Below are 57671 nucleotides of genomic sequence, written 5' to 3'. Positions count from 1 at the left end.
TGGGGTGGCCCAAGGCAATACCCAGGCCTTTACGCTGGCCTATAGTATAAAACGGGTATCCCTGGTGCTTGCCTACTACTGTGCCATCGGTTAAAACAAAATTGCCGCCGGCAACGCGTTCTTCAAGGTCGCCCACCTTGTGCCTTAAAAAGGCGCGATAGTCGTTGTCGGGCACAAAGCATATTTCATAGCTTTCGCTTTTTGCGGCAAGTTCCATTTGGCCCATATCTAAAGCCATTTGGCGTATCTCGGGTTTCGAGAAACTACCCAACGGGAATTTTGTACGCGCCAGGTTTTTTTGCGATACACCCCAAAGCACGTATGACTGGTCTTTATTTTCGTCTTTACCTTTTGATATTACGTAACGGCCACTATCTTGTAAGCGGATGTTGGCATAATGCCCGGTTGCAATAAATTCGCAATCCAGCTTATCGGCGCGCTTCAGCAGGGCTTCCCATTTAATATGGGTATTGCATAAAACACAAGGGTTGGGGGTGCGGCCCGCGAGGTATTCGTCAACAAAATTGTCGATAACAAAATCGCCGAATTCACTCCTTATATCCAAAATATAATGCGGGAACCCGTAGCCAACAGCTAGTGCGCGGGCATCGTTGATGCTGTCCAGGCTGCAGCAGCCGGTTTCTTTTGAGCTTCCGCCAGACGAGGCGTAGTCCCAGGTTTTCATGGTGAGCCCGATAACTTCATAACCCTGCTCGTGCAGCATAACTGCCGCCACCGAACTATCAACCCCGCCGCTCATTGCCACTAATATCCTGCCGTGCTTACTCATAATTGGGCGCAAAGATACTGCTTTGAAATTTATGTTGAAGGATATTGTTGGTCAGGTGAGCGTAAAATGAAACCGGGCAGATCGACCAAAAATAAACAACGTAACGTAAGTCACATTTCGACATGCCGGTTGTCATTCTTTTAGGGGGAAATAAACTCAAGATTTGTTTAAATAACACCGATTATGAAAGCAATACTGGTTTTTACAAACCTGTCGCATTCGGTCGTGCCCCGGGTTATGGACGAGATAGCCGAACAGGTACACACAAGCATTGAAAGGCCGGAGAAACAGCGCAATAAGAAATCAGAGCCCTTATTCTTAAAATGGGCTACGGCAAAAGTTTTTAACTACCGGGTGCATTTGCTGATGTTTGCGGCCTCCCTTTGTTTTAGCGGTAATTTGTTTGCGGTAATTAAACCTGTTCATAAATATCCGCGCCTGGTTAGCAACCATGTAACTAAAGTTAACAAGCAGAGTGTGGATATTAAACCTGATGCCGCTTTTGTAAAACTAAAAACCAATAACGCTGCTTTAGTGCCAACTATTAGCTATACCGGCCCTCAAACTTATACAGCAGGCACGGCAATTACACCACTGGTACCCACCAGCAGCGGTGTTGCCGCAGTTGCCTATAGTAGCAACCCGGCAATAGTGGCTTCGCGGCTAAACTCACCATCAGGCATAGCGGTTGACCGTTGGGGTAATGTATTTGTAATCAACGAAAACGTTGCCGGGCTTACAAAGTACCCTGCCAGTGGTGGCGCTGCTGTCACCCTGACCCTTTTTTTGGGGGATTACGCAACCGCAGTGACGACAGATGTTGCAGGCAATTTATATGTTTATACTAAGCGCCATCAGCTGTGTATTAAAATGTCGGGGGAAGGTAAGGTTCTGAGCGTATTAAACTCTGAACACCTTCGTCTTTTCGGATACAAAAATCCGGTAGGCCTCGCGGTGGACGATTTAGGAAATATATATTCCGTGGCGCCAGGAATCGATGTGGTGCAACAGGCGCCGCCTAGTTATAGAAGTTATGTTAAGCTTGGTTCGGAGTTGTCAAACGCCCGCAGCGTTGCTGTGGATGTAGTCGGTAATGTTTACGTTGCTGATTTTGATCATAATGCGATAAAAATGTTCCCGGCCGCAGGCGCCGCAGCTATTACTTTAGGGTCGGGTTTTAAAAAGCCTACAGGCGTGGCGGTAGATGCGGCAGGAAATGTATTCGTGGCCGACTACGGTAATAACGCTGTAAAAGAAATACCAGCTGGTGGCGGCGTCCCGGTCACGCTTGCTTCGGGGTTTTTAAACCCCACAAGTGTAGCTGTAGGCAGCGACGGTAATATTTATATAACCGACAGGGGGCACCTGGCCGTAAAAAAAATCAGGCCTGCCGGTGGTTATTATGTAAGCCCTGCTTTACCGGCCGGGTTGTTCATAAATAACAGCACAGGAGTTATAACCGGTACGCCAACCGGCAGCAGCCCGGCTACGCAATATACTATAAGCGCTTACAATGTATCTGGCAGCAGTTCCGCAACTGTTACCATCGGGGTTAATCTCCCTGCTTTGCCCGTTGTAAGCTACGGGGGGGCACAAACATATACTATGGGTGCTGCAATTAAACCATTAGCCCCTGCAAGCACAGGTGTTGGCGCCGTAGGTTATAGCCGCATCCCAATTCTTTTTAACCACTCCTACTATAGGGACTTATTCGTAGATGGAGTAGGGAATGTTTACCAGATTTTAGCGTTGGACCGTAAATTTTTAGTAACCCCACCGGATGGAGGGCCATCATATTTCATCTCATTTCAAGATAATAACTGGGGACAGTACGCCAGTACAGTAGATCCCGCCGGTAATATTTATTTAGCAAGTCAACATAAAGGGATGATTAAAATCCCTGCAGGTGGTGGTGCCTGGTTGACACTCACCACCGATGCCCGTTTTAAAGACGCCCTTTATGATTTTACAGCAGATGCCAAAGGAAATATTTATGCAATAAATTTTACTGACCGGATTGTGATTGAATTGCCCGCCGGCGGCGGGAGCATAATCAATGCCTGCGTCGGCGCTAAACAACCTTTCAGGGTTCAGGTAGATAGTGCGGGCAACATATATACGGTCGAGGACATAAAAAATAGCATTGGGGTGGTGAAATATCCTGTTGGCGGGGGCTCCCCTGTTGTTATTGAATCGAGCCTTAGCTCGGGCAATGCCGGATTAGGTGATATTGGAGTTGACGGCTCGGGTAATTTGTATGTGATTATCACATCCCTCAACTTAGTAAAAAAGATACCTGCAGACGGCGGCAAGCCCATTGTTTTGAGTTCGGGGTTCGACGAGCCGACTGACATAGTAATATCTGGTAATGGCCGGTTATATGTAGAGGAGTTTTCTCAGGGTGATGTTAAAGAAATTATACCAACTGGAGGGTATTTTATAACGCCCCACCTGCCAGGTGGCCTGCACCTGGACGAGGCAACCGGTATTATAAGTGGCAAACCAACTGCTGTAAGCCCAGCGAAGAATTATGTAATTCATGCTTATAATTTAAGTGGCGAAACGAGATCGGTAATAAACATAAAGGTAAGTGCCTTGCCTGCACCAGCAATCAGTTACGGCGGGCCGGTGGTGTTTGCTACAGGCGCCGCCATTACGCCGCTAGTACCAACCGCCAGCAGGGTTGCCGCCCCAGGATACAGCAGTGCTACAACCACAGTAGGCTCTGGCTTTTTGGCGTCAAGGAGCGTTTCGCTGGATGCTGCCGGTAATATTTACGTAGCTGACCATGGTAATAAACAGGTAAAAAAAGTACCAGTTGGCGGCACGGCTCCATACGCCATAGGTAAGGGGCTGGCCGATCCAAATGGTGTGGCAGCAGATGCTGCCGGTAACGTTTATGTGGCCGATAACGGTAACAATACCGTAAAAAGAATTACTACCGGCGGCAATACCGACAATATTGGTTTTGGCTTTGCCGGTCCCACAGGCGTAGCCGTTGATGCGGCAGGCAGCGTGTACGTATCCGACAACTTGCACAGCATGATAAGGCAGGTACCTGCAGGACTAAATACATCTGTTGCTTTAGGTACCGGCTTTAGTAACCCTTATAATGTTGCAGTTGATGCAGCCGGCACCCTGTATATCTCCGATTCGAAAAACAACGCCTTGAAAAAGCTGCCTGCAGGCAGCAATACCCCAGTCACTATTGGTTCGGGCTATAGTTCGCCCAACGGCGTGGCCGTTGATGCTTTTGGCAATGTATTCCTGACGGATTTTGGTAATAACCTTGTGAGGGAACTACCTGCGGGTGGCGGCAGCCTTGTTACTATTGGCTCGGGTTTCAGCGCCCCTTACGGGCTGGCAACAGATGCGGTGGGGAATGTATACGTAGCTGACCAGAACAACAATGCGGTTAAAAAAATAGCGCCGGTTGGCGGCTATTATGTGAGCCCGGCTTTACCTGCGGGGCTAAGTATTAATCATGTTACGGGAGTTATAAGAGGTGTGCCAACCGCACCCTGCCCAGCAACCGATTATAAAATAACTGCTTATAACGCAAACGGCAGCAGCACCGCAATTGTAAATATCACCACTACAGCATCTGTTAACCTGGCTAACCTAGTATTAAGCTACGGAACATTGTCGCCTGCATTTAACAGCTCAATAAATAAGTATACCGCAAATGTACCTAATACCACATCAGGTATTACGGTAACCCCCACGGTTACTCAAACCGGCGCTACTGTAAAGATAAATGGCATTGCAATAACCGATGGCACCACTTCGGGCAATATCCCGTTAAAAATAGGGCCCAATACCATTACGGTCATTGCAACTTCTGCTGATGGGAAATCGGTAAACACTTATACCATAAAAGTTAGCCGCATCCCGTTTGCAGATGATGGCCTTGTGGCGCTTGCACTCAATAGCGGCGCATTAAGCCCCGCGTTCACAAAAGCTATAACCAATTACACTGCAAATGTGAGTACCACCACCACCACTATACACATAACACCTGTAACCAGCGACGTTGTTGCAACAATAAAAGTAAATGGGGTAGATTTGCTTTGGGGTGCAACATCGGCAGATATCCCGCTAATAATTGGAAGCAACCGGGTTGTGGTAACGGTTACCGCACAAGATGGTATAACCATAAAAAACTACGTGGTAACGGTGATAAGGGCAAAATCAGGCAATGCTTTTCTTTCCACTTTAAAGGCCGATGGCAAATCACTGTTTTTCCGTACCACCGGCCCGGGATATGCCGATTATACAACCGCGATAGACCCTTCTAAAAGCAGTATTTCAATCACGCCGGCGGCTGTTGACTCCAATGCTACTATCACCATAAACGGGGTTGCCGTAGCCACAGGTACTGCTTCGGCGCCGGTAGCGTTAAACCCCACCAGTACGCTTGTTACTATATTGGTTACGGCACAAAACGGTATTGCCAAAAAAACCTATACACTGAGGGTGGAGCGTACAGGTTCGCTCAATGCTTTCTTAAAATCGCTAAAGCTTAGCCCAAATTCCGAGCTTGTGGCCACCAACGGTACGGGTTATTATACTACGTCTTTTAATTATACTGCTACTGTTGCCCCCGAAGTAAGTAACCTTATCGTTACACCTGCAGCGCAGGATCCTAACGCCGCTATCACCGTAAACGGTACCATTGTAAACAGCGGCGAGGCCTCAACACCAATATCTTTGAACGCGGCACCGACTAATATAACGATAACTGTTACCTCCCAGGCTGGTACAACCAGCCAAATCTATACAGTCACCGTAAACCGCAGCGGTTCAAATAACGCCTTGTTAACCAGTTTAAAACTAATTAATTATTATCCAAGGGCAACCGTTCCGCCGCTTACCATGACTACTGGGCCGGGTTATAAAAATTTTAAGACTACAATAGTACCTGATGATTACTATTTGCGTTTTATCCCCACAGCTCAGGATGCTAACGCTACGATTACTGTTAATGATACTCCTGTAATTAGCGGGAAAAGTTCGGAGTGGATACGAATGAATATCGGGGACAATCTGGTCACCACTGTAGTAACTGCCCAGGACGGTATTACAAAAAAAGTATATTTAATAGCCGTGCACCGGTTAAATGATGCTGGCCTGGCTGCTAATGATAGTACTATAGTTGCTGTTATTGAGGAGCAGTCTCCTAAGCCGACTGGCGGCAACGATATTATTGTCCAGTCCGGCTTTTCGCCAAACGGCGATGGGATAAATGACTACCTGGTAATTGACGGCCTGGCAGCATACCCGGAAAATAAATTATCAATAGCCGCCAGGAGCGGTGCACTGGTTTATGAAACAACTGGCTATAACAGCAGGGGTAATGTGTTTGACGGCCATGCAAAAAATGGCAGGCTGCAGCAGGCAGGCACTTATTTCTATAAATTGGAATATAAAACTGATGGAGTTACTAAGCGAAAAACGGGTTTTACTGTAATTAAATATTAACGTTAATTAGCAGCGGAATGGTTATAAGTCTGGTTTGAATATCCGGCTAACAATATTTGTTAATGTAAAATACCCGTTACATAGTTATTGTGCCTGATTTTCAACTTTGTATATTAAATATTTAGTTAAATTTATCACTGATTTAGTTAAGGTTAGGTCTTTTTTTGACGATAAAAAAGAATATGTTTCTAAATCGTTGCACTGCTCATACAAACCCCGGTATAAAGCCTGAAAGTGCGCCATTAAAACCTATATCGGTAAACCAATGCCGCCAATATAAGCCTGTTAACGCCATATTATGAAAAAACTATACAAACAGCTATGTACTTGTGGTTCTTTAATGAACCTGGCATGCGCGTCGTTATTTTTGGTAATTACTTTGCCCACCCGTTTGTCGGCGCAGGCACCAACTATCAGTTATGCAGGTCCGCACCAGTATACGGCCGGTACGGCAATTACGCCATTGACACCCACCAGCAGCGGTGTTGATGCTGTTGCTTACAGTAGCGGCAGCCCGGTAACCATAGCCTCGGGACTTAACTCTCCTTCGGGTATAGCTGTAGATAGATGGGGTAATGTATTTGTAACCAACGAAAACCTCGCCGGGGTTATAAAATACCCGGCAGGGGGCGGTGCCCCCGTTACCATATCAGTGCCTGGAACTGGCGCAACAGGGGTAACTACCGATGCCGCAGGCGATGTTTATGTTAACGAGGTGGGTAACCTGGCAGTTGTTAAACTGCCAGCAGGCGGTGGTGCGGCGGTAATATTAAAGCCGTCAAAATTACAGCCAGCATCGGGTTTCGGCTACAAATTATACTATAACCCCGTAGGTGTTGCGGTAGATGCCTTCGGGATACTTTATACAGTAGCTGCCGAAACAGACGGAGTACAGCAATTACCGGATATCTCTTCAATCTTTGTTAAAGTCGGGTCAGGTTTATCAAATGCCCATGGTATTGCTGTGGACGCGAAGCGTAATATTTACGTGGCTGATTATGGCAACAATGCTATAAAAATCTTCCCGGCCGATGGCAGTGCAGTAGTTACATTAGGGTCGGGTTTTAATAAACCGACCGGGGTGGCTGTAGATGCTGCAGGAAATGTATATGTGGCCGATTACGGCAATAACGCCGTAAAAGAAATACCTGCCGGTGGCGGTGCTGTGATTACACTGGCATCAGGATTTTCAAATCCAACCGGGGTAGCTATAGCCAGCGATGGCAGTATTTATGTTACCGATAGCGGCAACTTTGCGGTAAAAATGATCCAGCCGGTGGGCGGGTATTATGTGAGCCCTGCTTTGCCTGCGGGATTAATTTTAAATAACAGCACAGGGGTAATAACCGGTACACCAACCGCTGCCAGCCCTGTTACAGTGTATACCATAAGTGCTTACAATACTTTTGGCAGCAGCACAGCAACTGTTACCATTGGGGTTGACATGCCCGCCCTGCCGGTTGTAAGCTATGCCGGCCCGCAAACGTACACCGTAGGTAATTCAATCACACCATTAGCACCTGCCGGCAGCGGGGTTGGCCCGGTAAGTTATAGCCAAATCCTTGTCCCTGTGCCATATACCCAACCCGGTCCGTTTTTTACGATGTTTACAGATGGCGCGGGAAATTTTTACCAGGAGACGGCCACCGGCGATTTTAGTGTCACCCCACCCGATGGGGGGGCACCGCGTATCATCTCGTTAGGCGCTTACAAAAATAAAGCACAAAATTTTGGAGTTGATGGTGCTGGTAATATTTACCTGGGAATATTTAATTATGGGGTGGTGGTAATCCCTTCCAATGGCGCCCCGCCCTCAACGGTCACTACCGATGCTCATTTTAAGGATCTGTACGATTTTGTGGTTGATCCGGCCGGTAATCTTTATGGCGAAAGTTATAGTGCTAATTATGTAGTAAAAGTAAAAGCCGGTAGCACAACTTCGATTAAAGCCAGCGTTCCAACGAAGAATTATCTTCAGGGCATTCAGGTAGACGATGCGGGTAATGTTTATAGCAACGAGTTCACTGGAAAAGACGTTATTGAAGTAAAATATCCGCCCGGAGGGGGCACTCCTGTTATTATATCAAAATATGGACCTAATATAAGTTTTGACGGTAAGGGTAATATATACCGGCTTAGTTCATCCGCAATAGAAAAGATACCTGTAAACGGTGATGCGCCTTTTACTTTGGGGCGTTTCGCCAACCCGGGTAATGTCATAGTATCGGGTAATGGCCGCGTATATGTGTATGAGCCCGTGAATAACCACATAAACGAAGTTATACCTACAGGAGGTTATTACATAACGCCCAATTTGCCCGATGGTTTAAGCCTGGATGAGGCAACCGGCGTTATCAGCGGCACACCAACTGCCGTAAGCCCTGCAAAAAATTACATCATACACTCCTATAATTTAAGCGGTGAAACGGAATCAGTAGTAAATATCAAAGTAAGCGCCTTGCCTCCGCCTGTGATCAGTTACAGCGGGCCGGCAGTTTTTGGCACCGGAAGCGCAATTACACCGCTTGTACCTGTAACCAGCGGGGTTGCAGCGCCCGGTTACAGCAGCACCACAACAACCATAGGTTCTGGCTTTTTGGCGCCAAGGGGAGTTTCGCTGGACGCGATGGGTAATATATACGTAGCCGACCATGGACACAACCAGGTAAAAAAGATACCGGTTGGCGGCGGTGCCCCGTATACCATAGGCGCTGGCATTGCTGACCCAAATAGCGTGGCAGCAGATGCTGCAGGTAACGTTTATGTGGCCGACAATAGTAACAATACGGTGAAAAAAATTGCCGCAGTTGACGGTAGTACCATCAATATAGGTGTTGGTTTTGCCGGCCCAACGGGTGTAGCAATTGATGCCGCCGGAAGCATATATGTCGCTGATAATTTGCACAGCGCTATTAAACAAGTGCCCACCGGGGTAAATACGCCGGTTATATTAGGTTCCGGTTTTAATAAACCATACAATGTTGCTGTTGATGCAGCTGGTAACCTGTATATTTCCGACTCTAAAAATAATGCATTGAAAAAACTGCCTGCAGGCAGTAATACCCCGGTTACCATAGGTTCTGGCTATAATTCGCCAAATGGCGTGGCTGTCGATGCTTTCGGCAATGTGTTCCTGACGGACTTTTACAACGAACAAGTGAAAGAGTTGCCGGCGGGTGGCGGGAGCCTGGTTACCATTGGCTCAGGTTTCAGCGCCCCTTACGGCCTGGCAACCGATGCAGTAGGAAACATATACGTAGCCGACCAGAACAATAATGCAATTAAACAAATAGCGCCTGTGGGCGGCTATTATGTCAGTCCGGCCTTACCGGCAGGGTTAAGTATTGATAATACTAGCGGCACCATATATGGTACGCCGACCGTTGCCAGCGCGGCAACCGATTATAAAATAACCGCTTACAACGCAAATGGCAGCAGTACTGCAATTGTAAATATCACAACAACGGCATCTGTAAGCCTGACTAGCCTTGCGTTAAGCAGCGGAATATTAGCGCCTGCTTTTGACGGAGCCGTAAACAGTTATACCGCAAACGTGCTTAATACAACAGGAGGTATAACTATAACACCCACAGTTGCCCCAGCCGGCGCTATCGTTACTATTAACGGCGTTGCAGTAGCCGATGGTACGCCTTCGGGCAGTATCCCGTTAACAGTGGGCCCAAATAATATTACGGCTGTAGTAACTTCTCCTGGTGGAGCATCGATAAATACTTACACGGTAAAAGTTAACCGCGCGCCATCCGCAGATGATGGCCTTGCGTCGCTTGCAATTAGCGTTGGTACGTTAAGCCCAGGGTTTTCAACGGCTATAACCAGCTACACGGCAAATGTAAGTACTACCACCACCACTATAAATTTAACAACGGTAACCACTGACCCAACAGCGACAATAAAGGTAAATGGCGTAGATGTGACTTCAGGGTTGGTATCAGCAAATATCCCGATAGGAATTGGCAACAACCCGGTTGTGGTAACGGTTACCGCGCAGGATGGAATAACTAAACAAAACTACGTGGTGACGGTAATAAGGGCAAAAAATGATAATCCTTTTCTTGCCACGTTAAAGGCGGATGGTAATTCATTACGTTTCCGAACCAGTGGCCCGGGTTATGCCAACTATACAACAGCGGTAGACCCAGCTAAAAGCACTATTTTAGTTACCCCAACAGCAGTTGACCCCAATGCCACTATCACCGTAAACGGTGTTGATGTGGCCACGGGTTCGGCTTCGGCGCCGATAGCTTTAAACCCTATCAGTACGCTTATTACAATAGTGGTTGCGGCACAAAACGGTATTGTCACAAAAACATACACATTGTCGGTAGAGCGAACCGGCTCGCTTAATGCTTTCTTAAAATCGGTAAGGCTTAACCCGAATTCGACGCTTAAAGCCACCAGCGGATCGGGTTATTTTACTACCTCGTTTGATTATACTGCTGCGGTTGCCCCGGAGGTAAGCAGCCTTACCCTTACACCGACATCATTGGACCCAAATGCAACTATTACTGTGAATGGAACCTTTGTAACCAGCGGAACTGCCTCGGCACCGATTACTTTGAATACGGGACCTACGGTTATAACGATAGTAGTCACCTCGCAGACTGGTACAAACAACCAAACTTATACCATTACGGTAAGCCGCAGCGGGTCGAGTAACGCTTCGCTGGCTAATATAAAAGTAATCAGTCGTTCGCCTACCACAAACACACGATCGCTAACAAGGATAACCGGGCCTGGCTTCGAAAATTTTAAAACTACAGTATCATATTTTGGCCCATTTGTGTATATTATTCCAATAGTTCAGGATCCAAACGCTACGGTTACTGTTAACGGCGTTGCCGCAATCAGCGGTAAAAACTCGCAAGAGGTAGATTTGAATGTCGGGGATAATTTAATAACCACAGTAGTGACAGCCCCGGACGGTGTTACAACCAAAACATATTTGATAACAGTACGCAGGTTAACAGTTGCCGGTCTTGCTGCCAATGATAGCGAGATAGCAGTTGTTGAGGAACACACCACGAAGCCGGCAGAAAGTGACGGTATTGTTGTGCACCCTGGTTTTTCGCCAAACGGCGACGGGGTAAATGATTACCTGTTAATTGACGGGCTTGCAGCTTATCCGGATAACAAATTATCGATAGCTTCCAGGAGTGGCGCACCGGTTTATCAAACCACAGGCTATAATAGCACAGGCAATGTGTTCGACGGCCACGCAAAAAATGGCAGGTTACAGCAGGCCGGTACTTATTTTTATAAATTGGAATATAAAGCGGATGGTGAAACCAGGCAAAAGACCGGTTTTATTGTAATTAAGTATTAAGGGATATTGTTAGCTGATGACTAGCGATGCTGTCTGAATAGCGCTTTATAAGCAGGCCTTTTGGCCGCAGGCTCTTAGCGCATTGTGTCGTGTTTGTAGATAGTGCCTTATTGCCTCTGTGTTTATCCCGGCCTGCCTTACAGGCATTAGCCACCGACAAAGTTGCCACGAATGAGCAAGGTGAGCTGCAAGGTGCATTTTCGATTTTAAACAACATTAGTTTAATAATGGGACCGTTGCTTTTGAGCTACGTATTTTTCTTTTTCACTAAACAAGGATCGAAAGTGTACTTCGCCGGGACGCCTTATTTGCTGGCATCGATATTAATGCTGATTAGCACCGTTATTGCTGTTCTGAGTTTCAAAAAAGCTTAAATTAGTGGCTGCTATTATGAAACAGGTTGTTATTGCCTTTGGTTTGTTAATTACTGCGCTGCTGATATTATTCGGGGTGGCAAAGTTCTACAGTATAGGTCACGAAACTTCAGGCGATTTTTGGATTGGCGCATTCAGCCTGTTGTTTTTGGTGATAGGCATATTGTTGAGTCGTAAGTTATTCGCAAAAACCATTGTTGTAAACCACCAGCAGCCCGTGGCAATTAACCACGACCAATTGTTACAATCTGGCATAAGCAAACGCGAAGCTGAAATACTGCTGCTGATTCACGAGGGCCTTTCCAATCAGCAAATAGCCGACAAATTGTTTGTGTCTGAAAATACTATCAAAAAACATATCTCTAATATCTTTCAAAAGTTACAGGTTGAACGAAGAACTGAGGCGATTAAGAAAGCGCTGGAGTTGTCGATTATTAAATAAACGAAATTCTCAACTTAGAGCCGCAATACTTGCGGCTCTCACCCACCTTGCGACCATTGCACGCGGGAGACGCAAGTATTGCGTCTCTACACAAAAAAATCACCTACTACTAAAGTTGTATTTTAACAAATTCCGTCAAAATACTACTTCCGTATAATTGTAATTTTAAAAACTTGCCGTTTATTTGACTTAAAAATCAACAAGTTATGAAAAAAATAGTTTGGCGCTATGGGCTATATGCAGGCATTGGCGAATTTGTAACATTTGTTTTAGTATGGCTGCTAATAGACATAACGCATGTAAGCCATAAGATACAGGGCGGCATTGGGTATATAGCCATATTGTGCCCAATGGTATTTGTTTATTTTGGCATCCGTTATTACCGCGACGTGATGAGCGGTGGCAGCATCAGCTTTTTGCGGGCCTTAAAAATAGCGATGCTTATTATAACCATCCCGGCCGTATCTTATTCAATAATTGAAACGGTATACGTAATTTATATCGACCCGCATTTTTACGAGAACATTGCCAGCTACGATTTGGGCGAATACCGCAAAATAATGAGCCCCGCCCAGTATGCCGCAAAAGTTAAGGAAGTTAATGCGCAGTTGATAATGCTTAAAAATCCTTGGATGAATTTTATGGGGATGATTGCTACTATGGCAGCATTGGGTACCATTTCGGCAGTTATTTCGGCGTTGCTGGCGTTCCGTAAATCGCCAAAAGTTGATGTGTCGCCGCAGGTGGCTACAGCCCGCTAACCCCGCCAGAGATTACAAACTTCATCATATCTGCCGCGCTTTTGTCGATAGGTTTAACCTTATCGGCAGATATGATGATCACTTGCCCGGCAAACGAGTAAGACCATGGGAAATACACTGCTACGTCGCCCGGCAGGTTTAATGCCGAAAGATCTTTTTGGGTCACAAAGCCTATTTTCTTTACTCCAAATTCGTTTATCTCAACTAAAACAGGCTCGTTAAACTTCTTTTCCTCGCCAACAAATGCTTCTGTTAAATCCTTGATGGAAGAATACAGGAATTTAAACAGCGGCAAGCGGTTAAGCCAGCGATAAAACCAGCGTTTTATTGGGTCGGTAACAACGTTGGTAACCAGTATGCCGGCTACTAAAATAAGTACTACCACGTTTACAATACCCAGGCCGGGTATGTACATCGGCTTGCCGGTTTTGGGGTCGGTCCATAAGAAATCGCTTAGGTTAAGCGCATTATCCAAAGTTTTAACCGCCCAAAAGATCAACAGGAACGCAGCCCCCAGCGGGACTACCACCAACAACCCTTTAAAAAAATACCGTAAAAGCGCGCGGAACAATTGCTTCATCTTTAAACCTGGTTTCTACTCGTAAAAATACACCCTTTTTACCCGTTGCGATACATTTGTTAATATTTCGTAGGGGATGGTGCCAATTTGCGTGGCTAGTTCATTAATACGCTGGTCCTCGTTAAATATTATCACCTCGTCGCCTTCGCGGGCATCGATGCCGGTAACGTCGATCATGCACATATCCATAGTGATGTTGCCAACGGTGGGCACGAGTTGCCCATTTACCAGCATTTTGCCAACGCCGTTGCCAAAGGCGCGTAAATAGCCGTCGGCATAGCCAATGCGCACGGTGGCAATTTTGCCATCCTTTGGCAGGCTGCCGCTGCGGCTGTAGCTGATGGTTTCGCCGGCTTTTACTTTTTTAACCTGGGCTATGCTGGTTTTAAGGCTGGCAATGGGCTGCAGACCGGTATCAGGTGTTTCCATACCCATATCAATACCATAAAGGCCTATACCTAGCCGCACCATATCATACTGCGCGCCCGGCCAGCGTATTATGCCCGATGTATTGCTTAAATGCTTGATCACCTTATAACCCAGCGTGCTTTCAATCAGTTTAAAAGCCGATTCGAACTTTTTGATTTGGGTTTTGGTGAATTCGTCGTGCTTTTTGTCTTCGCTGGCTACCAGGTGCGAGAATATGGATTCGACCCTTACATACCGGTTTTCTTCCAGCATATCACATAACGTCTCTATATCTGCGTTTTCAAAACCCAGCCTGTGCATACCGGTATCAATTTTTAGGTGGATAGGGTAGTTGAGCACATTTTTTTCGCGGGCGTATTTTATGTAATCATCAAACAGGCCGAAACTGTAGATAACGGGCTCCAGGTTAAACTCGGTCAGCTTATCAAATGCTGAGGCTTCGGGGTTTAATATCATTATGGGCAGACTGATGCCGGTATTGCGTAGCGCAACGCCTTCATCAATATACGCGACCGCCAAATAATCAACCTTGTTGTATTGCAGTATGTTGGCCACCTCGAACGTACCGCTGCCATAGCTGAAAGCCTTAACCATGGCCATCACTTTTACGCCCGGTTTTAATTTGGACCGGTAAAAGTTAAGATTGTTCAATAAGGCATTCAGGTTAATCTCTAATATGGTTTCGTGCGCCTTTTGTACCAGGGCCCGGCTTATCCGCTCAAATTCAAAGCTTCGCGAGCCTTTTATCAGGATGGTTTCATCCTTGAAATTAAGCGCGCGCAAATGCTGTAGCATGCCCGCAGTATCGGGGTAAAAGTGTTTTTCTGCGGTATCAAAATATTCCTGGTGACCTAACAATGCCTGTCCAACACCAATGAATTTATCCACCTGCTTTATCTTTATTAAATCGGCTACCTGTTTGTATAAAACATCGGCCTGCAAACCCGACTGGTAGATATCAGACAGGATCACCGTTTTTTTACGATGCTGATTTTGCTGTGTTAAAAAATTCAGCGCAATCTCCAGCGATTGCAGGTCGGAGTTGTACGAATCATCAATAACTGAGCAATCATTAATACCGGTTTTTAGTTCCAGGCGCATGCTTACTGCGCTCAGGCGCTCTATGCGGTCGTCGGCGTCGGCAGGGGCGTAGCCCATGGCCAGCATGGTAGCCCAGCAAACGGTGGCGTTCTCAACCGAGGCTTCATCCAGGAAGGGGATAAGGCACTCAATTTCCTGGCCTTTGTACATCGCCCTTAGGTACTGGTTTTTCGAAATTACTGTTCCGCTAAAAACGTATAGATCTGCCTGCTTAAACGTGGTGCTCCAGGTAAAACAGCTTTCGGCGGGTATATTGTATTCATAGTCGAGCAATTGCTCAAAGTTGTGTATGAGCAGGCGGCAGTTTTTAAAAAGCTTTAGTTTTTCCGTTACCTTTTGGCTGCGGTCTTCAAAACCTTCGTCGTGGGCCGGGCCTATGTGGGTCAGCACGCCTATTGTTGGCTTTATGATGGCTTCCAGCTTGTCCATCTCATCAACCGTGGAGATTCCCGCCTCAAAAATGCCCAGATCGTTTTTCTCATTGATCTGCCAAACGGAAAGTGGTACGCCAATTTGTGAATTATAGCTTTTAGGGTTACGCACAATATTTTTATCGGGAGATATTAACTGGTACAACCATTCTTTCACAATGGTTTTCCCGTTACTGCCGGTTATGCCAATTACTTCCAAATTGAAACGGTTGCGGTGATAAGCGGCTAAATTTTGCAGCGCTGAGAGCACATCAGCGACCATTAAAAAATTCGCTTCGGGTGCTTTGATGTCGCTGCCCTGCCTCACCACAAAATTACGGACACCCGCTGCGTAAGCCTCGGCAATAAACTCGTGGCCGTTGCGGCGGCCGCTTAATGCAAAGAACAGTCCGGCGGTAGCGCTGCTGATGCGGCGGCTGTCGGTTAATAAAGTGCTGATGGTGTAATCTTTAACAATATCCCCATCGGCGTTTAGTATCTGCTGTATTTCAGTAATGGTGTATTGATTGCTGAGCATGGTACGAATTTGCTTATATTTCTGTAGATAGAAGAATTTTTAACGATTTTTGGTTTTAATGGATAGCCCGAAAAAAACGAAAATAACCGACCCAAAAGTTGCGCTTACCAAGGCCGAGCACTATTGCGCCTACCAGGAACGCTCGCAGCAGGAGGTGAGGGACAAGCTTTACGAGTGGGGGCTATGGCCTGATGCGGTTGAAAATATCATCAGCGAACTGATTGGCCGCAACTACTTAAACGAAGAACGCTTTGCAAAAGCCTACACCCAGGGTAAGTTTAAACAAAAGGGGTGGGGCAGGATTAAGATAAAACAGGGCCTTAAGTTTAAAAAAGTGCCCGATGTTTTGATAAAAAAAGCGCTGCTTACCATTGATGGCGACGACTATATGCGGATGCTGGAGGCCGTTTTGACCAAAAAGGCCCGGACTGTTATAGAAAGAGATAAGTTTAAACGGAACTACAAATTGCAGAATTACGCTGTAAGCCGGGGATTTGAGGCGGATTTGATTGCAGACCTTTTGAAATCCAATGACTTATAAAAAACTTTAAAAAAAATAAAAATTTTCCTTGCAGGAAATCCTTTTCTGCCTATATTTGCACTCCCGCAAACGAGGTAAGGGCTTCAGCGATTGAAGGCCGGTTAAAAGCGGAAAAAAATGCGAAAGTAGCTCAGTTGGTAGAGCACGACCTTGCCAAGGTCGGGGTCGCGAGTTCGAATCTCGTCTTTCGCTCAAATCCCTTCCAAAAGAAGGGATTTATTGTTAAAGGTTAGTATATTTACAAAGCCAATAACAAATGGACCACGCTCAGATGGTGGAACTGGTAGGCACGTCCCGATTTAAATCGGGATTCCCGTAAAACGGAGTGCCGGTTCGATTCCCGCTCTGAGTACAAGGCTGAACGAACAGCTGGTGCTCCATGAATACTACCTGCTCAGATGGTGGAACTGGTAGACACGCAGGACTTAAAATCCTGTTCCCGTAAACGGAGTGCGGGTTCGATTCCCGCTCTGAGTACAAAGGCCCCGATTTCTCGGGGCTTTTGTTATATTAGCCAATTATGTTTTATGCCTATATCTTACAATCGTCAAAAAGTGGTCGGTACTACATCGGGCACACTGAAGATATTGAAGCCAGGTTACTAAGACACAATACAGGAATGGTTAAGGCAACTAAAAATAAAGGCCCCTGGGTTTTAATGAGCTATGAGACATTCGAAACCAAAGCAGCCGCAAATTCGCGTGAACTTTATATTAAATCGATGAAGAGCCGAATATTCATTGAAAAACTGATTAGCGATTTTAAGAACGGACTAAATTAATAAACGGGTAGACACGTCCCGATTTAAATCGGGATTCCCGTAAACGGAGTGCCCCGATCGAATCGGGGCTCTGAGTACATTTAAGAATCGACATGAAGCCTGGTCCGCAAAAGCGGATAGGGCTTTGTTGTTTTTGGTGAGCACCAGCAGGAAATCCATGATCTGCATACGATAAAAAAAGCTATTTTTATAGCTAACTTAACCAACAAAACCATACGACAATATCAGATTCGGTATGTTTAACATATTTAAACCAAAAGGACAATCTAATGTAACAAGCGTGCATGTTGTTAGCGAAACGAATGGCCAATATGAGATTTCAGAGGGTATATCCAAACGCGATCTTGAAAAACTAAGCAATAATCTAAAGACCCGATCGATCCAGTTTTCGAACCCACTATCTAAAAATGATATAGCTCTTTTAGAAACCACGGTGTTTTGCAAAAGACCTGATATATTATTGAGAGTATTTGGACACTATGGTAAGGTTTGTGATCTGACCTTTATTGGACAAATTCCATCATTAAGAAGATTTTCGGCTGACTGCTTAATGGATGCAAAAGAAATTGAAAGCGTAACTACCTTGAAAAACCTTGATGAACTTGGAGTAGGTATTTTTAATTTAGACAATTTTGACTTTTTAAAAAATATTGATCCTAATCTCAAAGCCCTTTCTCTTCATCAAACCAGGTCGAGTAAACCCAATATTGAGACAATTGGAAGATTTTCAAATTTGGAGTCCCTGCACTTAGAAGGGCAACAGAAAGGCATTGAAGCAATTAAACATCTGCATAAACTTAAGGAGATAACTCTCCGTTCGATTTCGACTAACAATGTAGATTATTTAGCTGGACTTAAGGATTTATGGTCTGTAGATATTAAGTTAGGGGGCATTAAGAACTTTGATGGGTTAATGTCGTTACCAAATTTAAAATATTTGGAATTGTGGCAAGTGAGGGGTTTAAAAGACTTGTCATTCATTTCGAAGTTAACAACACTTCAAAATTTGTTTGTTCAATCGTTAAAACAAGTAAAAGAGCTTCCGAGCTTCGATAATTTAACTGCACTGAGAAGAGTTAGTCTCGAAAATCTGAAGGGATTAATAGATATCTCAACATTGAAAACGGCTCCCGCGCTTAACGAGTTTTTATATGTATTGGCTGAAAATCAAGAGCCAGAGAACCTAATTCCAGTTTTGGAAAACCCATCGGTAAAAAGTGTTTTTTGTAGATTTGGCACTACTAAAAAAAATGACAGTTTTGATGCATTAGCTTTGGCTCATAACAAAACGGAGTATAAGTACAATAAATTCCATTATGAGTAGTTTTAATGTGCTTGTTTGGCTGTCGGTGGTCACCCGCCTGTTCGGGCATTTTGCCTGGACATAGATAAGTTTAAACGTCCCGCTTAAATTTCTGGCATTCAATCAACATGCTTGAACGGGCGGGATGGTAGACGCGCTGATTTTCAAACGCCTGTAGGAAACTGCGCTGAAGTTAGTTCTCACTTCGTTTTTTTCGTATTCATCTGTTAATTTGATAAATAATATTGGCCGCAAACCGAATTAACGCTTCTTCCCCTCTTGTCGGCGGCCTCTTACGGGGCGCAAAGTGTTTTTATTTGTCAATCAGATATTCGATACCAATAATTCTTGTTTGATCTACTTTTTGTGTAATACGTCGATTTTCTTATGTGAAAACAACTTAATTCATGATTTTTATTTAAAGAAATATCAAAAATTAATATTTATAAAATGTGGTTTACAAAGTTTGCAATAGTAACCGGATTAACAATAATGAATCTCGGTCATGCACACCCCCAATATTATTCGCTTAAGATCGATAAATTTAATTCGGCCAAATTATTTGCCAGAGCAGAAGCAGTTAAGATTTTAGGGACTGCTGCACATCTGACCGATAGCGTTAGTAAAAAGGAAGCGTCGTCGTTTACTTATTTATGCGGTTACCAGGCGGATATGGCAGATCCTAAAACCGGCAAAATTGGCGCGGTCTATTTTTTTTTCGAGGAATACCAGATTATTGACGGTGCCATTAAACGATTTTCAGATGTTTATCTTTCCAACAGAACGCACGGAATGGTGAAGATTGATAACTTCGGCGATGAAGCCGTATACCACACCGGCAATCAAAATTTTGACCTGGTGATGGTGCGAAAAGGAAAATATGTCTTCAATATTAAAATCAATACGAGAACAAGTTCAAGCTCTCTCAGCGAACTAAAGAAGATTGTAAAAGAGATTACCGAGAAAATTTAGATTAAAGTTACCTAACCGGGCTCAAACAACGCCCTTTTTCTTTATTACTTCCAGCAAACAATCCGCATTTGGGCTATTGCTAACTTTGCGGCAAATGCTTACAACATCTGCCATAACAACACCACAAGTCAAAAATCAACGGGTTTCAACCATACTGGCGTTCGCTTTGTTGCCCCTGTCGGGGTTCGCTACAGACATTTATATTCCTTCGTTACCAAATATGGGCGCCGATATGCACATCAGCAGTATACAGGTGCAATTAACCCTCACGCTGTTCCTCATCAGCTATGGCACCTCGCAATTGTTCCTGGGCAGTGTTTTAGACTCCTACGGGCGATACAAGTTTAGTACGGGCGCGATCATGGTGTTTATTTTGGCAAGCATAATCATTGCCGTTACCCGTAATATCTATGTAATTTACGCCATGCGAATAGTCCACGGTATTACAGTGGCTATGATAGTTATAGCCAAGCGGGCCTATTTTGTGGATGTATACGAAGGGGCGCAGCTAAAACATTACCTCAGCATGTTTACCATTATTTGGTCTGCCGGGCCAATAGTGGCCCCATTCCTGGGAGGCTATTTCCAACATACCCTCGGCTGGCAATCAAATTTTTATTTCCTGGCGGCACTGGCATCAGTTATAGCTGTGCTGGAACTTTTATACAGCGGCGAAACTATTCGGCATCGCACAGCATTCCAGCTAAAAAAAATAGCTGCCATATACGTCGAAATGATCAAAGCAACTACGTTCAGCCTCGGTATCCTGATGTTAACTTTTGCTTATTCGATGGTGATCATGTATAACATGACCGGTCCGTTTATTATTGAGCATCACTTTAAATTTACACCGGTTGTTGCGGGTTATTGCTCGCTTATTTTGGGCCTGGCGTGGATGGCCGGCGGCTTTATTGGTAAAGCATTGATCAACCGGCCGTTTTTTGGTAAGCTGTTTATCAATATTTTAGTGCAGCTTATAGTGGTAGTGTTAATGATCGTAACTGCAAAATTTGTGAACAATGTTTATGTGCTGCTATTTTTTGCTTTTGTGATACATGTGGGCGCCGGTTTTACTTACAATAATTATTTTACATACTGTTTAAGCCGGTTCCCTAAAAATGCGGGTATGTCAGGCGGGTTTACAGGTGGCATGGTGTATGTGCTTCTTTCGCTGCTTACTTACCTTGTGGTAGCGGGCATTCCGGCTAAAGATCAACTTAACTTGAGCTATAGCTACCTGGTGTTTATATTATTGTCGGTTGTAATAATGCTGGTATTAGTTGGGTTGAGAAGAAAGCAGGGACGGGCAATTGCGGACTAAAGGATTTAGGCCGGCTAATCCGGGCGGTTCAATCGCTTAAATTACTGGCATCAAGCGAGACACTTGTATTACTGGCGGGAGCCGTGGGCAGTCAGCTTTTTAGTTATCGTATAGAATATCTAATAATTTCGATAGATTGTCATCTAACAGGTGGAACGTATTTGAATAATCTGTTAAAGTATAATTGTCCTTGTCAAATCCCATTGCCCAATCCGAAAAAACCCGCACGCCTGTCTTTCCTTCCTTTAAAGTAACTACTTGCTCGTGCCTGGTATCCTTAACAATGTTTTGGTAAAGTGTTATTATAGCTTCTTCGGGTCCCTCTATCAGTTGTACATAGCTGTCGGCCAAACAAACCAACATCCCGGTTACCTGGTGGTTGTTATTCTCTGCCCGGGCAGTAGCCAGGAGCTGACCGAGTTCGGCATCATTTAATATTCTCGTGGGTACGCTTGAATAAATGAGATAGTACAGGCTCATGACTATTGAAATAAAGAACTGTAAGTTACTATTATAGCAGTTAATATTAATAATCTGGCTCACTTTTTTCTCCATCCTTCTTTCCGGATAGAATTTTCCAGCGCATTCATTCTTAATATTTGTTCCAGCAGTTCCGGCGTGAGCGCCATATCAATTACTGATGTTTTGATACCCCAGGTGGGTTTGGGTATTAGTCCGGGAAGTGCTTTTTGGTTATTGAGCATCGCATGGTTGGTTATTGGCGTGGGCTGGATAAGCTGCGGGGTTGGGTGTTCTGTGTCAGGCCTTTCTTCATATTTAATTCCCGGCTCCGAATACCGTATATCTTGTGCGGCTGTGTGCTCCTCGTCAGGCCTTTCTTCGTAAGTAATTCCCGGCTCCGAATACCCCTCCCTACCCTCCCCGGGGAGGGAATCGCACATGGCCGCTTCTTTTACATGCGGACGGTTTTCTTGGTCATTGGTCATTGCGTCATTGGTCATTAGTGCATCTGCATATCCTTCCCCATCTGAACGTTCTAAACCCCGGCGCAGCAGCAAGTTAACCGTGGCAAGGCCTATGCCCAGCAGTTTGCTGATATCGCGCTGGCTGTGGCCGTTGGCGGAGAGGGTGGCTATTTTATTGGCCAATTGCCGGCGGTTGGCGGCCGTGTAGGTGAGCAGGTGTTGGCGTTCGGGGCTGTAGCCTTCGAAGGTGAAGTGCAGGAACGTGCCGGGTTTCTGGATGCGGCAAAGGGCTACATTATCGTAGCCGTAGCGCTGGCGGGTGTTGCGCTGCTTGATTTGTTTGAGGTAGCAAAGATCATTGTCGGCAGTGCTTTTGCCGATTGCGAAGGCGCTGTCGGCAAAGTTGATGAGCAGCTTGCTGCCGTGCAGGTCGTCGGCGCTGATGGGTTGGGTGGCGTTCCGCCGCTTGGGGGTATGCGCCAGTACGAGGATGGACAGGTTGTGCTCGGTTTTTAGCGCTTTGAGGCTTTTCATGAGCGAAAGCGCCACCGCCGAATTTTCGGTGCCGCCGCGCAGGCAGGTGATGTTATCGATAATGAGCACGGTGGCCTTAGCCTGGTTTACTTTATATTCGATGGCCGCGATAAGCAGTTCGTTTTCGTTGACGTTGGGCGGCGGGTCGGGTATGAAGTTGTATTGTGCGCGGAAAAAATTATCCGAAAATTGGTAGTCCTCCTGGCCTCGGCTGTACCGCAGTCCGAACTGGGTTTTACTCAACTCGAAATCGATGTAGAGCACACGGGCGGGTGGCGCCTGGCAGGTGAAAGGTGCAATGCTTTGTCCGCGTGCAATGCTTTCGCCGATCTGTACCGACAGTATCGATTTACCGATGTTGGTGTCGGCAAACAGCATACAGAGTTCGCCTTGGTGCCAAAGTTCGCCGAACAGCATTTTGGCTTCGGGTTCGCGCCGGGCCAGTTCCAGCCAGCGGTTACCGTTTTCGATGGTAAACATGCGGCGAACGTCTTCGGGGGAGGGTCGCGCGTGTTCGGGACGGGTATTTCTTCTGGCAGGGCGGTAAGGTAGTCCGCGGCTTTCGGCGCGCAATTGTTCGATAATGGGCGGGCGTTCGGATAGTGGGTTGGGTTGCATGGTGATAATGATTACAACAAATTTAGGTGGTTGTTGTGGTTAAAGTGCTGACAGTGTTTTGTCAGTAGGGACAAATTCAGTATTAAAGTGAAGTGTGAATTTTTTAGGGCGAGACGAAAGAGTTGAATTTAAATAGGTTGATTATCAGATGTTTACTAATTTGCTAAAAGTTAATATTCTGATAGTAAGCGTGTTTAAGCGTGTTTAAGCGCGTTCGGGGTGTTCCGCGTGCGAAAAAATGGAACGATTTGCAGGCGTGTTGCCGACTGGCAGGTATTCCCATTAAAGGCCCGCATCCAGTATAAGCCTGCTAAAAGTGTGTAAGGAATTCCCCGATATTTGTTTAATCGCTTAATAATCAATACATTAAATATTGATAAAAATTGAAGTGATTGATAATCAGCGTGTTTCATAGCGTTCGGGGTGTTCCGCGTGTAAAAATGGAACGCTTTGGAACGCTTAAGTGAAATTATAAGTTATGCAACATCAAGCTCCTTATCCATTTTAAAGTCTTCAATCTCGTTCATAAACTCCATTGCTTTAATTAACTTTTTGCCGCCAAAACCTTCTATAAAGGCTTTTACCCATTTTATGTGGATATTTCTGTAAGTGAGTTTTTTGTACAGGTACACTGATAAGCCGATAAAAATCGCGACTACAGTAAGGTTGATCGTCCAAAAAGTACTGCCGCCATGGTCAACCAGTTGCTGGCTGTACCAAAAAGTGCACCAAAATGGTGTCTGCAATATCATTATCCTGCCCGAATTACTTAAGGACGACTGGATGGTTGCCAGCTTTTGCTGGGCATGGGTAATGTTATCGGCGACATCAACCTGGTCGAGCAGGGCAAGATGCCTGATATAGGTAGCCACCGCGAAAATATTGAACAATGCAATAATGCCCATCGAGCCGGCGAAATAAATACTGCGGTGGCCGATTATCGTCCAGAATACTAAAAATAATACCCAAAGTATGCCAAACACAACCCCGGCCACCTGGTTGCGGCGGAATGAACTGATGTTGGTTTCTGCCTTTTGGGCCTGCAGTTCATTCATTATTTTCTGATTAAGCTGCAGCGATTTTTCAAGCTTTAAATCGTATGTATGCCATAGTTGTTTTATATCCAGTTCTTCCATTTTATTTAATGTTAATTTTTGAAAACCTTTGTTTTAATTGTTCTTTTACCCTGTTTATTTTGGTACGAATGTTTGTTTCGCTTAGCCCTAATATTTCTGCCATTTCTTTACCGCTTCTTTCTTCAAGGTATAGCAGCATCAGTGCCCGGTCGAGCTCTTTCAATTCGCAGATGAATTGGTGTAAAAGGCTTAGCTCATATTCTTTATCGCTTTTGTCGTTCTCATCGGCAAATGCAATAATGCTGTCGGGCATAGGGCTTATCAGCTCTTTTTTTCTTTTTTCTTGCCGATAGGAAGCGATCGCCACGTTCAACGCGACCCGGTACATCCAGGTAGAAAATTTGCTTTTTTCGTCATAGCTGGCGAAGGAACGCCACAATTGCAGGATGATTTCCTGCATCAGGTCTTTTTTATCATACTCGTCCTTTTTAAACGAATTGGCAATTTTGTAAATGATGCCCTTGTGTTGCTCAATTATTGATAGAAATTGTTCGTTTTGCTTAGGCGTGCCCATTTGTTTGCATATGCTTTTACTAATTTAATTGTTAATTACAGGTAATTAGTAGCACGGGGGAAAAGAATGTCACAAAGGGGTTGAATATTTATTTAAAATGTAAAAAGCCCGGCAGTCTGGGCCAGGCTTTTTATGTCATCTGAAGATACAGTGTTTTGTTTCTATGAGGAATTATTCTTCCCTTATCCAAATGTTCCTGTAGCTGATAGGGACGCTTTTATCACCATGTGCCTGCAACCGTAACGGCGCCGCGCCATGTTTAACATATACATGCTTTTTATCTGTCGAGGTACCACCGCGTATCTCCGTGTTATTCTGCACCATTACGCCGTTAAAAAACACGGTAACATGTCCGGGGGCCTTTACCGAGCCATCATCATTAAACTCCGGTGCAGAATAGGCTATGTCGTAAACATTCCATTCGCCGGCCTTTTTTGCGGGATTAACCAGCGGGATTGCTTCCCGATAAACGCTGCCGGCCATGCCGTTTGTGTAGGTTTTGTTTTCGTTGTTATAATTATCCAAGACCTGTATTTCGTATTTGCCGGACAAAAACACGCCGCTGTTGCCGCGCGCCTGCCCTTCGCCGGCTATGTCGGCAGGAATACGCCACTCAATGTGCAACTGGTAGCTGTTAAATTGCCTTTTCGTTTCAATATCGCCCGCCTTTTTGTTCACGGTAACTATACCGTCTGCAACGTTCCATTTTGCAGGCGATTTATCCTCAGACATCCATTCATCCAGGTTTTTGCCATCAAACAACACAATCGCATCTGATGGTGCGTTACTGAATGTTTTGCCAGGAACTACCGTATTGGGGATTGGGGTAAATACTTCGGCGTTATCAGGGTTAGCCGATGGTATATTAGCTTGTTTGATGGTTGTTTGCGCGTAAGTAATAACTGTAGCACATACAAGTGCCGCGGTTAAAAATAATTGGTTTTTCATAGGGACAACTTTTAATTGTTACAATGGGCAATATAACTATTATTGTTTTCCTGAATCACAGGCAACAAAAATGTTATAAGATGTGAGCCGATTTGTCCCGACCGGTTTTTACTTATTATGTATAACATTTATTTATTTGCAGCCGAATTGGCAAACCATAAAAAAGCTTGCAGCGAAATTGAAAATCCTTACTGGGGAGCTAATAACATTGCCTGGCCGGTTGCAATCTTGGCATTTATGAACGGCGCGACGAAAGGCCACAGAAATGTCAATAAAACACCTGCCTGTTTTTATTTAAAATGTTTTTCCTTGCGGTTCGTCATGCTATTAGCAACCGTAACTAAACAATTAACGGCCAATATACTTTTGTACACATGAGAACACGACTTCCGTTTATTTTATTTGCATGGATAGCAGCCGATTTCTACTTTTTTAAAGCTGTTGAAACACTCACAAACAATCAATTTATTTTATGGGGATACTGGCTGGTTGATTTATTGCTTGCCTTAGGGTTTGCAGTTTTGATGAGCCGTGGTCGCGGTAACAGGTCGCCAGTCGATTTGATTGCCGCCCTGATGGCAGGCACACTGCTTGCTTTTGTACCTAAAATTTTGGCGATGCCGGTTTTGCTGGTGGAGGATATTACGCGGATATTCAGAAGCTCTCCACCGCGCAGTATTTGGGCAAGCGAACTTGCTGTATTTGTCGCCCTATTTGTTTTTATAAGTTTACTTTACGGCATGACCGGCGGGCGGCACCGTTATAAAGTCCACCGCGTAACCTTAAAGTTTGATGATTTGCCAAAAGAGTTTGATGGCTTCACTATAACCCAATTGTCCGATATACATGCCGGCAGTTTCAGCAGTCGAAAAGGCGTTGAAAAGGGGATTTCGTTGGTAAATAAGCAAAACAGTGATTTAATTTTATTTACCGGCGACCTGGTGAACAACAAAGCCAGCGAGATGGAACCATGGATGGATACTTTTTCTAAACTTCAAGCTCAATTTGGAAAGTATTCGGTTTTGGGAAACCACGACTATGGCGATTACACCAGTTGGGAAAGTGAGGAAACAAAAGCAGCTAACCTTGTAAGATTAAAACAAGTACATGAAGAGATCGGATTTAAGTTATTGCTGAACAATTCCGTGCAATTAAAAAAAGACGGCGCTGCTATAGCTTTAATAGGAGTGGAGAACTGGGGCAAGGGTGGCTTTCACAAATATGGCAGCTTAACCCGGGCAGCGGCAAATGTGGGCGACGATGAATTTAAGATACTGATGTCGCACGACCCCTCACATTGGGAGGCGAAAACACTGGAACACGAAAAGTATATTAACCTTGCTTTGGCCGGGCATACGCACGGCATGCAGTTTGGCATCGAGTTGTTTGGTTTTCAGTGGAGCCCGGTAAAATATATGTACCCGCAGTGGGCGGGTCTTTATGAACGCAAGGGCAAATACCTGTATGTTAACCGCGGCTTTGGCTTCCTGGGTTTTAAGGGCAGGTTGGGCATTTGGCCGGAGATAACCGTAATAACCTTGAAAAAGAAATAACACTTTGCTATCTTTCCGCAAAAAAGATAACATGAAAGTTGTTAGGGTTATGTACACAGTGCGGCCGGAATATGTCGCCGTCAACCAGGCCAATATCGCAGCTATCGTCTCGGAATTAAAACTGCTCAATCATCCCGGCATAAAGTATGGTGCATGGTTGCTACCCGATGGTAAAACATTTATGCACTTCGACCAGTTAGAAAACGAGGCTGCGCATGAGGTGCTGACCTCACTCGACTCGTTTAAAAAATTTGCTACTGAACTGGAAGCGAGTGGGATGGAGGTTGAACCAAAGCTGGAACTGCTTACGCTATCTGCGTCCACCGAAACGTATTTCGACTAACGTATGCTGCAAAACCGTGTAGACCCGCAAGGGAATATCATCACCACCAGCGCACGCGGCGCCTGGCTGGGTAACCGTGGCCAATTGCACGGTAAAGGCAAAACTATATTGCGGCCGTTTAAGCATAAGGCCTGGATTATTTGCGTGCTGCAATTTAAAAACAGGCACAGGCACGTCATGTCGCCCGGGTTGTGGACGGAATTGTTCTTTTTGGACGAGGCTACTGCGTTTGCTGCAGGCCACCGGCCCTGTTTTGAATGCCGGCGCGAAGATGCCAATCGCTTTAAGTCGGCCTGGCTTAAAGGTAATCCCGGCTACGGGTTCGATAAGAAAACATCAATCAATAAATTCGACGATATATTGCAGGCCGAAAGGATTGATGCGAATAACGAAAAAGTAACCTTTGAAGCTGATATAAATGATTTGCCGGATGGTACTTTTATAAAGTTCGACAACGAACCTTATTTGGTGGCGAACCAGTTAATCCATCATTGGACGCCGTTCGGCTACGATAAAACCGCAGCTTTCCCTTCATTATCAAAAGTAACTGTGCTCACGCCAAAATCTACAGTCGAGGCATTCAGGGCGGGGTACAGGCCGCAACTAAAAATTGACAGTTAGTAAAACTGTTTTGCATTTGTTGATGTTTTTATAAAACGAAATAAAAAGCTACCTTTCAAAATCAATAACAACCTATAAAATCAACCAAAAATACTAAAATGAAAAAATTATCGATGTTCGGCCGTAAGTATGTTACCCGTTTTCTGCAGTCTAAAATTATGTTGCTGCTGGTACTTTGTTCGACCACCAGGATTTTTGCACAGCACGCAGAAATGAAAAAAGACCCGGATATAATTGGGCGTTGGGATTTAACGATTGTCAAAGATGGAAAGGGCATACCATCGTGGCTGGAAGTGCAAAAATCAGGCACGCATACGCTTATCGGCCGTTTTTGCTATGCTTTCGGCAGTGCCCGGCCAGTATCGGAAGTCAAAGACAATTTTGGTAAATACAGCTTTTCCATCCCGCCGCAGTGGGAAGACGGTAAAAGCAACATGGATTTCCAGTTCGAGGTAAAAGGCAATCAAATTAGCGGTACCATGGTTTATGTTGATGGCGCGACTTATAACTGGACCGGCGTACGCGCACCCGCGTTAATTCGCTCTAAAGCCCCGGTTTGGGGGCCAGCTGTGGCCTTGTTTAACGGCAAAAATACCAAAGGCTGGCATGCCGACGGCGAAAAAAACCAATGGATTGCCGAAAAAGGTATTTTGAGGAGCCCGCATTCAGGTGCTAACCTTTTGACCGATAAAACTTACAAAGATTTTAAACTACACATCGAGTTCCGTTACCCACAGGGTAGCAATAGCGGCGTTTACCTGCGCGGTCGCTACGAATTGCAGGTTATCGATACCAAAAGTGGCGAACCTGAACCAATAAATTGCCAGTTTAGTGCTATTTACGGCTTTTTGCCGCCAAACAAAATGATGGCGAAAAACCCGGGCGAATGGCAGTCGTACGACGTTACTTTGGTTGGCCGAATGGTAACTGTTGTAGCTAACGGGACAACTGTGATAAGCAACCAAATAATACCCGGCATAACAGGCGGCGCCATCGACAGCAAGGAAGGCGAACCCGGCCCGATATTTATCCAAGGCGACCATGGGCCGATTGATTACAGGAATATAACCATCAGGGAAGGGAAATAAAAACTTTTAGGTAAAAAAAATGCAACACAGAGGTAAGTCAATCCGCCCGTTTATTGGTGCCGAAAATTTTGAAATATCGCGCAGTTTTTATCGTGACCTCGGTTTTGAGGAAACTGTGCTGTTTCATAATATGTCGGTGTTTAAATCAGGCGGATTGGCTTTCTACCTGCAGGATGGCTATGTAAAAGACTGGATAGACAATACCATGGTTTTTATGGAAGTTGACGATGTTGACAAATTTTGGGACGATTTGGTGGCGTTAGAGCTGCCTGGTAAATATAAGGGCGTAAAATTAACGGCTGTTCGGGTGTTTGACTGGGGTAAAGAGTGTTACGTGCATGATCCCTCAGGGATACTATGGCATTTTGGGGAGTTTAGTAAGTAAGGAGTAAGACCAGGCGGCTTTAATTCGATATCTGTCGATATAGGTTCAATTCAGATTTATTGTATATTTATACATGTCAACCGACGATAAATCTGCACAATTCTATAAGTTGAGAGCAAAAGAATATGCTGCTCACGTTCGAAATCGGAAAGAATCCGTCTACCATGCGTATTACGAAAAGCCGGCAATGTACGCGCTATTACCCAATATTGAAGGTAAAACCGTACTAAGTGTGGGCTGCGGGAGCGGGGAAGACAGCATATACCTCAAAAGGCAGGGCGCTGCAAAATCAGTAGGCATCGATATGAGCGATGAGATGATCAAAATCGCCGAAAATTCATATCCCGAATGCGAGTTCCATATCATGGATATGGAAGCTATCAACTTCCCTGACAATAGTTTTGATTTTGTATACTCGAGCCTTGCGATCCACTACGTAGAGGATTGGAGTAAAGTATTTGAACATGTATATCGCATACTGAAATCAAATTCATCATTTCTCTTTTCATGCGGGCACCCGCTGCGGTTTGCAATGGACGATACCGGCAGCGAAGAATTCTTCACGCGGACATTACAGATAAACGAAAAGATAGACACCCGCGAAGTAACAATCACAGGAGATTACTTTGCCAAAAGAAAAACGATTGACGCCCTTGGCAAAAACACCGCGAACACCTGGACTATGCCAATTGGCGATATTGCCACGGCAGCTACGGACGCCGGCTTTCTTATCGAACGGTTGGTAGATCCCCGTCCGTTAGAAGAACTTAAAGAGATAGAGCCGCAGACTTACTACCGGCTAAGTAAGATACCGGAGTTTTTGATATTTAAGTTGAGAAAAATGTGACGGATGCCTTCAACCGTCCATCAAATGCCTCAAATACGCCTCCGGGTTATCCAAAAACGATTTGGTGAGATAGAAGTGCTCCGTATTTTTGTAACTCGTCTCGCGCACACCACTTTCATCAAACTGGTAAATAGTGGCGCCCGGGTAACAAATTAGCATCGGCGAGTGGGTAGCTATTATAAATTGCGCCCGGCCGCTTCGGTCAAGTTCATGAATTACCGACATAAAGGCCAATATCCTTGCCGGCGACAAGGCGGCTTCAGGCTCATCAAGGATATAGATACCAGACTCGAACTGGTTATTAAATAAAGAAAGGAACGATTCGCCATGCGATTGCTCGTGCAGTGACCGACCGCCATAGGCATTAAAAATGCGCCTATCGTCTACAGCTAATTCATCAATGTAGGACGCGAAGTTGAAAAAACTTTCTGCTCTCATGAAGAAGCCTTCGTTTATCCTGCGCGGAGACCAAGTCAGCTGCAGGCACGGTGCCAGCGCCGATTCGTACCCTTCAAACCGGTGGCCCGTATTTAAATTGTGGTTCCGATTGCCGCCCCTCAGACTAAATCCGCATTGCTCTGCAATGGCTTCCAGCAAGGTCGACTTGCCCGACCCGTTCTCGCCAACAAAGAATGTTACGTTATTTTCTAGCGTGAGTTGCAATCCCTGGTTAAGGCTTGGAATATGTTGCAGGTAAGTGCCATCCTGCAGGGAAGGGAGGGATATGCGGGATAAAAATGGCATGGGTTGTTGTTTAGCGGCTCAAAACAAATTTACGATTCTTATTTTATTTAAGGAACTGATAGTACCCCATCCGCTGATTTACAATAAACCGGTAGGCTACCCCTGGCTAAACTTCACCCTGTACTCCAATGGCGTAAGTCCAGCTACCTTTTTAAAAATCGTCCGGAAAGCCTTGACATCGGTATAACCAACTGCGTACATCACCTCGTTCACATTTTTACGTCCCACCTCCAGATTTCTTTTAGCCGCTTCTATTTTTATACGCTGAATATAGTCGACCGGGGAGATTTTGGTGGCTCGTTTAAAGCGACGCGTAAAATTTATCCGGTTCATAGCGCAGAGGTCGGCGAGGGATTCGACAGTGATTTTTTCTACAATATTTTTTTCTATAAAGTCCTGCACGGCCCTTATTTCGGTATCCCGATGGTCTTTAAGCCCTTCAAATACTATAAAAGGCGATTGAGAATTTCGTTCTATATCAATTTGTAGGACCTTGGCACAATATAAAGCCGCTTCCCGGCCATTATATTTCTCGATAAGGTAGAGGATAAGGTTTAAACTGGAAACGGCGCCACCCGCCGTGTAAATACCTTTGTAATCAGTAATGATTTTGTCGGTAGTCAGGTTCAGTTCCGGGAATAAGGCACGAAACGGAACTTCCGCCTTCCAATGGGTTGAACAGGGTTGTCCTTTCAGTAGGCCGGTTGCTGCCAATAAAAACGCGCCTGTACATAAACTTGCAACTTCCGCTCCATTTTTATATTGAGCGGTCACCCATTCAAGTGCTTTACGGCTGGTATTTATGGCAAAATCATCCCGGGTATCAAAGCTCGGCAGGATAATTATGTCAGTCTTTTTTATTGTTGTAATATCTTGTAAACCCTGGAACGAGAATGAGATATTCAATAAACGTTGTTGCAGGTTTATACCCGCCAATTGAATATCATAGTACGGCACAAGCCCTTTGTTGACATAAAATTCGTTCGCTTTTTCGAATACTTCAATAGCGTTAAACAGACAGCTGGGTTTCAACACACCATCCGCCATGAAAAATGTTACCTGTTTCATGCTGCAAGTTACATTGATTCATTTGCACAAACAACCCCTTATGTTGTTAAATGAACACCCTTTATAGGTGTAAATTATCCGGTAGGTTTGAATCATAAAAAATAATAAAATGGGAAAAGTAATTAGTTTAATTAACACCACGCCGGACGGTTTTGTCGACAGTCAATATGTAAACGCCGATGCCGAATTTCATGAATTTGTACATGGTTTATTAGGCGAAACCCAAACTGTAGCGTTTGGCCGCAACAGTTTTGAGTTGTTCCAGCAAATATGGCCGGCCATACTTGAAAAGGAAGGCGCGGCTGAATCGCAGGTACGCATGGCGAAGGCGCTCACTGATAAATCAAAATATGTATTTTCATCAGGTCTTACCGCAACTACATGGAGCAACTCAACTATTGTAAAAGCAGTAGAAACTTCCGCAATTAACCAGTTTAAGCAACCTGGTCAACAAGGCCTGCTGACAATAGGCAGCCCGGGCCTGATAGCAGAATTGACTAAACAGCAATTAGTGGATGATTATTATTTCTGCATACAGTCGGTAATAGCAGGAAATGGCGGCGTACGTCTTTTCGATAAACTTACCCTGGATGCACGGCAGCCACTCAAATTTGTTGAGAGCAGACAGCTTAAGTCAGGAGTGGTAATTATTCATTACCAAATGGTTAGGTAAGTTAATGTTTACCCTATTGTGCAAGAGAGTAGTGAAGAAGTAAACGATTGATGTTATGAAATACACTTAATTCGCAGGCACGAATTAAGTGTATTTATAGCTTAATTTAAAGTACTGAAACAAGCTCGGCTATACGGTTAGAGATGCCAACCTCGTTGTCGTACCAGGCAACTACCTTTACCAGTTTGCCGATTGATTTGGTAAGGTTACCATCTACGATCGAGCTATGGGTGTTTCCTAAGATATCAGCCGACACGAATTGTTCTTCGGTATACTGCAAAATCCCCTTTAACGAATTATCTGCATAGTGTTTTAATATAGCATTCAGTTCTTTAGCCGAGACTTCCTGTTTTAGGTTGATCGATAAGTCGACGATCGATCCATCGATCACTGGGACACGGTAAGAAAACCCGTCCAGTTTGCCTTTCAATTCCGGCAAAACGTCGCCGATGGCTTTTGCTGCGCCGGTAGTTGTAGGAATAATTGAATGTGGTGCCGACCGGGCCCTGCGCAAGTCTTTATGTGGTGCATCCTGCAAATGCTGGTCAGCAGTAAAAGCATGAACGGTGGCCATATAGCCCGACTCAACGCCGAACTCTTTGTCGAGAATGTATAAAACGGGGGCGATGCTGCCCGTGGTACATGACGCTGTTGAATAAATCTGGTCGCCGCCGATCATTTGGTTATTCACGCCGTGAACGATAGTTTTTATCCCGCCGGCAGCAGGAGCGGTGATCAATACTTTTTTCGCACCGGCATCGATATGGGCTTGTGCAGCGGCCTTATCGGTAAAGCGCCCGGTCGATTCGATCACTACATCAATACCGAGGTCTGCCCAAGGCAGATTCTTCGGATCTCTTTCGCTCAATAACTGTATTTTTTTCCCGTTGACTAACATCGCGCCATTTTCTTCCGCTACTGTACCGGGGAAACGTCCGTGTGCGCTGTCGTATTTCAGCAGATGGATCAAAGTGTTCAAATCCGTCAGGTCGTTGATGGCAACCACTTCTATGTCCTTTTTATCCTGTAGGGCCCGAAGCGTCATACGCCCGATACGGCCGAATCCATTAATTGCAATTTTCATATTTCTGTAGTTTTAAAAATCTTTTGTAATCAGATGGTGTTACCATCAGGTGTCTTAAAAATAGCCTCCTCATTGATACCAATCCGCCTAAACCGCAACGCAAAGCAATTTTTTCAAGCGGCATATCACTTTCCTCAATACAAAGCCGGGCGGCTTCCACCCGTACTTTTTCGATATATTTTGCTGGAGAGATACCGGTTTGGCGGGTAAATACCCGTGTGAAGTTCCGGGGACTCATATTCATTTTTTCAGCTAAGCGGCTAACATCAAGAGGCTCATGCAATCGTTCCGCCAGCCATTCTTTTAAGTGTACGGCCAGGGGCGATGTGTCAATCATGCTACCGAACTGTACCTGGTAAGCCTGCCTGTTCAGGTGAAAAAAGATAAGTTTTCGCGCTATTTCAGCAGCTACTGCCCGCCCGCAGTCTTCCTCTACCATAGCTAAAGCGAGATCGATTCCGGAAGAAACTCCGCCGGAGGTAAACAGCTGCCCGTCCCTGGAACGAAAGAAATCATTGTCTGGCAGCATGCCTGACTTTTCCAGGGTTGAATTACTAACGCCTACAAAACCTATTCGGCGGATGCTATGATATGCCGTCGCCAGCCAGGAGTAAAAGTCTGTATAGTCCGCTCCGGTTTCATTACCGGTAATTAACAGCGTATCTACATCGTTATCCAAATCTATTAACCGTGAGCAATTGATCTGTATTCCCGAAGAGAAGCTCACAGGTGCCGCACCAGGCGAAACCAAAACAACATCGTAAGCATCCCGAAGTTTGTTAGCATGGTGAAATACGTCCGCAGGCCCGGCAAAATCCAACAACAGATCACCGGACATTACTACGATAGCGATTTTCTTTCTACCCATAAGTCAAAATTAAAACATTGTATTCCTGTCTCAAAGGACATAAAATATACAATTTAGGCCAGGAATAAATTTTTCAAAAGCAACACCCCCTTGATATTTAAGTGCCATTTATCTATGGAGCCGCTGAGACCCTGAACAAATTTATTGAAGATTTAAAGAAACTTGCTGTGTTCGAACGGGTTAAACTGCCTAACTTGAAATTTATTTATAGGGATATGACAATAGTATATAGATTTTGGCTGATGTGTGAAAGCCATAGCTAATTGGACACGAAAATATATAGATAACCCGATATTTTCCCATCTTGAAAGAGGTACTGGGGCACACTAAATCCATAAAAATAACAAAGCCCTCCTGATTTCTCAGGAAGGCTTTGTACTCCCAACAGTAGTAAGGTCGAACCAATTTATTGAAGATTTGAAGATAATTGCTAATTTGGATGTGATTTTTAACAAATCCTTATGAATATTTTGCGTTTTATTTCACTTGGAGCTTTTTTCATAATATTGTCCAATTACTCATTGGGGCAGAGCACGAAAAAAAAGTTCAGTAGAGGCGATAGCCTTTTTGTTTTCAACACAAGGTTGGACATTAAAACAAAAACAAGAATGCTCGACAGTGCTTTTGCCAACAACAGCACAGCGCCAACCTTTGTAGTAATAGTTGCTACAAATCAAATAAATGGTGTTACAAAAGAAATATGTACAGAGGCTCCATTCGTTGTGGGAGGTGTTGATAGGAATAAAGGAAAAGAAAAATCTCAAAATTACAAATCGCAGCACTTTTATTTCAACACAAAACCTGCTTTGGATAACATAGGTTTTTATGAGTACTCATACAGGGAATTACTGGAATACGGACAAAATAAAGATGTGAGAAAAATCGTTACCGAGGTCTTAAAAAGCAACAAAGAAATCGAATTGAATTTCCAAGGTTCAAGAAAACAACAATTTATGTTCGCTCACATATTATTTAATAATGGAATAATGTCGATAAGAGGAGACATTGCAGGGAATATCATGACTTTAGCTGAGATTAAATGATTTGCTTAATAACAACAAAGCCCTCCTGATTTCTCAGGAAGGCTTTGTACCCAGAGCCGGGGTCGAACCGGCACGGCCTTGCGACCACAGGTGTTTGAGACCAGCGCGTCTACCGATTCCGCCATCTGGGCATTTTTGTTCGGTAGTTTTCCGCTAAAAGCGGGATGCAAATGTATTTAAACTCTCCTTAATTCGCAATAGGTATTTTTGTCTAAAATACAAATCTGCAATTTTATTTAAGCGGTCCTCTTTGGCCGTATCGTCCAGTTGTTCGTATCCTGCGGTTTGTGTTGTAATGTTTTCGTCAATATCTCCCTCAATAGCAAGTACTTCGGCGGTGATGTGGCCTAAGGCATCTGCATCGTCAACTTCCATCAGGCGTTCGTTAATGTCCATCATTTCCATTAAAAAATCTGATGGCAGCTGTGGTTTTGCGCCGTCTTCGAGCAAATTATGGGTGCGTAAAATGTATTCCAGGCGCTTGTATGGGTCGGAAAGAGTGTTATAAGCCTTGTTATTTATGGTAGATAGCTCCAGTATTTCCCGCTGTTTTTCGTCACTTTCGTTGGCATGAAAATCGGGGTGGTACTTCTTGCTGAGTTCGTAAAACTTCTTCTTCAGTAAAGCGATATCAGGTGTGAACGATTCGGGGATACCGTAAAATTCAAAATAATTCATACCACAAATTTGCACGAATTTATTCGAATTACACGAATTGATATGGCACACGATGGCTTGAAGCTAATCCATGTTAGCCTACAGGTGTTTTTAAATTCGTGTAATTCGTTGCAATTCGTGACACTTCGTGTAATTCTTTATCTTTGCTCATTATATCCCACACTTATGTTATTTGAACAAATGCGGCAGAAGCCGTTTTTTATATTGGGCCCCTGTGTAATGGAAAACCAGGAGCTTTTATACACAGTAGCCGAAAAGGTTGCCGAGGCAGGGCAGAAGTACAATGTGCCTGTAATTTTTAAATCATCGTTTGATAAGGCTAATCGCACTTCTATACACTCGTACCGCGGCCCAGGGCTTGAAAAAGGCATGGAAATGATGCTGAAAGTTAAAGAACGCTTTAACCTTCCGCTGATTACTGATATACACGAAAGCTACCAGGCAGCCATTGCAGGGGAGGTGTTCGACATTTTACAAATCCCGGCGTTTTTATGCCGCCAGACTGACTTATTGGTTGCTGCAGCTAAAACCGGCAAGATTGTTAATATTAAAAAAGCGCAGTTCCTTTCGGGGCAGGATATGTTTTACCCGGCACAAAAGGTGGCTGAAGCCGGGAATTCGCAGGTTATTTTAACCGAACGTGGAAATACATACGGCTACAATAATTTAGCCGTGGATTTCAGGAACATTTATGATATGAAGGCTTTTGGTTACCCGGTTTGTATGGATTGTACCCATTCGGTACAGCGGCCGGGCGGTGCTGGCGGTAAGACCGGCGGCGACCGTACTTTTGTGCCGATGATGGCGCTTGCGGCAAAAGCGTTTGGCGCCGATGGCTATTTTATGGAGATACACCCTGACCCGGACCATGCACTAAGCGACGGGCCGAACATGGTTAAGTTACAGGACTTGGATAAGGTAATGGCGCCATTGGTAAGTTAATTTATGAAAGATATTGCCAAACGAGTTTTTGATATTGAGATAGAGTCGTTGCGTTTTGTGGCCGACGCCATTGACGACGAGTTCAACCGTGTCGTCGACGCCATATTAAATGCTACTGGTAAACTGATAGTAATTGGAATTGGTAAATCGGGTATTATCGGTAAAAAAATAGCAGCGACTTTTGCCAGCACGGGTACGCCCAGCTTTTTCCTGCATCCCGGCGAGGCATTTCATGGCGATCTGGGCATGGTTGGCGCCGACGACATGGTTATCCTGATATCATATTCGGGCGAGACCGATGAAGTGCTGAAACTGATCCCGTTTTTGGAATGGAACAAAAATGTGATCATTGGCATAACAGGCAACCCAAATTCAACCGTAGCTAAAAACAGCAAATACCATTTAAATATCTGTATTAAACAAGAAGCTTGTCCGCTGGCATTGGCACCCACCTCATCAACCACTGCAACTTTGGTTATGGGCGATGCATTGGCGATAGCGTTAATGGAATCGCGCCAGTTTCAGCATGAGGATTTTGCACGATTTCATCCCGGTGGCAGCCTTGGGCGTAAATTACTGGTACGGGTGAAGGATTTAATGCGGACGGATAAGCTGCCTTTTATCAATGTTGATGCATCGTTTACCGAACTCTTATTAAAAATGAGCGAGGGGAGGCTGGGTATGGTTATAGTTGGTGATATGGACAAAGTGCAAGGAATTGTGACCGACGGGGACCTGCGCCGTGCATTGTTTAAAAACCCCGATACCAGCCAGCTAACTGTTGAAGGCATGATGACCAAAACACCTGTCTTTATCAGCGAGACTGAATTTATCAACCGCGCCGAGCAATTAATGATTGATAAAAAGATAACCACAGTGTTGGTGGGATCATCTGATGATAGGAAACTGAGCGGGATTTACCAGATATATAACCAGTAGTCCGAAAGTCCGAAAAGTCGGAAAAGACCGAAAGACGAAAAGAGCAGCGCTGATGTTAATTGCCATTTTACAACCTCCACAACAACTACAACTTTTTAACCCAAAATGCCCCTTTACCACGATCAGCTAAATAGGGAAGTTAATTTGCCTGCGCTGCCTAAACGGATAATATCTGTGGTACCGTCGCAAACAGAATTGTTGTTTTACCTGGGTTTGGACAAAGGAGTTGTTGGTATCACAAAATTTTGCATCCATCCGGCGGATAAATTTAAATCGACCACAAAGATTGGCGGCACCAAGCAGTTGGATATCGATAAAATTAAGTCCTTAAAACCTGACCTTATTATAGCGAACAAAGAGGAAAACGAACGCGGTCAGCTTGAGGAATTGATGCAGTATTTCCCGGTTTGGATTAGTGACATTTATGATCTACCCGGCGCGCTTGATATGATTACCAGGGTAGGGGAATTGGTTGGGCGAAAAACAAAAGCTGCGACATTGACCGATACTATCACTCAAAACTTTAGTCAACTAAAACCCGCACCGTCGCCTTTGCGCGTTGCCTATTTCATCTGGCGCAAACCGTATATGGTGGCCGGGCCTAACACCTTTATCGACAAGATGCTGCAAAAATGCGGCTGGGTAAATGCTTTTGATTTGCAGCGATATCCCGAAATTGATGCGGATATGCTCCGCGATGCTATGCCTGATATAATTTTGCTTTCATCAGAACCGTACCCGTTCAAAGAAAAACACCTGGCCGAACTTAGCGCGTTAGTGCCATCTGCAACCGTTAAACTGGTCGACGGAGAAATGTTTTCGTGGTATGGTAGCCGGCTATTGCAGGCGCCGGCGTATTTTAACGCGTTGATGGCCGAATTGATTTAGATTGTTGCTAATTTAGCAGTAACTAGCAAGCCGAGCCCCGTGAAAAAATTAAGAACCTTAACCGGAGTTATTATTGTTTCTTTTTTTGCGGCTTGTCAGCCAGGCGTACAAAAAGGTGCTGCCTTATCACGAATCCATATTAATTACATCAGGCGACTTGGGCTTTTAGCGGGCGACGAACATATCATCTTATTTGATTCCCAATACAAAATAAAAGTTTCGGGGAACTTCTTTACAAACCGGCGCCTTGCAGCCTATTGGACAGATGAAAATGACCCGGCTAAAAGTTACATTAATTACGCTTTTTACCCGGATATCGATTCCATAAAAAGGCGATATTTCAAAGTGTCTGCCGATGTCTCCTACCTCGAGGTTTATAAATCCGACGGTGAAAAATTCAGGGTATTCGTAAAGGCCGACAGCGCTGCAACAAAGTGCTTTTTTAACAGCGCGGTGTTAATGTGGGAGAAAAGTAAGCTGGCAGCATTAAAATACACAATGCAACAATAAAAAGCAGATGAAAATCATCATCATCGGTGCCACAGGCACTATTGAAGGTATTTTGAAAATTATTGGTGATATTTCGCTCCAATAACAACTTAGACGATATGTTATCATACCTCGATTTCAGCAAACGATTTGGTGCTTATTTATCGGATCCAGAGTTTCAGTCATTTTTGGAAAGCACATTTACCGATTTAACAACTTATAATGTATCACAAAGCGAGTATATGATTTCTGAGAGTACAGAAATCGAATTAGGGTATACCAATGAAGATGCGATCTTCGATGAAGATGATGAGATAGTTTTTAAAGAGGGTAATCCACGATTCTCCCATTTTAATATTTACCCAAAATCAGTTATTATCATTAATGAACTTCCATTCCGATTGAAATTTACTGACGATCGAAATGATATTTTAAAAAAAATCGGACAACCTACTAAAACGAATCGTGGTGATTTCTTAGGCACGCCCTTTTTAACTGATCATTACAAGGTTGATAAAACGGTTATTAGTATCGATTACTTTTTAAACTATTCGATTAAACATTTTCAAATCCGGGATAATGATTTACTTCTACATTTAAAATTATAAGTAAACTTGATTTAAATAAAAAAGCCGCTAACTTTTTCAGTTAACGGCTTTTCTGTGCGGAAGAAGGGACTCGAACCCCCACGCCTCGCGGCGCCAGATCCTAAGTCTGGTGCGGCTACCAATTACGCCACTTCCGCAGTTAGGATTTTTATGAGGTCGCAAAGATAGACTAAAATACTTAATTAAGAAAAGTTTTTTACTTTTCGTTTTATCTGTTTAACATACAGGCCCTTAATTTTCATCCGGTCTGTCAATTCCTGCTTTCAATCCATGGGGCCGGCTAAGATCCATCTTGAAGACTTGAAACCGGAGTAACCATTAAAGTATAAACTTTCCCCAGGACGTAAATCAGGAAGCATTTGATAATCAGTATGTTTCACGGCGTTCCAGGTGTTCCATGTGAAAAAATGGAACGCTACGCATTTATACTGCTGGTTCTCAAATCAACACCGGCTCTAACCTGGTAGTTACCCCAATCCTGTTCCATGCATTAATGGTTATGATTCCCATTATCAGTTGTGCCAGGTAAGTTTTGTCAAACAACGCAGCTGCGTTGTTATAGGTTTCGTCGGATACTTTGCCGCTTATGAGGGTTACTTCTTCGGTAAGGGCCAAAATGGCGCGTTCCTGTTCGTCAAAAAACGGCGTTTCGCGCCACGAGGTAAGCCCGTAGATGCGTTGTTCGGTTTCGCCGGCTTTACGTGCATCGCGGGTGTGGATGTCTATACAGTAGGTGCAGCCGTTGATCTGCGATGCACGGATTTTTATTAAATCCTTGTGTTTGGTGGTTAAACCGGTGCTTTCAATGTAGTTTTCCATCGCCAGCATAGCTTTGTACCCTGCCGGGTCGGCCTGGTTGATTTTGATTCTGTTGCTCATTTTTTAATGTTTTGATACAGCAAAGTTGCACATCAAACACCTCTGGAAAAATGAACTGTGGTTAAGAAATTAAGACTTTTTTGCCCGAAGTCGGCTTAAAAATTGGGGCGTAAAGCCAAGATAGGATGCCAGCATATATTGCGGCACCCGCTGCACAAAACCGGGAAACTGGCTGGTAAAGCTGCGGTAGCGTTCTTCTTCGGTTTGATTAAATATAAAACCGATACGACGTTGTGCGGCAACATAAGCCTTTTGCATCATTATGCGAAAATAGCTCTCTAAATGTGGTATTTGTTCGCACAGTATTGCCCTGGTTTTTTCGCTCAGAAAAAGTAATTCAGAAGCCTCTATTGCCTGTATATAACAATTTGCAGGCCGGCCGCTGGCTATGCTATCCTGGTCGGCTATCCACCAGTTTTCAATTCCAAATTGTAATATTTGTTCGTTTAGCTTGCTGTTAATGAAGTAGAGGCGCAGGCATCCATTTATAACAAAATAGTTACCATGGCAGTGCTTACCGGCCTCTAACAAAAACTCCTTCTTTTTTAACTTTTTGGGTTCAAGGTTTTCACATAATAGTTTTTCTTCGGCAGCTGTGAGGCTTACGAATTTTTTTATATGTGCGAGGAGTTCGGGGTACATTGGGAAATAGAATCAAGATGCAAGAAGACAAGATACAAGAAATTAAAAGATCTCAAGAATCAGAAAAGGCGAAATTAACAGGCAATAGGTAAGTGCGTAAATTTACTTTATTTTTTTGTCTTGATTCTTGACTCTTGTTTCTTGATTCTATCTTCGTAACATGAAAACAATTCGCTGGGGAATATTAGGAGCAGGGCGCATAGCCCGCAAATTTGCGGCAGATTTGAAGCTGGTTACAGATGCTGAACTAATTGCCATTGGCTCTCGTTCACAGGAAACCGCTGAGGAGTTCGGTGATGAATTTGATATAAAATATCGGCATGACGGTTACGAAGCGTTAGTTAAAAACCCGGAGGTTGATGTGATTTATATCGCTACGCCGCACAACCTGCATTATGAAAATACACTGCTTTGCCTGCAGCATAACAAAGCCGTATTATGCGAAAAGCCCTTCGCGATGAATGCCCGCCAGGCAAAAGCGATGATAGATTTGGCAAAAGAAAAGAGCCTGTTTTTAATGGAGGCCCGCTGGACGATGTTTCATCCGCATTACAAAAAAACGCATGAAATGATAAGGCAGGGGCTACTGGGCGATATCCGGTCGGTATTGATAAATTTCGGTTTTAAACCTGCCCCGCCGGTACCTGCCCGGCTTTTCGATCCTGCGTTAGGTGGCGGCACGCTGATGGACATAGGTATCTACAATGTCTTTATGGCGATGAGCATACTGGGCAAACCAGATGTTATTGAAGCGAGTATGACGCCATCCGCAACCGGCGTGGATGAGCAATGCGCCATCCTGTTTAAATATAAAAATGGCGCTATGGCACAGCTATTTTCCAGCTTCTCGTCGAACATGGCAACAGAGGCCGATATTTCGGGGACTGAAGGCCGAATAAGGCTCACCTCGAGGTTTTATGAACCATCGGCCACGATTGAATATTACCCTAAATATGTCGACAGTCGTGAAGTTATCCCGATTGAAAAAGAGGCTGGATTCGGCTATCAATACGAGGCCCGGCATGTGAACGAATGTTTAAGACGCGGGCTAACGGAAAGCGTTGTAATCCCGTTTGCTGATACGTTATCATTAATGGAAACCCTAGATACAATTAGGGCGATAGCCGGGATTAAGTACCAGGCAGATGCGGAATAAAATAAATTTAAACAACCGTGCGTTGTTTGTTTACGTAGTTTATTTAAAACAAGAATGATGATTTTTTATTCTTTAGTTAAAAATACTTAACGTAGATATCAACAATCCTATGAAAAAATTTACTTACCTGGTTTCATTGACCGCCCTTTTTTTTACATCGAACGCCGTGATGGCGGAAACTATCGATACTGCTAAAACCCATGGATGGATGGCGCACCACAATCCGGCGGGTGCAATGCAAATACAGGTCACTTATCGTAAAGGCGACATTAGCCAGCTGAACGGCGCGCTCAATGCCAACGGAATTCCGTCAATTAATCAGTCGAATATCTGGATTAACGCGTCTATGAGTCATGTGTTTAAAAACTGGCTGTTTGAAGATGGTGTTGGTTTTACGCCAATTGCCAGTTCGACCGTTAATGACCTTAAGGTAAAGTATAATCAATACCAGCTGTTTTGGCGGGCGGGATATAACATATCGTCGAACTCCTCATACAGGCTTTACCCGTTTGCCGGGATTAATTTTTCAGCGGCGATGCTAAAAGTCGAAGATAAGGCCCGCATCCAAAATACAAATAGTTTTACCGACGAGCTATTGAATAGCACATCAAGCAAAACATTCTGGCAGCCAAATTTTGGTATTGAACTCGGTGCCGGGTATGATTTTTTAATAAAAATGAAAACCAAAAAAATGGATTGCTTCGAAATTGAGCGGAATATCCCAATCGGCGTTCGTGCCGGATATTACATCAATGCCTATGCAGGCGATTGGAAGATTGACAGCTATAAACTGCAAAACAGCCCTAATCAAAAGCAAAGCGCGGTATTTGTAACGTTTAATATCGGCCTTGGATACAAGGTTAATAAGTAACCGCCAATATACCACTCGCAATTGCAACAAGTTAATGCTGATGAGCGTCATATACAAAAACGCAAACCTGCATGAAACAGTTTATTACGTTCGGTTTATACTCGTTAATATTATTGTCGCCTGTATTAGCACAGGATAAAAATAAAGCAGCCCGGTTAATGGAAATTAGCCGGGCTGTAAACCTTCCGGGCGTGCAACTTGTCTATACAAAAAACGATAAATCCGAAGTATATAACCTGGGGACTATTGAAAATGGCAATGCTCAAAAAGTTACCTCAAACACCATATTCGAGGCGGCATCCCTAAGCAAGTGCATATTTGCCTACACTGTATTGCGCCTTTACGACCGTGGCTTGATTGATTTGGACATGCCGTTGTTAAGCTACATTGGCAAATACGATCATTTTGACCAAACCGACCCGCGCTACGGAAAAATTACTGCCCGTATTGTATTAAGCCATAAAACAGGCTTGCCAAACTGGAGCAGATCGGGTCCTGCAAAATTGATGTTTCCGCCCGACAGTTGTTTTTCGTATTCGGGCGAGGGATTCGTGTTTTTGCAACGTACTGTTGAGAAAATAACAGGAAAAACTTTAAATCAATTGGCTGATGAGGAAGTGTTTGTACCATTAAAGATGACCAGCAGCAATTATGAATGGACAAATAAGTTTGATACCGCGTCCGCGTTTGGCAATAGCGCAGGGCAAGTTAAACGCCATTCCAGCCAAAACGCCGCTTACAGCTTACTTACTAATGCCCACGATTATAACCTTTTTTTGCAGGCAGTTGCCAGCGGCGAGGGTTTAAAGCCGGCAACCCACCAATTGATGCTTGCCAAAGCAACACCCGGAAATTGGTTTATGCATAAACCATCTGAGGCGATGAACCATATTTGGTGGGGATTGGGCGTTGGATTGCAGGAAAATGAAAAAGGCAAAGCTTTTTGGCATTGGGGCGATAACGGCGCGTTTAAAGCATTTTATATCGATTTCCCGGACAGGCACGAAAGCTTGGTTTATTTTACCCACGAGTACCGGGGACTGTTTATCGCCCCCGAAGTTGTCGATTTGTTTATGGGTAAACAAACAACCTGGGCCATTAAGTGGATAGAGGAAGGTTATAATTCTCCTTACTCGGTTAAAGCCTACGGTGCCGAACTTGCAAAAAAAGGATTTGATAACGCAGCTGGTATTTTAACGGAGCTTAAGCAAAAAGATGTTGGTTTTGAACTTACCGAGGGTGACATGAATGAGTTTGGCTTTATCTTAATGGCAAAGCAGAAGTATAATGATGCGGTTGCGATATTTAAACTCAATATAAGCCGGTATCCCAATAGCGGCAACCTGTACGACAGCCTGGCCGAGGCCTATTTAAAAACCGGCGATAAAAAACTGTCGATGGAAAATTTCAAAAAGTGCGTGGAGTTAAATCCTAAAAACGAATACGCTGTTGAGCAGTTAAAAAAGTTGGAGGAGAGGGAATAAATATTCGTTATTTGGGGTTTAGGAATTCCTCCTCGGTTATTTTAAAATCTGGTGCAAAAACAACTTTAACTTCACCCTCCAAAATACCCGGTTTTCGTTTAGGCTTTTGAGAGTTTTCAGGCAATAAAAGACTGATAATCTCATCGCCGTTTTCTGACATTATGGTAAATTATTCTCCGGATTTTAACTGAAGAATAACTTTAGAGAAGTTTTTCTTGAATTCACTTGTGCTCATAGAATTTGTGGCCATAACTAAAGTTACAAATGTTTTTTCGTTCGGGCACCGGCAATCTACCTTGGAATAAAAGTAAACCCTAAAAATAAAAATATCGATATAAACATAAGAAAATAAATCATTGATTTTACATCGTTAACTGTTCGTCCGGGTTTTAATATTACCCGGCCAAACGACTCACTTATCAACAGGGTAACAGCGATTAAAAATATGAACCCAGTTGCCAACTGGACATTGGGAACAAACAAATGCATATCATTTTTATTATGTAACATATTAAATATGCCTGGGATAAGGCATAAATTCCAAATAATCACAATCACTATAGTGGCTGGTATCTTTACGGGAAATGCACCGCTTGTTTGCGTTGCAATAATTTCTTCCTTCTCCGAAGTGTACATTGGTGTTTTATTGCTTAAGAAACCGGCTTGTTCAATACGATTTATTAATGCCAGTGGGTTTTCAAGGCTAATAAAGACAATTTTTTGATTATACCCTCCAACCCTGTGATAAATCCGGATTCCTTTGCCAATTAATAATCCAGAATTATCAGGTACAATCGAAAAAACGTCGCCCGGTGCAAACACGAAGTTGCCAAATAATGATGCGTTAAGTTGTAATTTGTTACTACTAACGGTTAGCGACGCAAAAGGCCAGCCTGTGCGGTTGCGACCTATCAGCGCGCTCCCCGTTACTTTAAATTCGTTCATCAATCGTTTTACTTCGTATAAATCTTATCCAAAAACAAATACCTTCCCCGGTCGCTTTCTGGCTGCAATTTAGTATTCACATCTATGTTCATGAATTTAACCGCACTGTCTTTGGTATTCGGGTCCCATTTTGGGAGGCCTTTGCCATTGGGGTTGCCGGTTTTTATAAAATTGGCGAAGTAGCTTTCCATAGTTGTTGATACTTTGTAATCGTCAGGAGTCCAGGCATAAACCTTGTCGTAGGGCAGGTTGCCCATGGCAAATTCAATTTCGGATGCATGTGACGCGCCAACCATGGCCGGTGGCAACGGGTTTTTATTTGGCGATGGATTTACTTCGGGCGGGCGTGGAGTCGAAAACAAATAACGATAAACAGGACTGGTGCCGGTTTGGCTGTGCAGGTCGGCCCATTTCCAGGTGCTATAGGCAATAAACCTGTCGCTGGCCAACGCAGTGGCCGATTTTATTACTTCATCCTGTGTAGCGCCGGGATATAGCTTAAGCACCTCGTCGGCATCATTTGGGTATTGTTGTTTTACCTTTTTTGCATAGTTTTCCGGTGTAGGCATATCGCCACCGGTAAATGCCTGGTAAGGTATCTCGGCAGAATTCCAGCCAACAAGCAACGGAACATGTGCCTGCTCGCCGGCGATAAAAATCTCAGTGGGTGATTTCGGCAGAAAGTAACCATCTATTGTAGCTGCCAAGCGCCACGCACCAGGCTTTGATGCCGCATCAAGTAATTGTGACGCGGTCATGGCCCTGAGGTCGGCTAATGATTTTACGTTGTTTTTTTCACCAAAAACTGCACCATTTTTCTCGCCGTCGGCTTGTGATATGGCTGGCAGCGTCGGGTTTATCATGGCCCCGCTTTCGCCAATTGCACCTGCTATTAAGTTGCGCGACAGTGGCGATACCATTTGTGCACTAACTGCGATCGAACCGGCAGACTCTCCCGCTATGGTTATTTTATCAGGGTCGCCGCCGAATGCTGCAACATTAGCTTTCGCCCATTTTAACGCGGCCGTTTGGTCTAACAGGCCATAATTGCCTGATGCACGGTGTGCAGATTCCGCAGTAAGGCCGGGATGCGAGAAGAAACCGAATACGCCCAGCCTGTAGTTAATAGTTATGGCTACTATACCTTTTTGAGCCATGCTTTCGCCATCGTACCGCGCCTCTGAACCATCGCCCCCCGAAAACCCTCCTCCATAAAAATACACCAGTACCGGCAGTTTTTCCTTCCCGGTCTTGGCTGGTGTCCAAACGTTTAGGTACAGGCAATCCTCGCTCATGGTATCGGCGCGGAAAATCATATCCGCGAACACCCGTTTTTGCATCGGCATGTGGCTAAAGTGGTCGGCATTGCGAACACCTGTCCAGTTTGCGGGTGCTTGTGGCTCTTTCCAGCGTAAGTCGCCAACCGGTGGCAGGGCATAGGGTATACCCTTAAAGCTGTGTATATTGGTTGCGCTGTTAAACGTGCCTTGCAGCGTTCCGTTTGCTATGGTTACTTTGTTGGTACCTGGCTGTGCAAATGCGTACGAGTAAAACAGTGCCGTACACAGCAATAAGAGTTGACGTTTCATAAAAAGGAGATTTAGAGGTTAATTGGGGCCGAAACAAATAATTTTATTATTGTAACATTATGTTACAATAATAATCGCTTAATTTGAGATTATCAATAGTATTTAATTTTTAATGCAATTGTTACATGACTAACATTCAGCGTGCAAAGGAGACTGAAGCAGCGGGGGAGGGCTTTTTAAAAAACATAGCCATTGATGCGGTTATATTTGGCTTTCATGAAAACCAGTTAAAGGTTCTTTTAATTGAATATAAACGAACTGGGTTGTTTGGTCTGCCGGGTGGCTTTATCAGGGTTGAAGAAGACTTAAACACGGCGGCGTTGCGGGTAGCATCGGAGCGTACCGGGTTAACGGATATTTACCTGGAACAATTTTATGTTTTTGGCGATTATAGCCGATACGACCCAACGCCTTTTAAAACAATTATGACTGCAAACGGGCAATCGCCAACCGAAGACCATTGGTTGCTCAAAAGGTTTCTTTCGGTAGGTTATTATGCCCTGGTTGATTTTACAAAAGTTAAGCTCGCACCCGCTGCAATTTTCGATAGTTGCAATTGGTACGATTTAAATGAGGTTCCTACCCTGATACAGGATCATACCGAAATAATTAAAAAAGCCCTGGATGCGCTCTGCCTAAGTTTAGACAATAAACTTACCGGATTTAACCTGCTGCCCCGCGACTTTACCATGGGCGATTTACAAACGCTATATGAAACCGTCCTGGGCAGGAAGCTGTTGCGACCAGCATTTCAACGCAAAATGCTGGCTTTGGGCATATTGGAACGTGTTGCCAAAAAATGGACAGGCGGCGCACATAAAGCGCCCTATTTGTATCGATTTGTAGCAGGCAACGTTACAAACGGTGTGATTTGACTACTTTACCACAAATCTGAATTTAGTTGTTGCAGCTGCTTTTGCAGCATCAGTAGCTGTAATGGTAACATCATACCTCCCAGCTTTAAGCTTTCCACTAATTGTTTTGGCAGCAGCATCAAAACTTAAACCTGGCGGTAACTGAGTTGCCGACAAGGTGAGTGTGCTATTGCCATCATCATCGAAAAAAGTGTCGGCCGGAATTTTGAAGGAAATAGGTTGACTGGCATTTGCAAGCTGATCTTTAACAGGGATTTTAACATAAGGTTCAAAATTGCTGTGCATTAGCTTTTCCTTCAGGGTATCAAACCTTACCCAAAAAATATAACAATCCTTTTCGCTGTGGCCGTGGGTGTAAAAAAGATATTTGCCATCGGGGCTCACGTACTCGCCCCAACGGTGGCCTTTGTCATTATTGATCAATGCTCCCAGGTTTTTAGGATTTGTCCAGGTATCGTCCGGCTTGCGAAAACTTATCGGTAGTTCACACTCAAAATCCGGTTGTTCTTTATAGCTGATAATCATGTAGGATTCATCCTTCGCCACAAAAAAATCGCCGTTAAAACCCGGAGAGTTTAGGGGTATGCCAAGGGTCTTTATTCCGATGTCACCCTTAGCTACATTAATGCGGGCGAACTGGCAATTTTTCCAATCCATATTGCCCCAGGTACCGTTACTGCCGGCATAAATATTGCCGCTTGCCGTGGGGGTAAAATCATATAATCTGTATGGTTTATCCAAATATTGGGTTTGCAGTGTCCAACCTGTATCCGAGCGATGTGATTGCCAGACAATATTATGGCCAGGCTTCTTATCGTCACCGCCAATAAAATACATGGTCTTATCATCTGCTGATAAAGTAGGCGCATAATAATGGTTAGTTAAAACCTTGGGGCTCGTCCATTTGCCATCTTCAAATTTTACATATTTTATCTTTAGGTTTTTACCGTCGAACCAGGTAGTATTATGGCTGTAATAAAATTCCTTGCCATCTGCCGAAAATGCTATCCGGTCGCCTGCCCAGGCGCCTTTTTCTGTGAGCATACCCTGGGCGAATATTTTAGGTGTATCTGTGGGCGGTGTTTGGCCGAGATATGCATCGGGCGTGCCCCATAGGCTGGCGGGTGCTTGTTTACAAGAGCTAATTGCCGTGCTAAATGCCAAGAATGCAATAAGTGGTTTATTCATTTGATTTAATTTTTATTGTATTAAAATTGATTTTGTTAAGTAAGTTTAGCTGGTTGATTGGCAGCCCTGACGTAAACTTACAGCGACATTTTGGTTAAGCCAATTCATTAACCCGTCAAGTTTTTTCAAGTTTTATCACTTTGATTTTCAATGACATCGGATATAAAAAGATTATTGTTAATTATTGAGCTGCAGCTTGACTGGGGCGATCCGGCTGCCTGGCAAAGCCGTGACTTTGAAATTTTAAGCCAGTTTATTTTTGATAAAACCAAAGTTTCGTTAAGCGAGAGCACTTTGAGGCGTGTATGGGGCAGGGTTGAGTACAAGCATTTACCCAGTGCAACTACACTTGATACCCTCGCTAAATTTGCCGGATTTGAAAGCTGGCGTGGTTTTTTAAAAAAGCATAGTAATGAAACGCCAATTAAATCGCCGCCCAATAAATTGATTGAATCACCCAAACCATGGGTGAAAACTGCTTGGACAGCCGCTCTTTTGATAATTGTGGTACTCGCAGGTTTCCGGGTGATAAAAAGCTTTCTAACAGAAAAAAAGACCGTGAATTATAAGTTTAGCAGTCAGCGCCTTACTGGTGGTATACCAAACTCTGTAATATTTGATTACGATGCTGCCGGCTCTACAACCGACTCAGTATTTATTCAACAATCGTGGGATCCGCGCACCAAAACGGCAGTAAAAAGGGCTGGTCACCAGTTTACCTCTGTTTACTTCGAACCCGGCTTTTACCAGGCTAAACTTCTGGTAGGCAAAACAATTGTTAAAGAACACAAGCTGATGATACCCAGCGAGGGTTGGCTGGGGCTGATTGAGGACAAGCCTATACCGGTTTATTTGAGTTCTGGCGATTTTATGCATAAAGATGGCTTGAGTGTTTCCGTTAATACCATCAAACAAAAAAACATGAGCCTGCAGCCCAAACCTACTACGGTGCGCTATTACAATGTTGGTAATTTTGAACAGGTGGCGGTGAGTGATTTTGAATACAACGCCGTTATTAAAAATGATTACAGGGTGGGTGAGGCGGCATGCCAATTCAGTACGGTATCTTTGATTACTGATGCGGGGCCGATAATTATCCCTTTATCAGTTAAAGGCTGCGTTTCTGAACTTAACCTTTTTAGTGTCGATTGGGTTATTTTGGGCAAAACTGCCAATCTTTCAGGGTTTGGTGTGGATGTATCCAATTGGGTTAAAGTATCGTGCCGGAGCACGGCTAAAACTATCCGTTACTATGTAAATGATAAACAAGTTTTTGAATTTAAGCTACCCGCCCGGGAAGTAAAAATTGTTGGCCTTGCCTTTAGTTTCCAGGGAACAGGCTCGGTAAAAAATATTGAATTGAAAGGCGCCGGTAAAACTGTGTTTAAAGGTTTTTAACGTTAAAGATATCCGGTAATTTTTGAAAGTTGTCAAATCAATAGCTACAGTCCAAACGCTATGCACAATCTATCAGTGTAAAAAGCGTTTTATTACCGTTCTACCACGACAAACCTTCGTATAGCACGTTATGAAAAACATAAATTTTACTTTATTAGCGCTGGCTTTTTTGTGTGCTGCCGGCTGCAGTAAAACTCAAACAGTACCCCTTGCAACAGGCGATAAAACGACCACCATTACAGACGGCACATCAAGCACCTGTAATGCAAAAATTGCCGACGTTGAAAATCTTTCTATTTTCCCGGCCAATAATTCCTGGAACAAGGACGTTTCTACAGCGCCTATTGACCCTTACAGCAACCAGATTATTGCAGCCATCAGCGCCTCGCACTTAAAGGCCGATTTTGGCAGTGGGCTATACGACGGTGTTTCGATAGGCATACCGTTTAATGTGGTTTGCGGCAGCCAGGCAAAAGTTAAGGTAACCTTTAGGGCGAATAGTTATGATGGCAACTACGGCAGTGAAAGCGATGCTGGGCCTTATCCTATACCAAGTAACGCACACATCGAGGCTGAAGGCAAGGGCGGCGACTCGCATGTGATTGTGGTTGATAGGGATAATGATATGTTGTACGAGCTTTATAACGCCAGTTTTGCTAACGGTAAATGGGGCGCATCAAGCGGGGCCATTTTTGATTTGAAAACGAACACCCTGCGCAAAGCAGGCTGGACCTCGGCTGACGCAGCTGGTCTGCCCATCTTTCCCGGTTTGGTGCGTTATGATGAAGTGCTGAAAGGTACCATCGACCATGCCATCAGGTTTACGTTGCAATCGGCGAACGTAAAGCCGGGATACATTGCGCCGGCCCGGCATAGTGTAAATAGTCATGGTGGCATTTATTCGCTGCCGTTTGGCGCCAAAATCAGGTTGAAGGCGGGTTTTAATATTACAGGTTACCCGGCGCATTTGCAGGTAATACTAAAAGCGATGAAAAAGTATGGCTTAATTTTGGCCGATATTGGCAGCAATATGTATTTCAGCGGCGCGCCCGACAGTCGCTGGAATAACGATGAACTGCAAAAATTCAGTGGTGTAAAAGCTTCGGATTTTGAGGTGGTAAAATTTAATTGACACTACATATGTTTCACCACGTTATACTTTGCCGGCACAGCCATAATGTACGCATAAATGGCATCCACTTCTTTATCGGTTAAATATTTAAATTCTTCCATTGGTGGTTTTAATTTCCGGTTTGGCGATTGGCCTTCCTTCACTGCTTTGCGGAAATCTTCTTTGGAATAATTGCCTATACCGGTATTTTTATCAGGAGTGATATTAGATGCCTGGATATCCATGCCATTTGCACCTTTTAATGTTGCACCACCGGCAAGGTAACCGTTAGTTTGTTCCGGATTAACGGAACTCAACGATTTGAGGCTTTTTGAATGACAATGGTAACAGCCTACATTATCAACCAAATAACGACCTAGTGCTACTTCATCGTTCTCCGATGGGCGTTTTACATCAGTACGGTAAGGGGCGGGGTTAGCTTTGAATCCGAGATATGTTTTGCCAATAAAGCTATAATGCGTTAGCCCCACGGTAGTGTCAGCGGCACTCACAGACGTGTCATTTGAGCGGAGGAATACTATGATGTCATTAATATCTTCATCGGCCATATTTGGGCGCAGCATATACGCCATAAACCGGCCATCCTTTGAAATACCGGTTTTAAGCAGATACTTAATTTCCGCATCCGTGTATTTCGGTGCTATACCATTGGTTTTCGATTGGGTAAGATTAGCGGAAAATACCTTGCCGGCAATGCCGGGTACATCATGCATAGGGTTTCCGGCTAGTTTTTTAAGGACCCGGTTATAATGGCAGCCGGCACAAATACTGAACACCAGTGCTTTGCCATGTTCAAAATGTCCGGTGCCTGCTACAGCTTTATAGTCGATTTTAGTGGTTTCAAAGTGCGTTTTACAGCCGATGATGATAACGATAGCCAATATTAGGGCTATGATGGGGTAGCTTTTGTTTTTCATAACGGGTAATTACTGCACATAAATACATATCAGAGGCTGCAATGTTTTGGAAATGAGGTTAATCGGCAGAAATATTTTGTAAATGGTTACTATTCAAAGGACGTTAGTAAGATTAAATTACCCATCGGGTTTGGTGTATTTATATTTTTCCATACTTTTAACACACCATGGAACCTAAAAACAATAAAAAAACCATCCGTGCCTGGGCATTTTTCGACTGGGCAAACTCCGCTTATAACCTGGTTATTACATCAACTATTTTCCCGGCTTATTATGTTGCCATAACAGCAAATGCCAAAACAGGCGACAAGGTGTCGTTTTTCGGGCATAGCTTTATCAATACTGCGTTATCAAACTACGCACTGGCGGCGGCCTACCTGGTAATGGTAATCCTGTTGCCAATACTGACATCAATAGCAGACTACCGGGGCAACAAAAAGATATTCATGCGCGCTTTCACCTGGCTGGGCTCACTTGCATGTTGTGCGTTGTTTTTGTTTGATATAAATAACCTTGAATTCGGGATTATCTGTTTTGCGCTGGCTGCTATAGGATACAGCGGTGGCTTTGTATTTTATAACTCTTACCTGCCCGAAATTGCTACGATTGATATGCAGGATAGTGTGAGCGCCAAAGGTTTTACCTACGGCTATATCGGCAGCGTTATTTTGCAGGTTATATGCCTGATTTTCGTATTGTCGCCAAAAACCTTTCATTTAACATCCGGGTCGGCCGCACAATTGTCGTTTTTGCTGGTGGGTTTATGGTGGATAGGTTTTTCGCATATCCCGTTCAGCGTTTTGCCAAAGGGTAGCCCCAATGCGGTGCCGCGCCATTCAAACATTATAAAGGGTGGATTTATTGAGTTGGGGCATGTTTTTAATAAAGTAAAGGCGATGCCGCTACTTAAACGTTTTTTGCCAGCCTTCTTTTTTTATTCCATGGGTGTGCAAACCATTATGCTGGTGGCCGCCGGTTTTGGGGCCAAGGTGCTGCACATGGATACCCCTGGGTTAATAACCATTATTTTAATTATACAATTAGTGGCTATTGGCGGCGCTACACTGATGTCGAGATTATCAGGTACTTATGGCAATATTAAGGTATTGGCCGGCGTAGTTGGAATTTGGATAGGGGCCTGTGTAGGCGCTTATTTTACCACCACGGTTACTGAGTTTTATATTTTGGCCATTATTGTGGGTATAGTAATGGGCGGTATACAATCGCTTTCTCGTTCAACGTACTCCAAATACCTGCCACAGGATATCCCTGATACCGCCTCATTTTTTAGCTTTTACGATGTGACTGAAAAGCTGGCAATAGTAGGGGGGATGGCCAGTTTTGCTTACATAGAGGAGTTAACTGGTAGTATGCGCAATTCGGCTCTGGCTTTGTGCGGATTTTTTATTTTAGGATTGATTTTGCTGTTTTCGTTATTGAGGGCAGAGAAAGCGGGTGAAAAATAGGAAGCTCGAATATCTGTATGAATTTACTGGATGGAAATCAACTGTATCTTAACCCAAGGGAACTGGTACCGCCTTTCCTGTCAAAACTCGCCCAAATTATTCCCCACGAGAATTTTCGTTGTGTTCCGATTTGTTGTGTTAGCCAGTCCTGGTATTTTTTTTCGCGATTGAGCTCTTCTTCTTGTGACCAATTGTCCCAACACTCACCGAGAGAATCGTATACCCAACTTACGGATTCGAGCTGGTCTTTATAAAATATTAAATTGAATCTGAAAAGTGTGTTATCCAATGAAATATCGGATGTGTTATAGTGAACGTAACCATTTTTTATGTCCGATATTTTCAAGCTACTGTTGCTGAAATAATCAAATAATTCATTTGGTGTGGTTTGCCTTGGAGATAATAAGCTTATCGGAAATCCTTATTGTGCCCGTGTTTGAATCTATTATTCTATTGCCCATTTAAGTAATAAACCTCAAATATAGATTTGCTGCGTATTGCAGTATAAGTTTTACCAACATTTTTTCTGAAATTAGCGGGCTACAATATGCTTACAGATGAAGGTTGAGTTATTTATCCCATGTTTTATTGACCAGTTGTTTCCCGAAACAGCGTTTAATACCATCAAGATATTAGAGAAAGCGGGTTGCGATGTTGGTTATAATCCCGAGCAAACCTGCTGTGGTCAGCCGGCATTTAATGCAGGCTTTTGGGATGATGCCAAAAAAGTGGGCAGCAAGTTTTTGCATGATTTTCCGGAGGATAGTGTAATCATCTCGCCATCGGCATCGTGTACCGGCATGGTGAAAAATTACTATAACGATCTTTTTACCAATACCACCCTGCACAATAAATGCCGGGCAATTCAGGGTAATATCTATGAGCTTTCTGATTTTTTGATCAATATCCTGCAGTTTGATTATTTCGGCGCCGAACTGGATGGCCGGGCCGTGTGCCACGACAGCTGTAGCGGCCTGCGCGAATGCCATATAAAGGCAGAGCCACGACAACTACTATCAAAAGTGCTTGGTTTGGAGCTAGTCGACCTGAAAGATGGTGAAACCTGCTGTGGCTTTGGCGGCACCTTTGCCGTTAAGTTTGATGCCATATCAACAGCCATGGCACAGCAGAAAGTTGATAACGCTTTAGCCGCCGAAGCAGACTACATCATATCAACAGATGTTTCGTGTTTAATGCACCTGCAAAGCTATATCGACAAAAATAACATCCCGCTAAAGACCTATCATATTGCTGATGTGCTGGCAATGGGATGGGGGAACATTTAACCGCTGATTTTATTTTTTTGTCATTTCCGGTCTATATCAACAATTTTATCGCTTTTGTTCATTTCTACCAGTTTGGGTATCGATATACCGTAAGTTGTTGATTCGTCGAACGCCTGGTCGCCTTTATCAGTAAGATCGCTTATGCCGCTTTCCTGGTTTGTTACGAATTTATTGGCGACGAAGTAAACGGTGTCGCGTTCTACTTTTTGTACTTTATAAAGTGTGTACTGGTCATCTTTTATTTTTATTTCGAAAACATCGTTCTTTTTGGGCGCCAGGATTAGCCTGCCTACCTTTTCAGCTTTTTGATTTTCGGAAACAACGCCAGCGACAATACCAGCGCCAATCAAAAAAACACCGATAAAGGTCCAAACGGGTATACGGGTATTCGATTTAATGTTTTCGTAGCTCAACTTTAACGATTCGGGCATTTGATTAAGCTTTAACACCTGGCTGCAACCTTTACATGCCGAAATGCCTGTTTTGCCAATCGGGAAAAATGGGATCCAAAATACATGGGCATACCGTTGATAAACATTAATCAGCACACTATTAGCCGCCCGGCAATTTGGGCAAGCATCATAAATGTATTCAGTTTTTTGAAGGACCGCTCTTGTGCCGTATACAATCATTTTATTTGAGAAAGGTTAAGTTTTTCGTTACAATCAACGGGCATAAATGTAAATAAATAATAGGATTTGCAGCCCGGCTTTTTTGTTACATCGTCAGTTTTGTCAAGGTGGCGTATTGGCTGGGTGACTTTTTTTTACTCTTTATAAGAATGAAGTAGGCATATCTCAATTATTAAAAATATTATTTTAAAATACACGTGTTAATTAACTAAATATTCCGTATGGTTATTTAAAACAAAATAATATTTTTTGTGTTTAATCAAGAAACGACCTTACCACCGCAAGATGAACACGGACGAGAAAACTACTTCAAACGAATTAATAATTGCTAACCTGCAGCTGGCGCAGCAAAGCGAAGAAAAACGCAAACGCGCGGAAGAGCTGATTATCGCCAATAAAGAACTGGCTTTTCAAACCGAAGAAAAAGGGAAGAGGGCAAAAGAGTTAATTATTGCTGACAAGGAACTGGCTTTTCAAACTAAGGAAAAAGGCAAACGCGCCGAAGA

Annotated in this window: 51 protein-coding genes, 4 tRNA genes and 1 pseudogene (1 of these 56 running past the window's edge); 34 read left to right on the top strand and 22 right to left on the bottom strand. The window is 44.0% G+C overall.

The genetic code is table 11. The features are described 5' to 3' along the window. Window positions 1–790, bottom strand: the 5' portion of a protein-coding gene (gene mnmA / locus Q0R52_RS27750) for a tRNA 2-thiouridine(34) synthase MnmA (RefSeq protein ID WP_295801551.1). It extends 299 nt beyond the left edge of the window; the window shows 790 of its 1089 coding nt (coding positions 1–790); its start codon is at window positions 788–790; its stop codon lies off the left edge, out of view. Between the two features lie 183 nt (window positions 791–973). On the opposite strand from mnmA, the gene Q0R52_RS27745 reads away from it, so the two are divergent. The 4 genes from Q0R52_RS27745 to Q0R52_RS27730 all read left to right on the top strand — a co-directional run bounded on the left by Q0R52_RS27745 (window position 974) and on the right by Q0R52_RS27730 (window position 13192). Then, on the top strand, window positions 974–6271 hold the full coding sequence (locus Q0R52_RS27745; protein WP_295801549.1) for a cadherin-like beta sandwich domain-containing protein: 5298 nt from the start codon (window positions 974–976) through the stop codon (window positions 6269–6271). Window positions 6272–6569: 298 nt separating this feature from the next. Further along, a complete protein-coding gene (locus tag Q0R52_RS27740) occupies window positions 6570–11615 on the top strand; it encodes a cadherin-like beta sandwich domain-containing protein (protein WP_295801546.1) in 5046 nt (1681 codons plus the stop codon). Window positions 11616–12005: 390 nt separating this feature from the next. Beyond that, window positions 12006–12431 (top strand): response regulator transcription factor, encoded by a 426-nt coding sequence (locus Q0R52_RS27735; protein ID WP_295801544.1) that lies wholly within the window; start codon window positions 12006–12008, stop codon window positions 12429–12431. Between the two features lie 206 nt (window positions 12432–12637). After that, window positions 12638–13192 (top strand): DUF4199 domain-containing protein, encoded by a 555-nt coding sequence (locus tag Q0R52_RS27730; RefSeq protein WP_295801542.1) that lies wholly within the window; start codon window positions 12638–12640, stop codon window positions 13190–13192. Here the strand turns inward: Q0R52_RS27730 and Q0R52_RS27725 are convergent. Both Q0R52_RS27725 and Q0R52_RS27720 read right to left on the bottom strand, forming a co-directional pair. Further along, window positions 13179–13772 (bottom strand): DUF502 domain-containing protein, encoded by a 594-nt coding sequence (locus Q0R52_RS27725; RefSeq protein ID WP_295801540.1) that lies wholly within the window; start codon window positions 13770–13772, stop codon window positions 13179–13181. The two genes, Q0R52_RS27730 and Q0R52_RS27725, sit on opposite strands and share 14 nt — an antisense overlap. 15 nt (window positions 13773–13787) lie before the next feature. Then, window positions 13788–16250 carry a bifunctional UDP-N-acetylmuramoyl-tripeptide:D-alanyl-D-alanine ligase/alanine racemase gene (locus tag Q0R52_RS27720; RefSeq protein WP_295801538.1) on the bottom strand — a complete coding sequence of 821 codons (2463 nt, stop codon included), beginning with the start codon at window positions 16248–16250 and terminating at the stop codon, window positions 13788–13790. Between the two features lie 58 nt (window positions 16251–16308). Here Q0R52_RS27720 and Q0R52_RS27715 point away from each other — a divergent pair, with 58 nt between their 5' ends. From Q0R52_RS27715 to Q0R52_RS27685, 7 genes are all read left to right on the top strand, one after another. After that, a complete protein-coding gene (locus Q0R52_RS27715) occupies window positions 16309–16791 on the top strand; it encodes a RecX family transcriptional regulator (RefSeq protein ID WP_295801536.1) in 483 nt (160 codons plus the stop codon). A gap of 119 nt (window positions 16792–16910) precedes the next feature. Then, window positions 16911–16983, top strand: a tRNA-Gly gene (locus Q0R52_RS27710). A gap of 200 nt (window positions 16984–17183) precedes the next feature. Continuing rightward, window positions 17184–17268: transfer RNA gene (locus Q0R52_RS27705), tRNA-Leu, on the top strand. Between the two features lie 43 nt (window positions 17269–17311). Further along, the gene (locus Q0R52_RS27700; RefSeq protein WP_295801534.1) at window positions 17312–17572 is read left to right on the top strand and encodes a GIY-YIG nuclease family protein; all 261 of its coding nucleotides are present in this window, start codon (window positions 17312–17314) and stop codon (window positions 17570–17572) included. Between the two features lie 235 nt (window positions 17573–17807). Continuing rightward, window positions 17808–18896 (top strand): hypothetical protein, encoded by a 1089-nt coding sequence (locus Q0R52_RS27695; protein ID WP_295801532.1) that lies wholly within the window; start codon window positions 17808–17810, stop codon window positions 18894–18896. Between the two features lie 471 nt (window positions 18897–19367). Continuing rightward, the gene (locus tag Q0R52_RS27690) at window positions 19368–19847 is read left to right on the top strand and encodes a hypothetical protein (RefSeq protein WP_295801530.1); all 480 of its coding nucleotides are present in this window, start codon (window positions 19368–19370) and stop codon (window positions 19845–19847) included. Between the two features lie 94 nt (window positions 19848–19941). Beyond that, window positions 19942–21168, top strand: a complete 1227-nt coding sequence (locus Q0R52_RS27685; RefSeq protein WP_295801529.1) for an MFS transporter — start codon at window positions 19942–19944, stop codon at window positions 21166–21168. 99 nt (window positions 21169–21267) lie between these two features. Here Q0R52_RS27685 and Q0R52_RS27680 read toward each other — a convergent pair whose 3' ends face one another. The 5 genes from Q0R52_RS27680 to Q0R52_RS27660 all read right to left on the bottom strand — a co-directional run bounded on the left by Q0R52_RS27680 (window position 21268) and on the right by Q0R52_RS27660 (window position 25844). Further along, window positions 21268–21648: a BLUF domain-containing protein gene (locus tag Q0R52_RS27680; RefSeq protein ID WP_295801527.1), complete on the bottom strand. Its 381-nt coding sequence runs from the start codon at window positions 21646–21648 to the stop codon at window positions 21268–21270. A 59-nt stretch (window positions 21649–21707) separates the two neighbouring features. Further along, window positions 21708–23108, bottom strand: a complete 1401-nt coding sequence (locus tag Q0R52_RS27675; RefSeq protein ID WP_295801525.1) for an AAA family ATPase — start codon at window positions 23106–23108, stop codon at window positions 21708–21710. 614 nt (window positions 23109–23722) lie between these two features. Beyond that, entirely contained in the window at window positions 23723–24382 is a 660-nt protein-coding gene (locus tag Q0R52_RS27670) for a hypothetical protein (RefSeq protein ID WP_295801524.1), read from the bottom strand. A 1-nt stretch (window position 24383) separates the two neighbouring features. After that, window positions 24384–24896: a sigma-70 family RNA polymerase sigma factor gene (locus Q0R52_RS27665; RefSeq protein WP_295801521.1), complete on the bottom strand. Its 513-nt coding sequence runs from the start codon at window positions 24894–24896 to the stop codon at window positions 24384–24386. A 171-nt stretch (window positions 24897–25067) separates the two neighbouring features. Continuing rightward, entirely contained in the window at window positions 25068–25844 is a 777-nt protein-coding gene (locus Q0R52_RS27660; RefSeq protein ID WP_295801520.1) for a DUF1080 domain-containing protein, read from the bottom strand. A gap of 117 nt (window positions 25845–25961) precedes the next feature. Between Q0R52_RS27660 and Q0R52_RS27655 the strand changes: the two genes are divergently transcribed. From Q0R52_RS27655 to Q0R52_RS27625, 7 genes are all read left to right on the top strand, one after another. Beyond that, window positions 25962–26222, top strand: coding sequence for a hypothetical protein (locus Q0R52_RS27655; protein WP_295801518.1), 261 nt, complete (start codon window positions 25962–25964; stop codon window positions 26220–26222). Beyond that, a complete protein-coding gene (locus Q0R52_RS27650; RefSeq protein WP_295801516.1) occupies window positions 26219–27397 on the top strand; it encodes a metallophosphoesterase in 1179 nt (392 codons plus the stop codon). Before Q0R52_RS27655 ends, Q0R52_RS27650 begins: the two co-directional genes overlap by 4 nt. A 31-nt stretch (window positions 27398–27428) precedes the next feature. Next, the gene (locus tag Q0R52_RS27645; protein ID WP_295801515.1) at window positions 27429–27740 is read left to right on the top strand and encodes a hypothetical protein; all 312 of its coding nucleotides are present in this window, start codon (window positions 27429–27431) and stop codon (window positions 27738–27740) included. A 3-nt stretch (window positions 27741–27743) separates the two neighbouring features. Next, window positions 27744–28361: a hypothetical protein gene (locus tag Q0R52_RS27640; protein ID WP_295801513.1), complete on the top strand. Its 618-nt coding sequence runs from the start codon at window positions 27744–27746 to the stop codon at window positions 28359–28361. A gap of 98 nt (window positions 28362–28459) precedes the next feature. Then, entirely contained in the window at window positions 28460–29449 is a 990-nt protein-coding gene (locus Q0R52_RS27635; RefSeq protein WP_295801511.1) for a DUF1080 domain-containing protein, read from the top strand. A gap of 19 nt (window positions 29450–29468) precedes the next feature. Continuing rightward, a complete protein-coding gene (locus Q0R52_RS27630; protein ID WP_295801509.1) occupies window positions 29469–29834 on the top strand; it encodes a glyoxalase in 366 nt (121 codons plus the stop codon). A gap of 73 nt (window positions 29835–29907) precedes the next feature. Then, a complete protein-coding gene (locus Q0R52_RS27625) occupies window positions 29908–30681 on the top strand; it encodes a class I SAM-dependent methyltransferase (protein ID WP_295801507.1) in 774 nt (257 codons plus the stop codon). Between the two features lie 9 nt (window positions 30682–30690). Here Q0R52_RS27625 and Q0R52_RS27620 read toward each other — a convergent pair whose 3' ends face one another. Together Q0R52_RS27620 and Q0R52_RS27615 are read right to left on the bottom strand one after the other, a co-directional pair. Next, window positions 30691–31425: an AAA family ATPase gene (locus Q0R52_RS27620; RefSeq protein WP_295801505.1), complete on the bottom strand. Its 735-nt coding sequence runs from the start codon at window positions 31423–31425 to the stop codon at window positions 30691–30693. Between the two features lie 96 nt (window positions 31426–31521). Beyond that, entirely contained in the window at window positions 31522–32493 is a 972-nt protein-coding gene (locus Q0R52_RS27615; RefSeq protein WP_295801503.1) for a helix-turn-helix domain-containing protein, read from the bottom strand. A gap of 109 nt (window positions 32494–32602) precedes the next feature. Here Q0R52_RS27615 and Q0R52_RS27610 point away from each other — a divergent pair, with 109 nt between their 5' ends. Beyond that, the gene (locus tag Q0R52_RS27610) at window positions 32603–33166 is read left to right on the top strand and encodes a dihydrofolate reductase family protein (protein WP_295801500.1); all 564 of its coding nucleotides are present in this window, start codon (window positions 32603–32605) and stop codon (window positions 33164–33166) included. 106 nt (window positions 33167–33272) lie between these two features. Here the strand turns inward: Q0R52_RS27610 and gap are convergent, their stop codons facing one another. Beyond that, entirely contained in the window at window positions 33273–34250 is a 978-nt protein-coding gene (gap, locus tag Q0R52_RS27605) for a type I glyceraldehyde-3-phosphate dehydrogenase (RefSeq protein ID WP_295801498.1), read from the bottom strand. Next, a complete protein-coding gene (locus Q0R52_RS27600) occupies window positions 34234–35118 on the bottom strand; it encodes a helix-turn-helix domain-containing protein (RefSeq protein ID WP_295801495.1) in 885 nt (294 codons plus the stop codon). Before Q0R52_RS27600 ends, gap begins: the two co-directional genes overlap by 17 nt. Before the next feature lie 461 nt (window positions 35119–35579). Here Q0R52_RS27600 and Q0R52_RS27595 point away from each other — a divergent pair, with 461 nt between their 5' ends. Next, entirely contained in the window at window positions 35580–36161 is a 582-nt protein-coding gene (locus Q0R52_RS27595) for a hypothetical protein (protein ID WP_295801494.1), read from the top strand. Between the two features lie 47 nt (window positions 36162–36208). Here Q0R52_RS27595 and Q0R52_RS27590 read toward each other — a convergent pair. Together Q0R52_RS27590 and hscB are read right to left on the bottom strand one after the other, a co-directional pair. Next, window positions 36209–36292, bottom strand: a tRNA-Leu gene (locus Q0R52_RS27590). Between the two features lie 22 nt (window positions 36293–36314). After that, window positions 36315–36839, bottom strand: a complete 525-nt coding sequence (hscB, locus tag Q0R52_RS27585) for a Fe-S protein assembly co-chaperone HscB (RefSeq protein WP_295801492.1) — start codon at window positions 36837–36839, stop codon at window positions 36315–36317. Between the two features lie 165 nt (window positions 36840–37004). On the opposite strand from hscB, the gene kdsA reads away from it, so the two are divergent. From kdsA to Q0R52_RS27560, 5 genes are all read left to right on the top strand, one after another. Then, window positions 37005–37781: a 3-deoxy-8-phosphooctulonate synthase gene (gene kdsA, locus Q0R52_RS27580; RefSeq protein ID WP_295801490.1), complete on the top strand. Its 777-nt coding sequence runs from the start codon at window positions 37005–37007 to the stop codon at window positions 37779–37781. 3 nt (window positions 37782–37784) lie between these two features. Further along, on the top strand, window positions 37785–38720 hold the full coding sequence (locus Q0R52_RS27575) for a KpsF/GutQ family sugar-phosphate isomerase (protein ID WP_295801486.1): 936 nt from the start codon (window positions 37785–37787) through the stop codon (window positions 38718–38720). A 105-nt stretch (window positions 38721–38825) separates the two neighbouring features. Continuing rightward, window positions 38826–39608, top strand: a complete 783-nt coding sequence (locus Q0R52_RS27570; RefSeq protein ID WP_295801484.1) for a helical backbone metal receptor — start codon at window positions 38826–38828, stop codon at window positions 39606–39608. Between the two features lie 39 nt (window positions 39609–39647). After that, window positions 39648–40118, top strand: a complete 471-nt coding sequence (locus tag Q0R52_RS27565) for a hypothetical protein (RefSeq protein WP_295801482.1) — start codon at window positions 39648–39650, stop codon at window positions 40116–40118. Between the two features lie 98 nt (window positions 40119–40216). After that, window positions 40217–40705: a hypothetical protein gene (locus Q0R52_RS27560; protein ID WP_295801480.1), complete on the top strand. Its 489-nt coding sequence runs from the start codon at window positions 40217–40219 to the stop codon at window positions 40703–40705. 55 nt (window positions 40706–40760) lie between these two features. Here Q0R52_RS27560 and Q0R52_RS27555 read toward each other — a convergent pair. From Q0R52_RS27555 to Q0R52_RS27545, 3 genes are all read right to left on the bottom strand, one after another. After that, a tRNA-Leu gene (locus Q0R52_RS27555) sits at window positions 40761–40842 on the bottom strand. A gap of 301 nt (window positions 40843–41143) precedes the next feature. After that, on the bottom strand, window positions 41144–41584 hold the full coding sequence (locus tag Q0R52_RS27550; RefSeq protein ID WP_295801478.1) for a carboxymuconolactone decarboxylase family protein: 441 nt from the start codon (window positions 41582–41584) through the stop codon (window positions 41144–41146). Between the two features lie 69 nt (window positions 41585–41653). Next, window positions 41654–42226, bottom strand: a complete 573-nt coding sequence (locus tag Q0R52_RS27545) for a Crp/Fnr family transcriptional regulator (protein WP_295801477.1) — start codon at window positions 42224–42226, stop codon at window positions 41654–41656. A gap of 160 nt (window positions 42227–42386) precedes the next feature. Between Q0R52_RS27545 and Q0R52_RS27540 the strand changes: the two genes are divergently transcribed. The 3 genes from Q0R52_RS27540 (at window position 42387) to Q0R52_RS27530 (ending at window position 45737) form a co-directional block, all read left to right on the top strand. Continuing rightward, complete coding sequence (locus tag Q0R52_RS27540; RefSeq protein ID WP_295801474.1) at window positions 42387–43382, top strand: Gfo/Idh/MocA family oxidoreductase; 996 nt, start codon at window positions 42387–42389, stop codon at window positions 43380–43382. 109 nt (window positions 43383–43491) lie between these two features. Then, entirely contained in the window at window positions 43492–44253 is a 762-nt protein-coding gene (locus Q0R52_RS27535; RefSeq protein WP_295801472.1) for a hypothetical protein, read from the top strand. 71 nt (window positions 44254–44324) lie between these two features. Further along, window positions 44325–45737, top strand: a complete 1413-nt coding sequence (locus tag Q0R52_RS27530; protein ID WP_295801470.1) for a serine hydrolase — start codon at window positions 44325–44327, stop codon at window positions 45735–45737. A 291-nt stretch (window positions 45738–46028) separates the two neighbouring features. Here Q0R52_RS27530 and Q0R52_RS27525 read toward each other — a convergent pair whose 3' ends face one another. Together Q0R52_RS27525 and Q0R52_RS27520 are read right to left on the bottom strand one after the other, a co-directional pair. After that, entirely contained in the window at window positions 46029–46682 is a 654-nt protein-coding gene (locus Q0R52_RS27525) for a hypothetical protein (RefSeq protein WP_295801468.1), read from the bottom strand. An 8-nt stretch (window positions 46683–46690) separates the two neighbouring features. Next, window positions 46691–48271, bottom strand: a complete 1581-nt coding sequence (locus Q0R52_RS27520) for a carboxylesterase family protein (RefSeq protein WP_295801466.1) — start codon at window positions 48269–48271, stop codon at window positions 46691–46693. A gap of 125 nt (window positions 48272–48396) precedes the next feature. Here Q0R52_RS27520 and Q0R52_RS27515 point away from each other — a divergent pair, with 125 nt between their 5' ends. Beyond that, window positions 48397–49146, top strand: coding sequence for an NUDIX domain-containing protein (locus Q0R52_RS27515; protein ID WP_295801464.1), 750 nt, complete (start codon window positions 48397–48399; stop codon window positions 49144–49146). On the opposite strand, the gene Q0R52_RS27510 is transcribed toward Q0R52_RS27515, so the two are convergent. After that, window positions 49147–50334, bottom strand: a complete 1188-nt coding sequence (locus tag Q0R52_RS27510) for an Ig domain-containing protein (protein ID WP_295801462.1) — start codon at window positions 50332–50334, stop codon at window positions 49147–49149. It lies immediately after the preceding gene. A gap of 150 nt (window positions 50335–50484) precedes the next feature. On the opposite strand from Q0R52_RS27510, the gene Q0R52_RS27505 reads away from it, so the two are divergent. Together Q0R52_RS27505 and Q0R52_RS27500 are read left to right on the top strand one after the other, a co-directional pair. Beyond that, window positions 50485–51732: a hypothetical protein gene (locus tag Q0R52_RS27505; RefSeq protein WP_295801460.1), complete on the top strand. Its 1248-nt coding sequence runs from the start codon at window positions 50485–50487 to the stop codon at window positions 51730–51732. Window positions 51733–51862: 130 nt separating this feature from the next. Continuing rightward, window positions 51863–52864 (top strand): hypothetical protein, encoded by a 1002-nt coding sequence (locus Q0R52_RS27500; protein WP_295801458.1) that lies wholly within the window; start codon window positions 51863–51865, stop codon window positions 52862–52864. A gap of 2 nt (window positions 52865–52866) precedes the next feature. Here Q0R52_RS27500 and Q0R52_RS27495 read toward each other — a convergent pair whose 3' ends face one another. Further along, entirely contained in the window at window positions 52867–53781 is a 915-nt protein-coding gene (locus tag Q0R52_RS27495; protein WP_295801456.1) for a c-type cytochrome, read from the bottom strand. Between the two features lie 167 nt (window positions 53782–53948). Here Q0R52_RS27495 and Q0R52_RS27490 point away from each other — a divergent pair, with 167 nt between their 5' ends. Both Q0R52_RS27490 and Q0R52_RS27485 read left to right on the top strand, forming a co-directional pair. Continuing rightward, window positions 53949–55247, top strand: coding sequence for an MFS transporter (locus Q0R52_RS27490; protein ID WP_295801454.1), 1299 nt, complete (start codon window positions 53949–53951; stop codon window positions 55245–55247). A 557-nt stretch (window positions 55248–55804) separates the two neighbouring features. Next, a complete protein-coding gene (locus tag Q0R52_RS27485; protein WP_295801452.1) occupies window positions 55805–56533 on the top strand; it encodes a (Fe-S)-binding protein in 729 nt (242 codons plus the stop codon). A 20-nt stretch (window positions 56534–56553) separates the two neighbouring features. Here the strand turns inward: Q0R52_RS27485 and Q0R52_RS27480 are convergent, their stop codons facing one another. Next, window positions 56554–57165 (bottom strand): hypothetical protein, encoded by a 612-nt coding sequence (locus Q0R52_RS27480; RefSeq protein ID WP_295801450.1) that lies wholly within the window; start codon window positions 57163–57165, stop codon window positions 56554–56556. Window positions 57166–57450: 285 nt separating this feature from the next. On the opposite strand from Q0R52_RS27480, the pseudogene Q0R52_RS27475 reads away from it, so the two are divergent. Further along, window positions 57451–57671: pseudogene (locus Q0R52_RS27475) on the top strand (diguanylate cyclase); the annotation flags it as partial.

Source organism: Mucilaginibacter sp., assembly GCF_025359345.1.
Classification (GTDB): Bacteria; Bacteroidota; Bacteroidia; order Sphingobacteriales; family Sphingobacteriaceae; genus Mucilaginibacter.
The sequence above is the reverse complement of the archived record's forward strand: the minus strand, read 5'-3'. Positions and strand labels throughout refer to the sequence as shown.

Coding starts and splice junctions, on each gene's coding strand:
- Q0R52_RS27745 (WP_295801549.1), top strand. CDS start 974: ATGAAAGCAATACTGGTTTTTACAAACCTGTCGCATTCGGTCGTGCCC.
- Q0R52_RS27740 (WP_295801546.1), top strand. CDS start 6,570: ATGAAAAAACTATACAAACAGCTATGTACTTGTGGTTCTTTAATGAAC.
- Q0R52_RS27735 (WP_295801544.1), top strand. CDS start 12,006: ATGAAACAGGTTGTTATTGCCTTTGGTTTGTTAATTACTGCGCTGCTG.
- Q0R52_RS27730 (WP_295801542.1), top strand. CDS start 12,638: ATGAAAAAAATAGTTTGGCGCTATGGGCTATATGCAGGCATTGGCGAA.
- Q0R52_RS27725 (WP_295801540.1), bottom strand. CDS start 13,772: ATGAAGCAATTGTTCCGCGCGCTTTTACGGTATTTTTTTAAAGGGTTG.
- Q0R52_RS27720 (WP_295801538.1), bottom strand. CDS start 16,250: ATGCTCAGCAATCAATACACCATTACTGAAATACAGCAGATACTAAAC.
- Q0R52_RS27715 (WP_295801536.1), top strand. CDS start 16,309: ATGGATAGCCCGAAAAAAACGAAAATAACCGACCCAAAAGTTGCGCTT.
- Q0R52_RS27700 (WP_295801534.1), top strand. CDS start 17,312: ATGTTTTATGCCTATATCTTACAATCGTCAAAAAGTGGTCGGTACTAC.
- Q0R52_RS27695 (WP_295801532.1), top strand. CDS start 17,808: ATGTTTAACATATTTAAACCAAAAGGACAATCTAATGTAACAAGCGTG.
- Q0R52_RS27690 (WP_295801530.1), top strand. CDS start 19,368: ATGAATCTCGGTCATGCACACCCCCAATATTATTCGCTTAAGATCGAT.
- Q0R52_RS27685 (WP_295801529.1), top strand. CDS start 19,942: ATGCTTACAACATCTGCCATAACAACACCACAAGTCAAAAATCAACGG.
- Q0R52_RS27680 (WP_295801527.1), bottom strand. CDS start 21,648: ATGAGCCTGTACTATCTCATTTATTCAAGCGTACCCACGAGAATATTA.
- Q0R52_RS27675 (WP_295801525.1), bottom strand. CDS start 23,108: ATGTTTACCATCGAAAACGGTAACCGCTGGCTGGAACTGGCCCGGCGC.
- Q0R52_RS27670 (WP_295801524.1), bottom strand. CDS start 24,382: ATGGAAGAACTGGATATAAAACAACTATGGCATACATACGATTTAAAG.
- Q0R52_RS27665 (WP_295801521.1), bottom strand. CDS start 24,896: ATGGGCACGCCTAAGCAAAACGAACAATTTCTATCAATAATTGAGCAA.
- Q0R52_RS27660 (WP_295801520.1), bottom strand. CDS start 25,844: ATGAAAAACCAATTATTTTTAACCGCGGCACTTGTATGTGCTACAGTT.
- Q0R52_RS27655 (WP_295801518.1), top strand. CDS start 25,962: ATGTATAACATTTATTTATTTGCAGCCGAATTGGCAAACCATAAAAAA.
- Q0R52_RS27650 (WP_295801516.1), top strand. CDS start 26,219: ATGAGAACACGACTTCCGTTTATTTTATTTGCATGGATAGCAGCCGAT.
- Q0R52_RS27645 (WP_295801515.1), top strand. CDS start 27,429: ATGAAAGTTGTTAGGGTTATGTACACAGTGCGGCCGGAATATGTCGCC.
- Q0R52_RS27640 (WP_295801513.1), top strand. CDS start 27,744: ATGCTGCAAAACCGTGTAGACCCGCAAGGGAATATCATCACCACCAGC.
- Q0R52_RS27635 (WP_295801511.1), top strand. CDS start 28,460: ATGAAAAAATTATCGATGTTCGGCCGTAAGTATGTTACCCGTTTTCTG.
- Q0R52_RS27630 (WP_295801509.1), top strand. CDS start 29,469: ATGCAACACAGAGGTAAGTCAATCCGCCCGTTTATTGGTGCCGAAAAT.
- Q0R52_RS27625 (WP_295801507.1), top strand. CDS start 29,908: ATGTCAACCGACGATAAATCTGCACAATTCTATAAGTTGAGAGCAAAA.
- Q0R52_RS27620 (WP_295801505.1), bottom strand. CDS start 31,425: ATGCCATTTTTATCCCGCATATCCCTCCCTTCCCTGCAGGATGGCACT.
- Q0R52_RS27615 (WP_295801503.1), bottom strand. CDS start 32,493: ATGAAACAGGTAACATTTTTCATGGCGGATGGTGTGTTGAAACCCAGC.
- Q0R52_RS27610 (WP_295801500.1), top strand. CDS start 32,603: ATGGGAAAAGTAATTAGTTTAATTAACACCACGCCGGACGGTTTTGTC.
- gap (WP_295801498.1), bottom strand. CDS start 34,250: ATGAAAATTGCAATTAATGGATTCGGCCGTATCGGGCGTATGACGCTT.
- Q0R52_RS27600 (WP_295801495.1), bottom strand. CDS start 35,118: ATGGGTAGAAAGAAAATCGCTATCGTAGTAATGTCCGGTGATCTGTTG.
- Q0R52_RS27595 (WP_295801494.1), top strand. CDS start 35,580: ATGAATATTTTGCGTTTTATTTCACTTGGAGCTTTTTTCATAATATTG.
- hscB (WP_295801492.1), bottom strand. CDS start 36,839: ATGAATTATTTTGAATTTTACGGTATCCCCGAATCGTTCACACCTGAT.
- kdsA (WP_295801490.1), top strand. CDS start 37,005: ATGTTATTTGAACAAATGCGGCAGAAGCCGTTTTTTATATTGGGCCCC.
- Q0R52_RS27575 (WP_295801486.1), top strand. CDS start 37,785: ATGAAAGATATTGCCAAACGAGTTTTTGATATTGAGATAGAGTCGTTG.
- Q0R52_RS27570 (WP_295801484.1), top strand. CDS start 38,826: ATGCCCCTTTACCACGATCAGCTAAATAGGGAAGTTAATTTGCCTGCG.
- Q0R52_RS27560 (WP_295801480.1), top strand. CDS start 40,217: ATGTTATCATACCTCGATTTCAGCAAACGATTTGGTGCTTATTTATCG.
- Q0R52_RS27550 (WP_295801478.1), bottom strand. CDS start 41,584: ATGAGCAACAGAATCAAAATCAACCAGGCCGACCCGGCAGGGTACAAA.
- Q0R52_RS27545 (WP_295801477.1), bottom strand. CDS start 42,226: ATGTACCCCGAACTCCTCGCACATATAAAAAAATTCGTAAGCCTCACA.
- Q0R52_RS27540 (WP_295801474.1), top strand. CDS start 42,387: ATGAAAACAATTCGCTGGGGAATATTAGGAGCAGGGCGCATAGCCCGC.
- Q0R52_RS27535 (WP_295801472.1), top strand. CDS start 43,492: ATGAAAAAATTTACTTACCTGGTTTCATTGACCGCCCTTTTTTTTACA.
- Q0R52_RS27530 (WP_295801470.1), top strand. CDS start 44,325: ATGAAACAGTTTATTACGTTCGGTTTATACTCGTTAATATTATTGTCG.
- Q0R52_RS27525 (WP_295801468.1), bottom strand. CDS start 46,682: ATGAACGAATTTAAAGTAACGGGGAGCGCGCTGATAGGTCGCAACCGC.
- Q0R52_RS27520 (WP_295801466.1), bottom strand. CDS start 48,271: ATGAAACGTCAACTCTTATTGCTGTGTACGGCACTGTTTTACTCGTAC.
- Q0R52_RS27515 (WP_295801464.1), top strand. CDS start 48,397: ATGACTAACATTCAGCGTGCAAAGGAGACTGAAGCAGCGGGGGAGGGC.
- Q0R52_RS27510 (WP_295801462.1), bottom strand. CDS start 50,334: ATGAATAAACCACTTATTGCATTCTTGGCATTTAGCACGGCAATTAGC.
- Q0R52_RS27505 (WP_295801460.1), top strand. CDS start 50,485: ATGACATCGGATATAAAAAGATTATTGTTAATTATTGAGCTGCAGCTT.
- Q0R52_RS27500 (WP_295801458.1), top strand. CDS start 51,863: ATGAAAAACATAAATTTTACTTTATTAGCGCTGGCTTTTTTGTGTGCT.
- Q0R52_RS27495 (WP_295801456.1), bottom strand. CDS start 53,781: ATGAAAAACAAAAGCTACCCCATCATAGCCCTAATATTGGCTATCGTT.
- Q0R52_RS27490 (WP_295801454.1), top strand. CDS start 53,949: ATGGAACCTAAAAACAATAAAAAAACCATCCGTGCCTGGGCATTTTTC.
- Q0R52_RS27485 (WP_295801452.1), top strand. CDS start 55,805: ATGAAGGTTGAGTTATTTATCCCATGTTTTATTGACCAGTTGTTTCCC.
- Q0R52_RS27480 (WP_295801450.1), bottom strand. CDS start 57,165: ATGATTGTATACGGCACAAGAGCGGTCCTTCAAAAAACTGAATACATT.